We start from the raw sequence: 56484 nt of genomic DNA on the forward strand, positions 1-56484 counted from the left end.
ATCTGACAGCCCGACGCCGTCAGCTCCGCGATCTGCTGCAACGTCGCACCGATGTCGGACGTACGCGTCGTCGTCATCGACTGCACCGACACCGGGGCGCCGCCGCCGACCGCCACCGGTCCGACCTGGATCTGCCGCGACACGCGTCGCGCGGCGACCGGCCGGGCCGGTACCTCGGGGACGCCAAAGGAGATGGCGGTCATGGGGTCACTCCCGGTTTCCGGAGACGGTCTCGCGCATGGCGCGCAGCGACTCCTTGAGCGAGCCCATGGTGGCGAGCACGGCGGTGGGCTCGTAGCCGCAGTGCGCCATGCAGTTGGCGCAGCGCGGGTCCTTGCCGCGGCCGTACTTGTCCCAGTCGGTGTCCTCGATCAGCTCGCGGTACGTCGGGACGTAGCCGTCGCTCATCAGGTAGCAGGGGCGCTGCCACCCGAAGAGGGAGTAGTTCGGGATCGCCCAGGCCGTGCAGGGGAAGTCGACCTTGCCCTCGAGGAAGTCCAGGAAGAGCGGCGAGTGGTTCAGCCGCCACTTGCGGCGGTTGCCGCCGGCGAAGGCCTTCTTGAACAGTTCGCGGGTCTGCTCGACGCCGAGGAAGTGCTCCTGGTCGGGGGCCTTCTCGTACGCGTAGGCGGGCGAGATCATCATCTCGTCGACCTGGAGGTCGTCGTTGAGGAAGTTGAGCACCTCGATGATGGTCTGCGGGGTGTCGGTGTTGAAGAACGTCGAGTTGGTGGTGACCCGGAAGCCGCGCCGCTTGGCCTCCTTGATCGCCTCGACGGCCTCGTCGAAGACGCCCTCCTTCGCCACGGACTCGTCGTGGCGCTCCCGCAGGCCGTCGATGTGCACGGCGAACGCGAAGTACGGCGACGGCGTGAACTTGTCCATCTTCTTGCGCAGCAGCATGGCGTTGGTGCACAGGAAGACGTACTTGCGCTTGGCCACGAGCTGCCGCACGATCTCGTCGATCTGCGGATGCATCAGCGGCTCGCCGCCGGCGATGGACACCATCGGCGCCCCGGACTCCAGCACCGCGCCCACGGCCTGCGCCACGGGCATGCGCTGCTTCAGGACGCCCGCCGGATGCTGGATCTTGCCACAGCCCTCGCATTTGAGGTTGCAGGCGAACAGGGGTTCCAGCTCGACGATGAGCGGGAACTTGTCGCGCCGGCGGAGCTTCTGTTCAGCCAAGTAAGTAGCGACCTTGATGGACTGGCGCAGCGGCATGGCCATCTGGCTCACCTCCTGGGGAGCAGCAAGGAACGGTGCCATTCGTAGAAAGCAGGCAGAACGGAACGAAGAACGCGGAAGGCCGATATTCCACCGCGCAATGTGCCGATCCGGACGAGTTCATGTTCTGGAGCGTCCACGACCACCCGGACGGCCGCAACCGGGCGCTCGCCCGTGCGTACGGCGCTCAGGAGCGTGGCCGCGGATTCCATGTCGACCGCGATCGCGCCGGTCGTGAGCAGATCGGACCGTTCCTGACCGCGGACCACATGGTCCGAGCCGGTGAGCGGTCCGGTGTGGACGGTGCGGCCCGGGACGGACCGCGTGAGTGCTTTGACCAGTAGGTCGGTCCCCGTGCACGGAACGGTTCCCGCCGGATCCCGGGTCTCCTCGGCGACCACGAGGTCGCCGGGGTGCATTCCGGGGGCGAGGCCCGCGCAGAACCCGGTGGCGAGGACGGCGGCCTCCGCCAGTTCCGGGCCGGCCAGCAGACGGGTCACCGCGCGCTCCGCCGAACGGGGGCCCATGCCGGTGCGCAGCACGGTGACCGGCCCGCCGGCCCCGCCCCGGTCGCCGGTGCGCAGGGCGATCTGCTCGATGCCGAGCGCGCAGGCGATCAGCAGCGGGGCCGGGGCGGGCTGTGGGTTCATCCGCTCCCCTCGGCGTCGGCCGCGAGGGCGGTCGCCTTTCCGGCGAAAGGTTCCCCGTACAGGTACCGGCCGAGGGCGGTCAGCGGGAAGACCAGCCGGTAGAGGTGGTAGTTGATCGAGAAGTCCCAGGGGAAGCCGGTGCCGGTGAAGTACGGCTCGTCCCAGGTGCCGTCCGGCCGCTGGGTGACGGCCAGCCACTCGATGCCGCGCTCGACGGCCTTGGAGTCCTTCTCGCCCGCAGCGAGGAGCGCCATCAGCGCCCAGGCCGTCTGCGAGGCCGTCGAGGCGCCCTTGCCGCTCCACTCCTTCGCGTACTTGTAGGAGCGCAGGTCCTCGCCCCAGCCGCCGTCCTCGTTCTGGACGGACTCCAGCCAGGCGACGGCCCGGCGGATCGCCGTGTGGGAGCCGGGGAAGCCGGCGGCCGTCAGGGCCGGGACGACGGACCCGGTGCCGTAGAGGTAGTTGACGCCCCAGCGCCCGAACCACGAGCCGTTCGGCTCCTGTTCGGCGAGCAGCCACGCGATGCCGCGCCGGGTGCGCGGATCGTGGGCGAGCCCTTCGACGGCGAGCATCTCGACGACGTGCGCGGTGACGTCCGCCGAGGGCGGGTCGATGACCTCACCGAAGTCGCAGAACGGCAGCCGGTTCGGAAAAGGGCTGGTGTTGTCGACGTCGAAGGCGCCCCACGCCCCGTTGCGGGACTGCATGCCGAGGTTCCAGCGCACCCCGCGGCCGATCGCGCGTTCCATCCGCTCGGGGTCGTGGTGACGGACCCGGCGCAGCGCGAGGACGACCTCGGCGGTGTCGTCGATGTCGGGATAGTTGTCGTTGTGGAACTCGAACGCCCAACCGCCGGGCGGCAGTTGAGGGCGCCGGACCGCCCAGTCGCCGGGCCGCACGATCTCCTCGCCGAGCATCCAGTCGGCGGCCTTGACGAGCTGCGGGTGGTCGGCGGGCAGGCCCGCGTCCACCAGCGCGATGGTGGCCAGACAGGTGTCCCACACCGGTGACTGGCACGCCTCGATCATCCGGGCGCCGTCCTCGCGCCACACGGCGAAGCGGTCCAGGGACGCCAGTCCCTCGCGCATCACCGGGTGCTTCAGGTCGTAGCCGAGCAGGTGCAGCGCGATGACCGAGTACACCGCCGGGGGCTGGATGCCGCCCCAGCAGCCGTCGTTCTCCTGACGCTCGATGATCCAGCGGGCGGCGGTGTTCATGGCCGCCCTGCGGAGTCTGCGCGGGGCGACCTTGCGCAGTTGGTGCAGTGCTTTGTCCAGCCGCTGGAAGGCACCGTCCCAACTCGCCACCGGGGCCATCGGCTTGGGCGGGTTGGGGTTCGCCGGGTCGGTGTGCAGCTCGTCGAGCGGGAAGGGGGCGGGGCGTACCGGGCGCTTCGCGGAGACGATCGTCAGCGGGACGATGGTCTGCCGGGCCCAGCAGCCGAAGTCGTAGATGTTGAGCGGCACCCAGGTCGGGAAGTAGATGAGTTCCGGCGGGAGTTCGGGCAGGTCCTCCCACTTCCACCAGCCGAACAGGGCCAGCCAGATCCGGGTGAACACCCGGGCCTCGGCGATGCCGCCCCGGGCCCGGACCCAGGCGGAGGCCTTCGCCATGTGGGGCGCGTCGGGGGCGTCGCCGGCCAGCCGCAGGGCGACGTACGCCTCGATGGTGGTGGACAGTTCGCCGGGCCCGCCGTAGAAGGTGGCCCAGGTGCCGTCGTCGCGCTGCTCGCCGCGGATGAAGAGCGCGGCGGCGCGGGTGGTCTCCTCGTCGCGGATGCCGAGGAACTGACGCAGCAGCAGGTCCTCGGCGTCCATGGTGACGTTCGTCTCCAGGTCGCCCTTCCACCAGCCCTCGGGGTCCTGGCGGGCCAGGAGGTGGTCGGTGGCGCGCCGGACGGCGCGTTCGGCGGCCTCGTGCGCCCCGGCCGCCAGGGGGGTCTCGCTGTGGATGTCACTGGCCGCGGCGGCCCGGGGCGGCAGGGCCCCGGTGCTTCCGTCGGTCGTCGCTGTCATGGCTTCCCCTTCGTGCAGTGCTGCAAGCGGTGCGTCTGCTGTGGGTCCGCCGTCGGCCGGGGCGCTGCGTCCAGCGCCACCGGCCGGCGACTACGCGAGGACTATTCGACCGATACCGATCATCTCTCTTCCCCCGATGGTGTTCATCTCTTGCGGACGACGACGAAGTCGGCGAGCGCAGTGAACTGTGCACGGACGCGCTCGGGCATGTCGACGGCGTCGAGGGCCTCGACGGCGACGGTGTGCTGGCGGCGTGCCTCCTCGGCCGTCCACTCTCGGCCGCCCGCCTCCTCGATGAGGGCGGCGCGGGCCGCGAACTCCTCCTCGGAGAAGTTCTCGAAGTCGCTGCTCTTGGCGTCGGCGGCGAGGATCTCGCCGAGCCGGTCCGAGGCGCTGCCGCCCGCCGCGAGCGCGGCCACGACCGGCAGGGACTTCTTGCGCTGGCGCAGGTCGCTCCAGGTCTGCTTGCCGGTGGCGTCCGGGTCGCCCCAGATGCCGAGGAGGTCGTCGACGGCTTGGAAGGCGAGGCCGAGGTGGTAGCCGTACTTCTCCAGGGTGTCGGCGGTGCGCTCGTCCGCACCGCCGAGGACCGCGCCGATGGAGGAGGCGCAGGCCAGCAGGGCGCCGGTCTTGTTGCCCTCCATCTCCAGGCACTCCTCGACGCTGACGCGGTCGCGGTGCTCGTAGGAGATGTCCTGCGCCTGACCGTCGATCAGGGCGCGGGTGGCAGTGGTGAGCCGGCGGGCGGCGCGGCCGGCCTCGACGGTGCCGAGTTCGAGCAGGACGTCGTAGGCGAGGGCGAACAGGGCGTCGCCGACGAGGATGGCCTGGGCGGGGCCGTGCACCTTCCACACGGTGTCGCGGTGCCGGCGCTGCTCGTCGCCGTCCATGAGGTCGTCGTGCAGCAGGGAGAAGTTGTGGACCAGTTCGACGGCGACGGCCCCGGGGACGCCGGCCTCGGGGGCGGCTCCGGTGACCTCGGCGGAGAGCACCGCGAGGGCGGGGCGCACGGCCTTGCCGCCGTCGCCGGCCGTGGGGTTGCCGTGGGCGTCGATCCAGCCGAAGTGGTAGGCGGAGACGGTGTCCATGGGAGCGGCCAGGCGGTCGATCGCCGTCCGCAGTACCGGTGTGGCCAGGGTCCTCCCGCGCTCCAGGAGCGCGGTCACGTCGACCGCGGTCTCTCGAGCGGCCTTCTCGGCCGGGGGCACAGTGGGCACGGTCTCTCCTCTTGTTGCGGTACCGGGGGTGCGGGGGCCTGCCGCCGCGTGCTGGTTCAGCATCAGGCCGCCTCCTCGATGGCGAAGAGATGGCCGGGGCGGGGCCTGCCGAGCGCGCCGAGGGCGGCCTCGGCCGCTCCGACGCCGCTGCGGACCGCACTCTCCATGGTCGCGGGCCACCCGGTGGCGGTCCACGCTCCGGCCAGGTACAGGCCGGGTGCCTTGGTACGGGCGCCGGGCCGCAGCCGCCCGACGCCGGGGGTCGGGGCGAACGTGGCGGTGCGCTCGCGGGTCACGAAGAAGTCCTTGACGCGGGCGCCCCGGGTGCGTGGCAGGAGCCGCTCCAGCTCGGGCAGGTAGCGCTCCCGCAGGGTGGCCACGGGTGCGTCGATCTCGTCCTGCGCGGCCGACTGGGACACGGCGAGGTACTGGCCTTCGGTGAGCCCGGCCGCCTCGGTGCGGTCGAAGACCCACTGCAGCGGGGTACCGAGGGCCGTCAGGAAGGGGGCGGCGAGCACCTTGCGGTCGTAGACGACGTGGACGTTGAGGATCGGTGCGGTGCCGATGCGCAGCAGCCGCTCGGGGGCGTCGAGGGCCCCGTCGGGCAGCAGGGCGTGGGCCTCGCGCTGGGGTACGGCGAGCACGACGGCGTCCGCGGTGAGCGTCTCGCCGGGCACCTGGACGCTCCAGCGTCCGTCGGCGTCGCGGGAGAGGCCGGTGGCGCGGGTGCGCAGCTCGGTGCGTACGCCCGCGGAGTCGAGGGCCTTGCGCGCGAGCCCGTCGTGCAGGTCGCCCAGCGGGGCGCGGGACCAGCCGATGTCGGCGGCGCCCGGTTCGGACAGCAGGCCGGTCCTGAAGACCATGGCGGCGAGCCCCAGCGAGGCGTCGCCTGCGACGGCGTTGAGGGTGGCGACGCCCACCAGGTCCCACAGGGCCTCGACGGCGCGCGGGGACTGGCCGTGCGCGGCGAGCCAGCTGCCGAAGTCCTGGTCGTCGAGGGCCGGGTCGGCCGGGTCGAGGCCCTTGAGGGCGAGCGCGGCGCGTCCGACCTTCGCCCGTTCGGCGAGCGACAGGTGCGGATAGGCGGCGAGGCTGCGGCCGAGGTGCAGGGGGACGGGCAGCGGGTCGCGCCGCAGCCGGCCGAGCCGCCGTCCCTCGGGCTTGCCGAGGTCGACGACGGGCACGTCGAGACGTTCCTGCAGGGGGGCGAGAGCCGCCCCGTCGATCCGGTCGAGGAACCAGCGGTAGGCGGTGCAGCAGCGCAGGTAGACGTGCTGTCCGTTGTCGACGGTCAGGTCGCCGCGCCGGAAGGAGAAGGCGAGGCCGCCGAGCCTGGGCCGGCCCTCCAGCAGGGTGACGCGCACGCCGGCGTCGGCGAGCGCGAGCGCGGCGGTGACGCCGGCGAGCCCGCCGCCGATGACGACGGCGTCCCGTCCGGAGCGGTCCGGGGCGCCGGCGAGCGGCCCGTCGGGCCGTGTGCTGCCGTCGGTCATCGCGCGCCCTCCCCCGTGCGACCGCCGTGCCGGCATCCGGACGCCGTTCGGCCGGTCGTCGTCGTCAGGGACGCCGTACGGGCGCGGAGGGTTGCCCGCCGCTTTCCGCCCGGGTCGTCTCCGTGGGTGCCGCCTCGCAGCGCGCGGTCCATCAGGCACGCCTCCTGACGGCTCGCCGGGTCACGTGCCGGGTGTCCAGCCCGGACAGGCCGCGGACGGCGACGTACGCCTTCTCCCGGCCGGGCAGGGAGACGCGTCCGCGCAGGACGGCCTCCGGGTCGCGTTCGATGCGGTCCAGGAGGCGGCGGTAGATGCCGGCCATGGCGGCCACGCAGGCGCCGCTGCGCCGGTCGAGCATGGGGAGCAGCCGGTAGCCCTCGGCGAACAGGGCGCGGGCCCGGCGCACCTCGAAGTGCACGAGCCCGGCGAAGTCGGAGCCCTCCGGCGGGGTCGGCCCGTGGAAGCCGGCCGAGCAGCCGAACTTGGCCAGGTCGTCCGAGGGCAGATAGGTACGGCCGCCCTCGCCGTCCTCGCGGACGTCGCGCAGGATGTTGGTGAGCTGGAGGGCCAGGCCCAGGGTGTCGGCGTACTCGGAGGCGCGTTCGGCGCCGCGCGCGTGCGGTTCGGTGCCGAAGACGCCGAGCGAGAGACGGCCGATGGCGCCCGCCACACAGCGGCAGTACACCTTGAGGTCGTCCCAGGTCTCGTAGGTCTCGCCCCGGACGTCCATCAGCACACCGTCGATCAGCTCGTCCAGACCGCCGAGCGGGATCGGGAAGGTGGCGGCGGCGTGCGCGAGCGCGACGGCGACGGGGTCGGTGTCGTCCTCGTCGACCTCGCCGTCGCGGATCCGGGTCAGCACGTTCCGGGTGTCCTCGAGCCGGGCGGTCTTGACGTCGCCGGGCAGGGCGCCGTCGCCGATGTCGTCGACCCGGCGCGAGAACGCGTACAGCGCCGACATCGCCCGGCGCTTGGGCGTGGGCAGCAGCCGGATGCCGTAGGCGAAGTTCCGGGCCTGCCGTCCGGTGACGGTCTCGCAGTAGCTGTAGGCGGCGAGTACCGGTGCGGACACGTGTGGTGCAGACTCCACGGTCCGGATCACCCCTCTCCTCGCAGGGTCCCGCCCACCTCGCGCAGCAGCCGGAGCTTGCCGGCCTTGGGCGGGCCTGTGAGTACGTCGTATTCGGCGGCGGCGATCGCTTCGACGGCCGCCCTTCCCCCCGCCACGAAACCCGCCAGCAGCAGCTTGAGCCTGCCGTGGACGCTACCCACGAGAGGCGTGCCTTCATTCAGGAGGTTCCGGGCGCGTTCGGCTTCGTATGCAACCAGTGCGCGCACCGATGCGCCTGCTGTTTTCGCGGCCAGGTCGTTTTCGCCGACGTGGAAGCGCTTCATGTCCTCGGCGGGCAGATAGATCCGGTCACGTCCGAGGTCCTCGGCGACGTCCTGGAGGTGCTCGACGATCTGGAGCGCGGTGCACACCGCGTCGGAGCGGCGGATCCGCTCGGGCGTCGCGGTCCCCGTGACGGCGAGGACGAGCCGGCCCACGGGGTTGGCGGACAGTTCGCAGTAGGCAAGGAGGTCGTCGTAGGTCTCGTACCGGCCGACGAGCTGGTCCTGGCGGTTGGCGGCGATCAGGCCGAGGAAGGGCTCGGGGCTCAGCGAGCGGCGGCGGACCGTGGGCTGGAGGCGGCGCAGCAGGGGGTGGCGCGGGGTGCCGTCGAAGACGCGGCGCAGGTCGGCCTCGAAGGCGTCGAGGAGCACGAGACGGTCGTCGGCGTCGATGCCGGACACGCCGAGCAGGCGGGCGTCGGCACCGCCGGCGGCCAGGTCGCCGTCGCCGATGTCGTCGACGAGACGGGCGAAGCCGTAGACGGCCATGAGGTCGGTGCGCCAGGCCCTGGGCAGGAAGAACGGCGCCACGGGGAAGTTCTCCGCGGCGGCCTTGTCGAGGGTGGCGCGCTCCGGATCGGCGGCGAGCGCGTCGGCACCCGTCATCGTGGACTGCCCGGCGCGAAGACGGCGCACGCTGCGTGGAGCTGGGGAGTTTCCGTAGCCATTGCCGTCACATCTCCCGTTCTACACCGCAGACCCGATGCGCACTATTTCGGACACGCCGCCCGGACCTCCGTGCGGCGGCCCGGAGGCGGGCATCACGCCTTATCGCCCCACTTGCGCGTTTCGGTACCGGTACAGCTTACGTTGTACAACGCTGCACGGCTCCTGGGGGTGTCCTGCACATCACAAGAACACACCGATCCGCGCCAAGATTCCTCACGCCAGGCGGAGTTGACGTTTCCTTTGCAGACGCGGGGCCCCGCCGGAGCAGTTCCGGCGAGGCCCTGCGAAGCGTTCTGGGCCGCACGGCCCACCACGGGGTGGACTACTTGCCCGTGAACTTCTCGTACTCCTTGAGGACCTCGTCGGTCGGACCGTCCATCCGGAGCTCGCCGCGTTCCAGCCACAGGACGCGGTTGCAGGTGTCGCGGATCGACTTGTTGTTGTGACTGACGAGGAAGACCGTGCCGGCCTCCTTGCGCAGCTCGCGGATGCGGTTCTCGGAGCGCTTCTGGAACTTGCGGTCGCCGGTGGCCAGCGCCTCGTCGATCATGAGGACGTCGTGGTCCTTGGCGGCGGCGATGGAGAACCGCAGCCGGGCGGCCATGCCGGACGAGTAGGTGCGCATCGGCAGGGTGATGAAGTCGCCCTTCTCGTTGATGCCGGAGAAGTCGACGATGTCCTGGTAGCGCGCCTTGATCTGCTCGCGGGTCATGCCCATGGCGAGCCCGCCCAATATGACGTTGCGCTCGCCGGTGAGATCGTTCATCAGGGCGGCGTTCACGCCGAGCAGCGAGGGCTGCCCGTCGGTGTAGACCTTGCCCTTCTCGGCCGGGAGCAGGCCGGCGATGGCCCGCAGCAGGGTGGACTTGCCGGAGCCGTTGGAGCCGATCAGGCCGATGGCCTCGCCCCGGTAGGCGACGAAGGAGACACCGCGCACGGCGTGCACCTTGCGCACCCCGCGCTCCTCGCCGCGCTTGAGGATGCGGCTCAGGGCGGCGGTGGCGCTGCCCTTGCCGGACTTGGCGCCGTTGACGCGGTACACGATGTGCAGCTCGTCGGCGATGACGGTGGGGACGCGGTCCCCGACGCGCTCACCCGGGTTCTGCTCAGCCACGGCCGTACCTCTCCTCCGCCTTCCAGAAGTACACGAAGCCGCCCACGGCGAACAGCAGCGACCAGCCGAGCGCGACCATCCAGACGTGCTGCGGCAGGTTGGAGGAGCCGTAGCCGTCGATCAGGGCGAAGCGCATCAGGTCCATGTAGATCGCGGCCGGATTCCACTGCAGGACCGTGGCGATCCACTCCGGCTTGCCCTCCAGCATGATCGGGATGGAGAACATCACGCCGGACGCGTACATCCAGGTGCGCATCACGAACGGCATCAGCTGGGCGAGGTCCGGGGTCTTGGCGCCGGCCCTGGCCATGATCATCGCGAGGCCGGTGTTGAAGAAGAACTGGAGCACCAGCACCGGGACGATCAGCAGCCAGGACAGCGACGGGTAGCTGCCGAAGGCCACCGCCACGACGAACAGCACGACCATCGAGAACAGCAGCTGCTGGAGCTGCTGGAGCGCGAAGGAGATGGGCAGCGAGGCACGCGGGAAGTGCAGGGCGCGCACCAGGCCGAGGTTGCCGGAGATCGCGCGGACCCCCGCCATCACCGAGCTCTGGGTGAAGGTGAACACGAAGACGCCCGTGACCAGGAACGGCACGTACACCTCGCGGGACATGCCCCGGTCGGCCTGGAGGATCAGGCCGAAGATGAGGAAGTACACGGCGGCGTTCAGCAGCGGGGTGGCCACCTGCCAGAGCTGCCCGAGCTTGGCCTGGCTGTACTGGGCGGTCAGCTTCGCCCGCGAGAACGCGAGGATGAAGTGCCGCCGGTCCCGGAGCTGGCGGACGTACTCGAACAGCGAGGGGCGGGCGCCGCTCACGGACAGCCCGTACTTGGCGGCCAGCTCGGCCGCCGTGAGTCCCTCGTCGGGCGACGGCGGCGCGCTCACCGCGACCGGGCCGTCGTGCGTTGTCTCACTCACCAGTTGAAACTTTCGTCATCGAGATGCGCAGCCTGTGCGGGTCTGGCATGTACCTGCGGCCGGGGTGCGGGCCGGTGCTCCTTGGGGCCGAGCCTGTCAGATGACAGGGGGCCGGCCCAGTCGGGTCAGCCGCCACACCGTACGCCACTTCATGGGACGCCGGGGACCGCACGAAGTCGTCCATCCTTCCCGGAATCCCCCGAACCATGCCTTCAGCGCGGGCCCCGAGGGGCGCCGGAGAAGGGTGAGCAGCAGCCACACGCCGAGGTAGACGGGGACCAGCGGCGCGGGGAGGTTGCGGCGGGCGAGCCAGACCCGGTTGCGGGCGACCATGCGGTGGTAGACCGCGTGCCGGGAGGGCGCGGTCGTGGGGTGGTACAGCACCATGTCGGACCGGTAGTCGATCATCCAGCCCGCGTCGAGGGCCCGCCATGCCAGATCGGTTTCCTCGTGCGCGTAGAAGAATGCGTCCGGCAGGCCGCCGACTTCGGCGAGGACCTGGGTGCGCACCGCGTTGGCGCCGCCGAGGAAGGTGGTGACCCGGGAGGAGCGCATCGGGTCCGAGGCGCGCAGCCGCGGGACGTGGCGGCGCTGGGTGACCCCGGTCTCGGGGTCGGCGATGCGGAAGCTGATGATGCCGAGCTTCGGGTCGGCCTCGAAGGCCTGACGGCACAGCTCGGCGGTGTCGTGCCGGGCCAGCAGGCCGTCGTCGTCGAGGAAGAGCAGGACGTCGACGTCCCGGCCGCTCGGGCCGAAGGCCTCGATGCCGACGTTGCGGCCGCCGGGGATGCCGAGGTTCTCGGGCAGCTCGATCGTGCGGACGCCCTCGGGGACGTCCGGGACGGGTGAGCCGTTGCCGACCACGACGACCTGGACCGCGTCGCCGTCCTGCTTGGCGACCGAGTCGAGCAGGGCCCGCAGCTCCTCGGGGCGGTTGCCCATCGTGATGACGACCGCGCCGACCTTCATGGCGCTCACTTCAGCCTGCTCGAGGCGAGGATGGACACCAGGTGCAGCAGGGTCTGCACGAGGGCGATGCCGGCGAGCACCGCGACGCCGAGACGGGAGAAGAACAGGTCGCCGCGGACCTGGTCGGCGATCGCGAGGACCAGGATGAGCAGCGACGCCTCGATGCCGAGGATCAGCCGGTGGAACTTCAGGGCGGCGGCGGCCCGGCGGGCCAGCGCCATGCCCGAGGAGCGCATCTCGGCGGCGGCCTCCTTGACCGGCTCCTTGCCGGTCTGGTGGCGGGCGACGCCGACGAGGTCGGTCTCGGCCTTGATCAGGATGGCGCCGAGCGCGGCCAGCGTGCCGAGGAAGGCCCACAGCCAGTCGATACGGCCGCTGCCCCACAGGTCGGCGGCGCGCAGCCCGAAGCCGGTGAGCACGGCCGCGTCGGTGAGGTAGGCGCCGACGCGGTCGAGGTAGACGCCGCTGAGGGAGTACTGCTTGCGCCAGCGCGCGATCTCGCCGTCGACGCAGTCGAGCAGCAGGTACATCTGGACGCACACGACGCCCAGGACGGCGCCCGCGATCCCCGGCACGAGCAGTGCCGGGGCCGCGAGGACACCGAAGACGGTCATCAGGTACGTGAGCTGGTTGGGCGTGACCCTGGTGTTCACCAGGTAGCGGTCGACCCGCAGGGACACCTCGCGCATGTAGAGGCGTCCCATCCAGTGCTCACCGCTGCGCCGGTCCTTCACCCCCGCGGGGTGAACGACGGGGCGTAGTTCAGCTACCGATGGCCTTGACATAGTCGGCGTAGACGTCCTTGATCTGGTCGGTTGTCAGGTCGAGGTGTTCGAGGATCGTGTACCGGCCGGGCCGGGTCTGCGGAGCGAACTCCACGGCGCGGACGAACTCGTCGTCCGTGAACCCGATCTCGCTCGGCAGCACGGGCAGGCCGTGCCGGCGCAGCACCTCGGCCATGAAGGCCGACTCGTCGTGTGCCCCGCGCAGGTACATGGCGAAGGCCGCGCCCAGTCCGCACTGCTCGCCGTGGGCGGCGGCGCGCTTCGGGAACAGCAGGTCGAAGGCGTGGTTGATCTCGTGGCACGCGCCGGAGGAGGGACGGGAGTCGCCCGACACCGACATCGCGATACCGCTGAGCACCAGTGCCTCGGCCAGCACCTGGAGGAAGCCGGTGTCCCCTATGCCGCCGGGGTGCCGCAGCACGGCCTCGCCGGCCTGGCGGGCGATCGCGGCGGCGAGGCCGTCGATCTTCTCCCCCTTGACGCGGTGCGCGAGCTCCCAGTCGGCGATGGCGGAGATGTTGGAGATGGCGTCCCCGATACCGGCGCGCACGAAGCGGGCCGGGGCCTGGTGGATGACGTCGAGGTCGATGACGACGGCGATCGGGTTCGGCACGCCGTAGGAGCCGCGTCCGGCGTCGTTGTCGAGCGTGGCGACCGGCGAGCACAGTCCGTCGTGCGCGAGGTTCGTCGGCACGGCGACCAGGGGCAGGCCCACGCGGGCCGCGGCGAACTTGGCGCAGTCGATGATCTTGCCGCCGCCGAGCCCGACGACGGCGTCGTAGTGGCCGGCCTTCATGTCGCCGGCCAGCCGGATCGCGTCGTCCAGGGTGCCGCCGCCGACCTCGTACCAGGAGGCGCCGGGCAGCGCGGGGGCGAGCCGCTCCCGCAGCCGGGCGCCGGAGCCGTTGCTGACGGCGACGGCGAGCTTGCCGGAGTGGGAGATGCGCTCGTCGGCGAGGACGCACGCCAGATCGTCGAGGGCACCCGGGCGGATGTCCACGACGACCGGCGAGGGGATGAGCCGGGTCAGTACTGGCACGCGATCTCCCGTCCACGGGCGAGATCGTCGTGGTTGTCGATCTCCACCCACTTGACGTCGCCGATCGGCGCCACGTCGATCCGGAAGCCGCGGTTCACGAGCTCCTGGTAGCCGTGCTCGTAGAACTGCTGCGGGTCGGTCTCCCAGACCGCCTTCAGGGCGTCGGCCAGCTCGGGGGCGGCGTCGCCCTCGATGAGGGTGACACCGATGTACTCGCCGGTGGCCTCGGCGGGGTCCATCAGCTTGGTGATCTTCGTCATGCCCTTGGCGGGGTCGACGACGACTTTCATCTCCTCCTCGGCCAGGGACTTCACCGTGTCCAGGGCGAGGATGATCCGCCTGCCCTCGCCGCGGGCGGCGAGCAGCGTCTTCTCGACGGAGACCGGGTGCACGGTGTCGCCGTTGGCGAGGATCACGCCGTCCTTGAGGGCGTCACGGCCGCACCACAGGGAGTAGGCGTTGTTCCACTCCTCGGCCTTGTCGTTGTCGATGAGGGTGAGCTTGAGGCCGTACTTCGCCTCCAGCGCCGCCTTGCGCTCGTACACGGCCTCCTTGCGGTAGCCGACGATGATCGCGACCTCGGTGAGGCCGATCTCGGCGAAGTTGGCGAGAGTGAGGTCGAGAACCGTCGGTTCGCCCTCTATGCCCGCGGGGCCCACCGGCACCAGAGCCTTCGGGAGGCTGTCGGTGTAGGGGCGCAGACGCCGTCCGGCGCCGGCCGCCAGCACGAGGCCGATCATGCGGGTTCTCCTTCATCGTGTACGGCGGGTGCGCCGCCCTTGTGGGCGGTCACCCAGAAGCGGATGCTCTCGACGAGCACCACCAGGGCCACGGCCACGGCGAGAGCCGTGAGCGCGACCGTGAACTGCGACGCGGTGAGCACCGCGGCGAGGAGGGTGACGAGCAGGGTCCGTCCTTCGTGCCCCCCGATGGTGCGCACCAGCCAGGCCGGGGGCGCGCCGGCGCCACCGCGGATGCGGTACACCGTGTCGTAGTGATGGTAGGCGACGGCCGCCACCAGGCCGAAAGCCGCAGGAAGGGCTCCGTTCACGTCCGCCTTGGCGGCGAGCACGAGGACGGTGCAGTACTCCGCGGCCCGGAAGACCGGCGGGATCAGCCAGTCGAGGGCGCCCTTGAGGGGGCGGGCGACGGCGAGGCCCGAGGTCACGGCGTACACGAGCGCGGCGAGCGCCGGCCAGGGGGTGCCGAGTCCGGCCGCGGCGGACACGGCGACGACCAGGACCCCGCCGAGGAGGGCCACGGCCGGGAGGGCGAAGCCGGGCAGCCGCCGGGCGGGCTTCTTCAGCACGGCGGCGAAGCCGAGGCCGCGCGGTCCCGAGTCGGCGAGGTCGGCGAGCGCCTGGGCGGCCCGGTCGGTGCGGTGGGCCTTGCGGGTCAGCGAGCGCAGGACCCGGCCGGCCGTGGTGTACGTGGCGGCGAACGCGCACCCGACGAGCAGGGCGTAGAAGGTGATGCGGGGCGTCGTGAGCGCCGTCAGCACGGCGATCATGGCCCAGCGCTCGCCGATCGGCAGCACGATCATGCGCCGCACCCACACCGTCCAGCCGACGCTGTCGAGCTTGTCGGAGAGGGCGGCGGTGGGGCTGGTGTTGGCGGTGGCGTCGTGGTTGGCCTCGTTGAAGGAGAAGTCCACGACGTGCCGGCAGGTCTGCAGGATCATCGCGCCGAGGGCGAGCGCCCACACGTCGTCGCCGCCGCGGGCCGCGCCGAGGGCGAGGCCCGCGTAGTAGGCGTACTCCTTGGCCCGGTCGAAGGTGGCGTCGAGCCAGGCGCCGAGCGTGGAGTACTGCAGCGAGTAGCGGGCCAGCTGCCCGTCGGTGCAGTCGAGCACGAACGAGAAGATCAGCAACAGGCCGGCCGCGACGAACCCGCCGCGGGTGCCGGTGGCCGCGCAGCCCGCCGCGATCAGCGCGGTGATCAGGGACGCGGTGGTGACCTGGTTGGGGGTCAGGCCCCGCCGGGCGCACCAGCGCGCGATGTAGCGCGAGTAGGGGCTGATGCAGAAGGTCGTGAAGAAGCCGTCGCGGGCCTTCACGGCCGACTTCAGGCGTATGGCCTCGTCGTCGACGGAGGCGACGGACTGCCGGGCCTCGTTGCGGGCCTGCGGGTCGGCCGGGACGGCGGCGACCAGGCTGCCGAGCTCGGGACGGTGCACGTCGGTGCCCTCGGCGTCGAGGGCGGTGGCGACGCGGTCGGCGAGGCTGTCGACTGCCACGGCCGTGCCGCCGCCCGCGGACGTCTCGCGGGCCACGGCGCGGGTCAGCGCCTGCCGGCCTGCGGGCTGGGCGGTGACGGCGCCGGGGATCGCGGCGAGCGGGAAGCGGGGGTCGGTCAGGCCGAGACGCAGGGCGTGCACGTGACCGACGAAGCGGGCGTCGACCAGGGCGACGCGCTGGTCACCGGGGACTTGGGCGAGAAGGGTCTCGGCGTCGGCCGGATCCGAGGCGGTCCGGACGTCGTAGCCGAGGGACCGCAGATCGCCCTCGATCGACGATCCGGGGACCGGCTGACCGGTGAGGATGGCGGTCGGCAACCGAACTCACTCCCTGGGTGCCGGCGTGCTCACGCCGGTCATGTACATGGTGGCGGCGCCCCTTGCCGGTGGCGGCCGGGCGGCGTGTCGGCAGAGGCTATCGGATGACGGGAAGCCGACGTTCACCGGCCGTTCGGCGTGACGATCGACGTGGTTCGCCCGGTGCCGCCCGGCGATCATCATCGGGGATCGCGGGGGCCGCCCACAAACCCGGCCGGTACAGACCGGGGCACCGGGGACATTGCGGGAGGCCGTGGTGGGTCGGCATAGGGTGGGCGACCATGACATGGCTGATCACAGGCGGGGCCGGCTACATCGGAGCACATGTGGCGCGGGCCATGACGGACGCCGGGGAGCGGGTCCTCGCCCTGGACGACCTCTCGGCCGGGTTCCCGGCGCGGCTGCCGGCCGAGGTGCCGCTGGTGCGCGGCTCCTCCCTGGACGGCGACCTGCTCAAGCGGGTCTTCGCCGAGCACGGGGTGACCGGCGTGGTGCATCTCGCGGCCCGCAAGCAGGTCGCGGAGTCGGTGGCGCAGCCCACCCGCTACTACCGGGAGAACGTGGGCGGTCTCGCCACGCTCCTGGACGCGGCCGCGGAGTCAGGTGTCCGGCGCCTGCTGTTCTCGTCGTCCGCCGCCGTGTACGGCAACCCGGATGTGGACCTCATCACGGAGCGGACCCCGTGCGCCCCGGTGAACCCGTACGGCGAGACCAAGCTGGCCGGGGAGTGGCTGGTGCGGGCGGCGGGACAGGCGCACGGCATGGCGACGGTGTGCCTGCGCTACTTCAACGTGGCGGGCGCCGCCGCGCCGGAGCTCGCGGACACCGGCGTCTTCAACATCGTGCCCATGGTCTTCGACCGGCTCACCCGCGACGAGGCGCCGCGGATCTTCGGCGACGACTATCCGACGCCGGACGGCACGTGCGTCCGTGACTACATCCATGTCGCCGACCTCGCCGAGGCGCACCTGGCGGCGGCCCGTCGCCTGTCCTCGCCGGACGCGGGCGGCGACCTCACGCTGAACATCGGCAGCGGTACGGGGGTCTCCGTGCGCGAGCTGATCGACGTGATCGGTGAGGTGACCGGTGACCGGCGGCCTCCCGTGGTGGAGGGGCGCCGGCCCGGGGACGCGCCGCGCGCGGTCGCCTCGGCCGGGCTGGCCGCCCGGGAGCTCGGGTGGACGGCCCGGCGCGGGGTACGCGAGATGGTCGAGTCGGCGTGGGCCGGCTGGCGGCTCCACCACGGCGGCTGAGTCGCGCGGTCCGGGCGCGCGGCGCTGACCTGCGGAACGTTTCCGCAGGTCACGGCACATGACAACGGTATTCAACGCCGCGTTGCCGGATACCCCCTACCCGTAGTTGACTGTCATCCCGGACGGGCGGTCGCGATCGCCGTACGACCAGAAGGGCGGCTTCCCATGGGGGCTGGGCACGACCACGGGCACGCGCACGGGCCCCCGACCGGTACGGCGGCCGCCGCCTACCGGGGGCGGCTGCGGGTCGCGCTGGCGATCACGCTCGGGGTCATGGTGGTGCAGATCGTCGGCGGCGTCGCCGCGGACTCGCTGGCCCTGGTCGCGGACGCGGCGCACATGGCGACGGACGCGGTGGGTCTCGGCATGGCCCTGCTCGCGATCCACTTCGCGAACCGGCCGGCGAGCACGACCCGCACCTTCGGCTACGCCCGCGCGGAGATCCTCGCCGCCCTCGCCAACTGTCTGCTGCTGCTCGGCGTCGGCGGGTACGTCCTGTACGAGGCCGTCGAGCGGTTCTTCACCCCGGCGGACACCGAGGGCGGCCTGATGATCGTCTTCGGCTCGATCGGCCTGGTCGCCAACCTGATCTCGCTGTCCCTGCTGATGCGGGGCCAGAAGGAGAGCCTGAACGTACGCGGCGCGTTCCTGGAGGTGGCCGCGGACACCCTCGGCTCGCTGACGGTCATCGTCTCCGCCGCCGTGATCCTCGGCACCGGCTGGCAGGCCGCCGACCCGATCGCCTCGCTGGTCATCGGCGTCATGATCGTGCCGCGCACCCTGAAGCTGCTGCGCGAGACCCTCGACGTCCTGCTGGAGTCGGCGCCGAAGGGCGTCGACATGGACGAGGTGCGGGCGCACATCCTCGCCGTGGACGGCGTCGAGGACGTCCACGACCTGCACGCGTGGACGATCACCTCGGGGATGCCGGTGCTGTCCGCCCATGTGGTGGTGCGCTCCGACGTCCTGAACGCCATCGGCCACGAGAAGGTGCTGCACGAGCTCCAGGGGTGCCTCGGCCACCACTTCGACGTCGAGCACTGCACCTTCCAGCTGGAGCCCGCCGGTCACGCGCAGCACGAGTCCCGGCTCTGCCACTGACCCGGCCGGAACAGGCGTACGGTCGGACGGGACGCCCGTACGAACGCGGGTACGGCGATCCGGTGGTCCCCGGCTTCCTCGCGCCGCGGCGCCCCCGCGGGCGGTTCCCCACCCGCCGCGCCGGGCACGATCACTTGCCGGGAGTGCCGGATTCGTACGGCACACTTGGGGCGCAACACCGATGTGAAGGATGGGTATGCCGATCACACCTGCCACCTCGACGCAGAGTCCGTCGAAGGGCGCCGCCGCTGACGCGATTCTGCTGGAACTGGTCGACGAGAACGGTGTGACGATCGGCACCGCGGAGAAGCTCGCCGCCCATCAGCCGCCCGGGCAGCTGCATCGCGCGTTCTCCGTGTTCCTCTTCGACGAGCAGGGCCGGCTGCTGCTCCAGCAGCGGGCGCTCGGCAAGTACCACTCCCCCGGTGTCTGGTCCAACACCTGCTGCGGCCACCCCTACCCCGGCGAGGCCCCCTTCGCGGCCGCGGCCCGGCGCACGTACGAGGAGCTCGGTGTCTCCCCCTCGCTGATGGCCGAGGCCGGCACGGTCCGCTACAACCACCCGGACCCCGACTCGGGCCTGGTGGAGCAGGAGTACAACCATCTCTTCGTCGGCCTGGTGCAGGCCGCGCCGCGGCCGGACCCGGAGGAGGTCGGCGGGACCGCGTTCGTCACGGCTGCCGAACTGGCCGAGCGGCACGCGAAGGACCCGTTCTCGTCCTGGTTCATGACCGTGCTGGACGCGGCCCGTCCCGCCGTCCGCGAGCTGACGGGTCCGTCGGCCGGCTGGTGACGTTCCCGCCCGGCCGGGGCCCGGCCTACGGGTACGGGTCCCGGACCGGCTCGAGCGGGACGGCGGCCCAGATCACCTTCCCGCCGCTCGCCGTGTGCTCGACGTCGCAGACGCCGCCCGCCTCGCGGGTGATCTCGCGGACCAGGAGCAGCCCCCGGCCCCCGGTCTGCCCGTAGTCGGCCTCCAGGGCGGTCGGCCGGTAGGGGTGGTTGTCCTCGACGGACACCCGCAGCCACTCCGCGCCGACGGCGACCTCCACGGCGAGCATCGGTGACAGCAGCGCCGCGTGCCGTACGGCGTTCGTCACCAGCTCCGAGACGATCAGCAGCAGCCCTTGGACCAGGTCGTCCGGGACCGGTACGCCCTGGCGGTACAGCAGGTCCCGCACGGCGTGCCGGGCCTGCGGGACGGACGCCTCCACGGCGGGGGCGGTGAACCGCCAGACGCCCTCGTACGGCAGTGGGTCCGGCGGCCGTGGATCGAGGGAGTCCTCCGCGCCGCCCGCTGGGCGCGGGCCGGACCCGCGCCCGTGGTTCTCCATCGTCCGGTCGCCACCCTTGCGCTCGATTGTCACCACACGTCGAGTGTTGGGAACGCACCGGTCCCGACCGGAGAACTGAACAGAAGTCAGCAGGTATCGAGCGATTATGACCGTTGGCGTATGACACGGTCAGATGTGGGACCACTGTTGACCCCCCGGATGCCGACTTGGCGAACTATTCGGGTTGTACGGGTTTGGGGGCGTGCCGAGCGCGGACGATCCTTCCGGCGGCGGACCCTCCGCGGAGGGCCGTCCGGCACCGGCGGATAGCATCCCGCGCATGGAGCCCCAGCTGCTGCACCGCGTCGCCGACGCGGTCGCCACCGTCGTCGTCCACCATCCGGCCAAGCGCAACGCGATGACGGCCGCGATGTGGCGGGCACTGCCCCCGCTGCTCGACACGCTGGCCGCCGACCCGGACGTCCGGGCGCTGGTGCTGACCGGGGAGGGCGGGACCTTCTGCGCGGGCGCCGACATCTCGACGCTCCAGGGGTCCCCGCGGGAGGCGCAGGAGCTGGCCGTGGCTGCCGAGGAGGCTCTGGCGGCCTTCCCGAAGCCGACGCTGGCGGCGGTCCGGGGGCACTGCGTGGGCGGCGGGGCCCAGCTGGCGGCGGCGTGCGATCTGCGGTTCGCGCAGCAGGGCGCGCTGTTCGGGGTGACGCCCGCGAAGCTCGGGATCGTCTACCCGGCCTCCTCCACCCGGCGGCTGGTGTCGCTGGTCGGTCCGGCCACCGCCAAGTACCTGCTGTTCTCGGGCGAGTTGATCGACGCGGAGCGTGCCCTGCGCACGGGTCTGGTGGACGAGGTGCTGCCGGAGGGCGAACTGGACAAGCGGGTCGCGGAGTTCACCCGGGTGCTGGCGTCACGCTCGCAGCTGACGCAGGCCGCCGCCAAGGAGTTCGCGAACGGCCGCACCGACCGCGACGGGCACTGGGAGCGGCGGGCGCGCGAGAGCGGCGACACCGCGGAGGGGGTCGCCGCCTTCCTGGAGCGCAGGCAGCCGCGCTTCACCTGGACCGCGTCTACACGAGGGTGAACCGGCTGTCGGTGCGGAACTCCTCGACGAGGTGCGCGGGCGCCTTGAGCGGCGAGCCCGCGTCGTAGGGCGGCTGCGGGTCGTACTCGGTCAGCAGCTGGACGGCCTGGGCGTGCTCGTCGCCCGCGATCCGGCCCACCAGGGTGAGGGCCATGTCGATCCCGGCGGAGACCCCGGCCGCGGTGACGTACTTGCCGTCCGTGACGACGCGGTCCGCGGTGGGCTCGGCGCCGTACTGCGGCAGGAAGTCCAGGGTCAGCCAGTGCGAGGCGGCGCGGCGGTCCCGGAGCAGGCCGGCGGCGGCCAGGAGCAGCGAGCCGGAGCAGACCGAGGTCGTCCAGGCGGTCGTGGCGTCGGCGGTCCGGAGCCAGTCCAGGAGGGTCTCGTTCTCGATCTCGGTGAACGTCCCGGGGCCGCCGGGCACCACGACGACGTCGGGGTGCGGCACGTCGGCCAGGGCCTTGCCGGCGGTCAGCGTGAGGAAGCCGGTGTCGGCGCGGACCGGTCCGGCCTGCTCGGCGACGAAGTCGACGCGCGCGTCCGGGAGGCGGCTCAGCGCCTCGTAGGGGCCCACGACGTCGAGGGCGGTGAAGCGGTCGTACAGGACCATGGCGATCTGCATGGCGTTCCTTCCGGGTCGGGCGGGTGTCAGGGTGTGGAGGCGGGGCGGAAGCGGCGGCGGTACTCGGCCGGGGACACCCCGAGGGTCCGCACGAAGGCGCGGCGCATGGCCTCGGGGGTGCCGTAGCCGCCGGCCCGGGAGATCTCCTCGACGCCGTCGGTGGTGTCCTCCAGGAGGCGGCGGGCGTGTTCGAGGCGGACCCGGTCGACGTAGCGGCCGGGGGTCGTGCCGGTCTCGTCCTGGAAGGCGCGGGCGAAGTGGCGCGGGGAGAGGCTCGCGCGGGCGGCGAGCGCCTCGACCGAGAGGTCGGCCTCGGGATGCTCGGCGATCCAGCGCTGGACCTCCCGCAGCGGCTCGCGCCGCGCGGTCTGGGCGGCGAGCTGGGCGCTGAACTGCGCCTGGTTGCCGGGCCTGCGCAGGAAGACGACGAGGTGGCGGGCGATGCCGAGGGCGATGTCCCGGCCGAGGTCCTCCTCGACCAGGGCGAGCGCGAGGTCGATGCCGGAGGTCACGCCGGCGGAGGTCGAGACCTGTCCGTCGCGGACGTAGATGGGGTCGGGCTCGACGGCGACCTCCGGGTGGTCGCGGGCGAGCTTGCCGCAGTACGCCCAGTGGGTCGTGGCGCGGCGCCCGTCCAGGAGCCCGGCGGCGGCCAGCAGCAGCGAGCCGGTGCAGACGGAGACGAGGCGTTCGGCGGTGCGGGCGTGGGAGCGCAGCCAGTCGGTGAGGGCGGGGTCCGGGTCCCGGGTGCCGTGGCCGCCGGGGACGACGAGGGTGTGCGCGTCGAGCCGGTCGCCGAGCGCCTGGTCGGGTACGAGGGTCAGGCCGCCGGAGGTGCGGACGGGGCCGCCGTTCAGGGATGCGGTGCGGATGCGGTAGGTGCCCGGACGGTAGGTCTCCGCCCCGGCGAAGACCTCCAGCGGACCGCTGACGTCCAGGCTGAGGACGCCGTCGAAGAGCACGAAGAGAACGGTTCGCTGGGCCATGCCTTCGATTCTTCGGGCCCGGGCGGACGGCCGCAATGACGAGGACCCCACCTTTCCTGCCATGGCGGACGCGCGCCCCTGGCGACGTACCAAGCGGTTGGTAACCTCGGGCCATGACTACTGCCGCCCTGGAGCCGCGTGCCGGCCGACGCTGCCAGAACATGCTCAACTCCCTCCACGCGACGCTGTACTTCGCGCCCGAGACGGGCGAGGAGCTGGGCGCGCTCGGGATCACGCACCCCAAGGCCGTGAACTTCGCGGTGCGGGCGGCGGCGATGGGCCCGGTGGGCGCGGGCGCGGTGACGGCGGCGTTCTACAACTACAAGCACGAGGCCGTGGCCCGGCACGTCCCGGCCGTCTGGTCGGTCGCCTCGCCGGAGGCCGTTCTCGCGGCCCGCGCGCGAGCGGTGGACCGGACGCTGCGCCGGCTGCTCGGCGAGGAGGCGCTGGCGTCGGCGGAGATGACCGAGGCGGCCCGGCTCGCGCTGCGCGCCACCGAGGGGTGCTCCCGCAGCGCCCGGCCGCTGTACTCCGCATACGCGGACCTGCCCGTGCCCGACCAGCCGCACCTCGCGTACTTCCATGCGACGACGCTGCTGCGCGAGCACCGGGGCGACGGGCATCTGGCCGTGCTGATGTCGGCCGAGCTGGACGGCCTGGAGGCGGTGGTGACCCACACGGCGACCGGCAAGGGCATGACCCCGAAGTGGGTGTTCGCGACCCGCGGCTGGTCCCAGGAGGACTGGGACGCCGCCTGCGGCCGGCTGCGCGGGCGCGGCCTGCTGGACGAGGCGGGCGAGCTGACGCCCCAGGGAGTCGCCCTGCGCAAGGAGATCGAAGCCGAGACCGACCGTCTCGACCAGGCGCCGTACCGGCGTCTCGGGGCGGACGGCGTGGCCCGGCTGACGGAGCTGGGCGCCGGGTTCGCGCGCACGGCGGCCACGGCCGGGGCCTTCCCGCAGGACCTGCTCGGCAAGGGCTGAGAGAGATTGGCCCGGCACGGCTCCGCCGGGCATGACCAGCGCCGAGCGCGGTACCCGTGACCTCGACGGCCGACCGGCGGCCGCCGAGGAGAGGTGAACGACGTGTTCCGTGCCATCGCAGATGTCCTGCGTCAGATCGGCGGCGCCATCGCCACCGTGGTGACGCTTCCGTTCCGGGCGCTCGCCCGGCTGTTCGGCGGGGCGTCCGGCAGCGCTCGCGGCCGCCGGGCCTGACCCGCCCCGCCACGACGGGCCCGGGACCCGCCCTGATCCCCGGTTGTCGGCGCCACCTGCCACAATTGCCGCGCAACCTCAGTCAGAAGGCGGGACGGGATCGTGACGACACCCCTCGTAGGGTCCATCGAAGGCAGGATCGCCGCAGAGCTCGGCGTACGGGAGCGGCAGGTGAAGGCTGCCGTGGAGCTGCTCGACGGCGGTTCGACGGTGCCTTTCATCGCCCGCTACCGCAAGGAAGCGACCGAGATGCTCGACGACGCGCAGTTGCGCACGCTCGAGGAGCGGCTGCGCTACCTGCGGGAGCTGGAGGAGCGGCGGACGGCGATCCTGGACTCGGTGCGGGAGCAGGGCAAGCTGACCGAGGAGCTGGAGGCGCGGATCCGCGGCGCCGAGACCAAGGCCCGCCTGGAGGACATCTACCTGCCGTTCAAGCCCAAGCGCCGCACCAAGGCGCAGATCGCCCGGGAGGCCGGCCTCGAGCCGCTGGCCGAGGGCCTGCTCGACGACCCGACCGTCGAGCCCCTGGCCGCCGCCTCCGCGTTCGTGGACGCGGACAAGGGCGTCGCCGATCCGCAGGCCGCCCTGGACGGCGCCCGGGCCATCCTGACGGAGCGCTTCTCCGAGGACGCCGACCTGATCGGTGAGCTGCGCGAGCGCATGTGGACGCGCGGGCGCCTTGCCGCCAAGGTCCGCGAGGGCAAGGAGGAGGCGGGCGCCAAGTTCGCCGACTACTTCGACTTCGTTGAGCCGTTCACCGCGCTGCCCTCGCACCGGATCCTGGCGATGCTGCGGGGCGAGAAGGAGGAGGTCCTCGACCTCGTCCTGGAGCCGGAGGAGCCCACCGACGGCCCGTCCTCGTACGAGGGGATGATCGCGCACCGGTTCCGGATCGCCGACCGCGGGCGTCCCGCCGACAAGTGGCTCCAGGACACGGTCCGCTGGGCCTGGCGCACCCGCGTCCTCGTCCACCTCGGCATCGACCTGCGGCTGCGCCTGCGGACGGCCGCCGAGGACGACGCCGTCGGCGTGTTCGCCGCCAACCTCCGCGACCTGCTGCTGGCCGCCCCGGCCGGCACCCGGGCGACGCTGGGCCTCGACCCCGGATTCCGCACCGGCGTCAAGGTCGCCGTCGTGGACGCCACCGGCAAGGTCGTCGCCACCGACGTCATCCACCCGCACGTCCCGGCCAACCGCTGGGACGAGGCCATCGCCAAGCTGGCCCGGCTGGCGAAGGAGCACGCGGTCGAGCTCGTCGCGATCGGCAACGGCACGGCGTCCCGCGAGACCGACAAGCTCGCCGGTGAACTGATCACCCGGCACCCGGAGCTGAAGCTCACCAAGGTGATGGTGTCCGAGGCCGGCGCCTCCGTGTACTCGGCCTCCGCCTTCGCCTCGCAGGAACTGCCCGACATGGACGTGTCGCTGCGCGGCGCGGTGTCGATCGCCCGCCGGCTGCAGGACCCGCTGGCCGAGCTGGTGAAGATCGACCCGAAGTCGATCGGCGTCGGCCAGTACCAGCACGACCTGTCCGAGGTGAAGCTCTCGCGCTCGCTGGACGCGGTCGTCGAGGACTGTGTGAACGGCGTGGGCGTGGACGTCAACACGGCGTCGGCGCCGCTGCTCGCGCGGGTCTCCGGCATCACCTCCGGTCTCGCGGAGAACATCGTGTCCCACCGGGACGCCAACGGCCCCTTCACCTCCCGCGGGCAGCTGAAGAAGGTGGCGCGGCTCGGCCCGAAGGCCTACGAGCAGTGCGCGGGCTTCCTGCGCATCCGCGGCGGCGAGGACCCGCTGGACGCGTCCAGCGTCCACCCCGAGTCCTACCCGGTGGTGCGGCGGATCGTGAAGACGTCCGGTCAGGACGTGGCCGCGCTGATCGGCAACACCGGGGTGCTGCGCTCGCTGCGGCCCGACGACTTCGTGGACGAGACGTTCGGTCTGCCGACCGTGACGGACATCCTCAAGGAGCTGGAGAAGCCCGGCCGCGACCCGCGCCCGGCCTTCCGTACGGCGACCTTCAAGGAGGGCGTCGAGAAGATCGCCGACCTGTCCTCGGGGATGGTCCTGGAGGGCGTCGTCACCAACGTGGCGGCGTTCGGGGCGTTCATCGACATCGGCGTCCACCAGGACGGTCTGGCGCATGTCTCGGCGCTGTCGAAGACGTTCGTGAAGGACCCGCGGGACGTGGTGAAGCCCGGCGACATCGTCAAGGTGAAGGTCCTCGACGTGGACATCCCGCGCAAGCGGATCTCGCTGACGCTCCGCCTGGACGACGAGGCCGCTCCCCAGGACCGGCAGGGCGGCGGCGAGCGACGCCAGCGCGGCGGACGTCCTCCGCAGCAGCGTCAGGGCGGTGGTGGCCGGGGCGGCCGGGGCGGCCAGGGCGGCGGCTCCCGCCAGGCACCGCCCCCGGCGAACAGCGCGATGGCGGACGCCCTGCGCAAGGCGGGCCTGCTCGACGGGAAGAACGGCAAGCGCTGACCGGTGTGTGACGGGGTGGGCGGGTGCGCCCCGCCCACCCCTGGCCGTTCAGCGTTCCGTCACCTTGCCGTCGGCGACCTCCAGGCGGCGGGTGACGTGGACCGCGTCGAGCATGCGGCGGTCGTGGGTGACCAGCAGCAGGGTGCCCTCGTAGGCGTCCAGGGCCGACTCCAGCTGCTCGATGGCGGGCAGGTCGAGGTGGTTGGTGGGCTCGTCCAGGACCAGGAGGTTGACGCCCCGGCCCTGGAGCAGGGCGAGGGCGGCGCGGGTCCGCTCCCCCGGTGAGAGGGTGACCGCCGGACGCAGGACGTGCTCCGACTTCAGGCCGAACTTGGCGAGCAGGGTGCGCACCTCGACCGGTTCGGTGTCGGGGACCGCCGCGCGGAAGGCGTCCAGCAGCGACTCGTCGCCGTGGAACAGCTTGCGTGCCTGGTCCACCTCGCCGATCAGGACGCCCGCGCCGAGATGCGCCTGGCCGGCGTCCAGCGGCACCCGGCCCAGGAGGGCGGCCAGCAGGGTGGACTTCCCGGCGCCGTTGGCCCCGGTGACGGCCACCCGGTCCGCCCAGTCGATCTGCAGGGACACCGGGCCCAGCGTGAAGGGGCCGCGGCGGAGCTCGGCGTCGCGCAGGGTCGCGACCACCGCGCCGGAGCGGGGCGCCGACGCGATCTCCATGCGCAGCTCCCACTCCTTGCGGGGTTCCTCGACGGTCTCCAGGCGCTCGATCATGCGCTGGGTCTGCCGGGCCTTCGCGGCCTGCTTCTCGCTGGCCTCGCTGCGGAACTTGCGGCCGATCTTGTCGTTGTCGTTGCCCGCCTTGCGCCGGGCGTTCTTCACGCCCTTGTCCATCCAGGAGCGCTGGGTCTGGGCGCGCTCGTGGAGCGCGGCCTTCTTGTCGGCGTACTCCTCGTAGTCGTCGCGGGCGTGCCGGCGGGCCACCTCGCGCTCCTCCAGATAGGCGTCGTAGCCGCCGCCGTAGAGGTTGATCTGCCGTTGCGCCAGGTCGAGTTCGAGGACCTTGGTGACCGTGCGGGCGAGGAACTCCCGGTCGTGGCTGACGACGACGGTGCCGGCGCGCAGGCCGGTGACGAAGCGTTCCAGGCGCTCCAGGCCGTCGAGGTCGAGGTCGTTGGTGGGCTCGTCGAGCAGGAAGACGTCGTAGCGGGAGAGCAGGAGCGAGGCCAGTCCGGCGCGGGCGGCCTGGCCGCCGGACAGGGACGTCATCGGCTGCTCCAGGTCCACGGCGAGGCCGAGCGCGTCGGCGACCTCGTCGGCCCGTTCGTCGAGGTCGGCGCCGCCCAGGCCCAGCCACCGCTCCAGGGCGGTCGCGTACGCGTCGTCGGCGCCGGGCGCCCCGTCGACCAGGGCCTGCGTCGCCTCGTCCATCACGCGCTGGGCCTCGGCGACCCCGGTGCGCCGGGCCAGGAACCGCCGGACGGTCTCGCCGGGCCGGCGCTCCGGTTCCTGCGGGAGGTGACCGACGGTGGCGGCGGGCGGGGACAGGCGCAGTTCGCCCTCCTCCGGGGCGGCGAGCCCGGCGAGCAGGCGCAGCAGCGTGGACTTGCCGGCGCCGTTGGCCCCGACCAGGCCGATCACGTCGCCGGGGGCCACGACGAGGTCGAGCCCGCTGAACAGGGTGCGGTCGCCGTGGCCGGCGGCGAGGTTCTTGGCGACGAGGGTGGCGGTCACAGGGAGCGATCCTACGGCCCCGCCCGACGGGGTCGCCGGGAATATCCGGCCGGTCAGCGGGCCATCGGCTCCACCAGCACGCTGCCCGAGGTACGGGCCACCACGAACGCCTCGCCCTTGACCGCCCTGGCGTCGAGCGGGATGCGGTGGCGGCCCGGCTCCAGGATCCCGTCGAACACCTCGTGGGTGTGGGTGCGGTACAGACGGTCGAGGCGGTAGGCGGTGAGCCGGACCCGGCACGGCGAGGTGACCTCGACCCCGGCCTCCCCGTCGGCGGCCACCAGGCGGGTCAGCCGGCGCCGGTCGAGAGGGCTGCGGTCCAGGGCGTGTTCGATCTGCGCGACCAGCAGCGGCACGATCGGCGCGAGGCCGTCGACGTACACCACGTCGACGCCGGCGTCCGTGAACGCCCGGCGTACGGCGGCGCGCTGGGTCTCCCCCACCGCGCGGCCGAAGGCGACGGCACCGTAGGCGCACAGTTCGTCGGCGGGTACGCCGCTGACGTCGTCGGTGATGTCGGCGCCGACGCCGATGGTGCGCAGCGCGGCGGCGAGCCGGGCGAGGACGGCGACCCGGGCGCCGACGAGGAGCACCCGGCGGCGCGGTGCCTCGGCGGCGTCCCGCAGCAGGGAGTGCAGTGCGGCGCGGTAACCGGCGCCCTCGAAACGGAAGGGGCCTATGCCGTGGTAGCCGTTGAGCTCCAGGTCGGCGTGTTCGTCGGTCTGCCAGGCGAAGTCCTGCCAGATGTAGTCGTCGCCGTCCCGGGCGATGGCCGCGGTGACGGCTCCGCAGGCGAGGTCGGCGCAGTCGGGGCAGCCGTAGACGACGTACCGTCCGCCGGGCAGCGGGGCGTCGGCCTCCAGGAGGAGGCTGCGGACCTGGGCGGTGAAGATGGCGGGCGGGACGTCGGAGGCGAGCGGGGAGACGGCGTCGAGGTCGCAGAGCTGGAACAGCAGCGGGCGGCCGTCGACGATGAAGTCCACGAAGTCCCGGTGCACCTGGTAGTCACCGTTGGCCAGGACGCCGCCGGCACGCATCGCCGGTGCCAGGCCGAAGGTCGCGTACGCGGCAGACATGCTGTGAGTATCCCCAGAGCGGGACCGGTATGAGCGCGGCATGACATATTCCGCTACGTCCGGTTCGGGGGGCGAACGCACGCGCGGGCGCGTTCGGGTGGGCGGGGGCGCGAGGGAGGCGGTTCGCCCGCCTCCCCCACGTCGGTGCGCCCCCTGGGGTCTTTCGTCCGAACGAGAGGCCCTAGCCGTGGTCGTGGCCCAGCGGATCGCCGGAGGTCTCGGTGCCGGGGCCCGGGCCGACCTTGATCTCGAAGTCCCCGTCGTAGCGCTTGTGTCCCTCGATGACGGCGAGGTCGACGGCCTCGGAGCCGATCTCGCCGCGCACGATGACCGGGTCCTGGCGCAGATCGCGCATGAGCGCCACGCACGCCCCGATCATCACCAGGACGAAGGGTGCGGCGGCGAGGATGGTGAGGTTCTGAAGTCCGGTCAGGGCGTCGCCCTGACCGCTGCCGACGAGCAGCATGATGGCCGCGACAGCGCCGGTCACCACACCCCAGAACACGACGACGAACCGGCCGGGTTCGAGGGCGCCCTTCTGGGAGAGCGTGCCCATCACGATGGACGCCGCGTCGGCGCCCGACACGAAGAAGATGCCGACCAGGATCATCACGAGCAGGCTGGTGACCGTCGCGATGGGGAACTCCTGGAGCAGGCCGAACAGCTGCCCCTCGGGGGTGTCCTTCCCGGCGAGCCCGCCGCCCTCCTTCACCTTCATCGCCGAGCCGCCGAAGATCGCGAACCAGATCAGGCTCACCGTGCTGGGCACGAGGATGACGCCGCCGACGAACTGCCGGATGGTGCGGCCGCGGCTGATGCGCGCGATGAACATGCCGACGAACGGCGTCCAGGAGATCCACCACGCCCAGTAGAAGACCGTCCAGCTGCCGAGCCACGCGGCGACGCCCTCGCCGCCGCTGGCCTCGGTGCGGCCGGCGAGCTGGGGCAGGTCGCCGAGGTAGGAGAAGACCGAGGTGGGCAGCAGGTCGAGGACGATGATCGTCGGTCCCGCGATGAACACGAACACCGCGAGGATCAGGGCGAGCACCATGTTGATGTTCGAAAGCCACTGGATGCCCCGCTCGATCCCGGAGATCGCCGAGGCGACGAAGGCCAGCGTCAGCACCGCGATGATCGCGACGAGCAGCCCGGTGCTCACGTCGTCCATCCAGTCCAGCTCCTGGAAACCGGAGCCGATCTGCAGGGCGCCGAGCCCGAGGGAGGCCGCGGAGCCGAAGACGGTCGCGATGATCGCGAGGATGTCGATGACCCGTCCCGCGGTGCCGTTCGCGTGCCGCTCCCCGATCAGCGGGGTGAAGACCGCGCTGATCGTCTGGCGGCGGCGCTTGCGGAACGTGCTGTAGGCGATGCCGAGTCCGACCACCGCGTAGATCGCCCAGGGGTGCAGCGTCCAGTGGAAGAGGGTGGTGGCCATCGCCGTCTCCATGCGTTCGCCGGAGTTGGCGGGGTCCGTGCCGGGGGGCGGCGTCGTGTAGTGCGCGAGGGGTTCGCTGACGCCGTAGAACATCAGGCCGATGCCCATGCCGGCGCTGAACATCATGGCGACCCAGGACACCGTCTTGAACTCGGGCTCCTCGCCCTCGGCGCCGAGGTGGATACGGCCGTACCGGCTGATGGCGAGCCAGAGCGCGAAGACCACGAACCCGGAGGCGGCCAGCATGAACGCCCAGCCGCCGTTGTGGATCAGGCCGTCGAGCAGCGTCGAGGACGCGCTCTCCAGCGAGTCGGTGGCCGCCCAGCCCCAGATCACGAAGGCCAGGGTGATGGCCGCGGTGACTCCGAACACCACCCGGTCGGTACGGCGGGCGGAAGCGCCCGCGGGCGCTTCCGGACCGTCACCGCCTCTCTGCTTCAGATCATCAGTCATCTGCGGCACCTTCCCCTGGAAGCGGTGGATACGCCGGTCACCACGTGTTTTCCAGGACCTACCACAGATTCCGCCACACGGAGCCCGTTCAGCAGCCGGTGTCGGGTTCACCCTCCGTGAGGTGGTACGGGGCGCGGGCGTCCAGGAGGAGCGGGACGAGGGCGCGCAGCGGCTGACGCAGCGGCACATAGGTGCCCCGGGTGCGCACCCCGTGCAGTGCCAGCCGGTCCCGCACCCGCGCGTACTGCTCCGGGGTCAGCCGGTAGCCGCAGGGCGGGTCCTCGATCACCTCGGCCGGTCCGGGAGGGTCGTTGTCGGCGCCGCCCAGGTACACCGGGCCACGGTCGGCCCAGCCGGCGAGCCGGGCGGCGCCGGTGGCCCGCTCGATCCGCCCGCGCTGCTCGTCGCTGAACCGGAACAGCCCGCCGAGCGCGGCCAGCTGGGAGCGCACCCGGCGCCGGTGGTTGAGGGCCGGGTCGGCCCGCTCGGCGTCGGTGAGGGCGTCGACCCGGCTCTCGATGAGCAGGCCGACCGCGTGCTTGACGCCGGTCATGTTCCGCAGGATGCGCTCCTGGCCGTCCCCGGCGACCTGCCGGACCGGCTCGCCCGTCACGGGGTCGGTCCAGATGCCGTAGGTGCCCGTGGAGTGGCCGGCGCGGGCGGCCGCGGGGCGGACGTACGCCTCGGACAGGGTGCGGGCCGCGTCGTGGACGGCGCCGTCCGTGTTGAGGTTGCGCGGCCACAGGTCGAACAGGTCCTTGTCGTAGTACGGGGGTGTGGCGCCGTACTCGTGCAGGTCGTAGACGATGTCTGGCCGTTCGTCGCGGACGACGGCGGCCATGGCGCGGCCCTCGGCGGTCGCGAGGGCGAGGTGGTCGCGGTTGACGTCGACGCCGTCGGCGTTGCCGCGGGTGTCCGCGGCCCGGCCGTCGGGGTTGGCGGTGGGGACGACCAGCACGGTGGTGCGGGTCAGGAGCCGGCGGGTGGCCGGGTCCTTCGCGTAGGCGAGGTCCCGGACGGTGGACAGGCAGGCCTCGCGGCCCGACGGTTCGTCACCGTGCTGGCTGCACACCAGCAGCACCGTGTGCGCCGCCCGGCGTTCGCCGATCCGGACCAGCTGGAGCGGGCGGCCCTCGCCGGTGGTGCCGATCCGGGTGACGGAGACCCGGTCGCTCGCCCGGTCGACGGTGGCCAGCAGGGCCTGCTCCTCCGGCTGGGTCGTCCAGCGGGCCCCGTCCGACGTCTCGAAACCGGTGCGGGGCGGGGACGGCGTCGCGTGCGCGGGCCCCGCCACCAGGCAGGCGGCGAGGGCGGCGCCGGTCAGGGCGAGCGCCCGGACCCGGGTCACCGGCCTCCCTCCGGTACGCGCCCGGCGGAGCGGGGCGCGCCCGTGAGGCCGTCGGGGCGTTCGGCGACGCGCGGGGCGGCGGAGCCCTTCGTGGCCCGGGCGAAGGCGGCCGTGCCGCCCACCAGCGGAACGCGGGCCTCGGTGCGGGACAGGTCGAGGGTGAGGGTGGGCCGGGTCGACGGCGGGTCGATCAGGTCCTTGTCGGTGCCCGCGACGATCAGGGCGAGCCGGTGGCCGGCCGGGACGACGTGGTCGGTGGCGGCCAGGTCGAGGGTGAGCGTGTACGCCCTGCCCGGGGTGAGCGGCCGGCCGTGGTGGGCGGAGGCGTGGGTGCCGAGGTCGGCCCAGCCGCGGCTGACGACGGTGTGCCCCACGTCGGCGGTGTCGGCGGCCGTCCTCAGGTAGCAGGCGCTGTCGCCGGTGGTGCTCGCGCCCCAGCAGTCGCGGTCGGTGAGCGTGGTGACGCCCTCGCCGCTCGCCGCGTAGTCGCGGATCGTGTCGGGGCCGAGGTCGACGAGGACGGCGGACAGATGGGCCGTGGTGGTCGTCGGGGTCGCCGTGACGGTGACCTTCGAGGAGCCGGACAGGCGCAGGTCGCGGGTGAGCGGACGGGTCACGAAGCCCGCCTTGTCGGCGGTGGGAGTGTCGATGCCCGCGGCCCAGTCGGTCTCGCCGCGCCGGGGGTCGTCCGTGAACGTCTCGGTGCCGCGGCCCTTGCGCAGGCCGAGGGCGCCGACGCCGGCCCGGTCGCCGTGGGCGGGGCGCAGGGTGGCGGTGGCGGTGCCGCGCGGCGGCCAGACCGCGGAGGTGACCCACTGGTCGGGGTGGCGCTCGATGTCGGCCATCGGCTCACGGTCGACGCCGTTGTCGTAGCCGAGGAGTTCATGGTCGAACCAGCGGTGCAGGGTCCTCACCCACTCGGCGCGGCGGAAGTCGAAGGGGTCGACGTGACCGGTCTGGGCGAGCCAGATCTTGCGCTCGACGCCGTTCTTCGCGAGGGCGTCCCACCACTGGCCGAGGTGCTTCATGCGGACGTTGAGGTCCTGCGTGCCGTGGACGGCGAAGACGCTCGCCCGCACCTTGTGCGCGTCCTTCACGTAGTCGCGCTCGGTCCACAGGGGCGTCCAGTCGCCGGTGCGCGGTGCCCCGTCGACGAGCTTCTTCTGCACGGCCGCGCACTTGGCGCGGGCGTCGGGGCTGTCGACGTAGTCGGAGAGCCAGTCGGGGCCGGAGTCGTACAGCGGGGCGCCCTGCTGGAAGTAGTAGTCGTACCAGGAGGAGATCGCGCTGATCGGGACGATGGTCCTCAGCCCCTTGACGCCGGTGGCGGCGACGCCGTTGGCGATGGTGCCGTCCCAGCTCTTGCCGATCATGCCGGTGCGGCCGTTGCTCCACGTCGCCCTGGCGCGGGTGGTGCCGGTGCGGCTCGTGTACGCGGTGGCGCGGCCGTTCAGCCAGTCGACGACGGCCTTCGCGGAGAGGACGTCGGAGCGGCCGCCGACGTCGACGCAGCCGTCGGAGCGGTTGGTGCCGGCGAGGTCGACGCCGACGACGGCGTAGCCGCGCGGCACGAAGTAGTTGTCGTAGAACAGGGGCATCCCCACGACGTCGCCGTCCGCGTCGTACGTCTTGCGCTGGCTCTCGTTGCCGCGCCCGCAGCACGAGTAGTACGGGCTGGCGTCCATGATGACGGGCACCTTGCGGCCCTGGGCGGCCGGTTCGCGGGGCCGGACGATGTCGACGGCGACGCGGTCGTGCCGGCCGTCGCGGTCGCCGTCGAGTCCGGTGTCCACCCAGACGGCCTCGCGGACGGCGTTCTCGTAGGAGTGGACGGGGCGGCTCTCGCGCGGGGCCGACTGGGCCGTGGTGGGCGCCAGGAACGTGGCCAGGAGGGCGGCTGTGGCCGCCGTCGCGAGCGTTCTCCAGATCGTCGTGCGCGTACGGTTCGGCATGCGCGGACGGTACATCGGTCAACTCCCGCGCAGAAGAGGGCGGCTGACGGCACGTGAGGAAGGGGTGGCCGATTACCGCCCCTGGGACGGTGCGGTACGTGTCGGCCGAATGGCGATCGTGTGACAGCGGTGGTCATGGACACACCGGATGCACGGGGGGTGAATAGGCTCCCGACAGACTTCGGTCCCCTACGACTTGGAGCTTTCGTGCACCGCAGAATCTTGGCACCGGGTGCCCTGGCGGCCGCCTCCCTGATGCTGGTGATCCCGGCCTCGGCGGCGAGCCACTCCCCCGGTGCTCCGGGCATCGGCGACCCCTACTACCCGGCCTACGGCAACGGCGGATACGACGTCTCCCACTACGACCTGCGGCTGACGTACCGGCCGGCCACGGACGAGCTGGAGGGCACCGCGACCCTGCTCGCGCGGACCACGCGGGACCTGTCCCGGCTGAACCTGGACTTCCTGCTGGACGTCGGGGAGGTCCGGGTCAACGGCGCGAAGGCGGCGTTCGCCACCTCCGGCGAGCACGAGCTGGAGATCACCCCCGGGAAGCCGCTCGACAAGGGCACGGACCTGACGATCGTCGTGCGCTACCGGGGCGTCCCGTCCACGAAGCAGGCGTACGGCTTCACCAGCTGGCACCGCACCCCGGACGGCGGGGTCGCCGCGAACGAGCCCGAGGCCGCCTGGTGGTGGTTCCCCAGCAACGACCATCCGCTGGACAAGGCGACCTACGACGTCTCGGTGCAGGTCCCGGACGGCACCCAGGCCATCTCCAACGGCACGCTGCAGTCGACGAGTTCGCGACTGGGCTGGACCCGCTACAACTGGCGGTCCGACAAGCCGCAGGCGACCTATCTCGCCACGCTCGCGCTCGGCCGGTTCGACGTGACGACGGGGACGAGCGACAGCGGCATCCCGATCGTCAACGCGTACAGCAAGGACCTGGGCCCGCACTACGGGGCCGCGCGGGCCAGCGTCGAGCGGACCGGTGAGATCGCCGACTGGCTCGGCGAGTACTTCGGGCCGTATCCGTTCGGCGCGCTCGGCGGCTATGTGCCGAACACGGACACCGGCTACGCGCTGGAGACGCAGACCCGGCCGTTCTACAGCCCGCGGCAGTTCGCGAACGGGGCGAACACCAGCGTCGTCGTCCATGAGCTGGCCCACCAGTGGTACGGCGACTCGGTGTCCGTGAAGGGCTGGAAGGACATCTGGATCAACGAGGGCTTCGCGCGGTACGCACAGTGGCTGTGGTCGGAGCACGAGGGCGAGGGGACGGCGCGTGAACTCGCCGCCTACACCTACGCCTCACGTCCGGCCGACGACCCGTTCTGGACGGTCCGTCCCGGTGACCCCGGGCCGGAGAACCAGTTCCACAGTGCGGTCTACGACCGGGGCGCGCTGGCCCTTCAGGCGCTGCGGGACGCGATCGGGGACGACGCGTTCTTCGCCGTCCTGAAGGGCTGGACGGCGAAGTACGCCTACGGCAACGCGTCGGTGGCGGACTTCCGCCGGTACGCGGAGGAGGTGTCCGGGCAGCCGCTCGCGGCGCTGTTCGACACCTGGCTGTTCCAGCCGTCGAAGCCGTCCGCGGCGGTGGCACGGGCCGCGTCGGTCGCCGGGCCGACGGCTGCCCCGGCCCAGCCCAAGTCGTGGAAGAAGATCGCCGCGACGAACGGTGTGCACGAGCACTGAGCGCCGGTTCTGTGCGGCGCGTCGCACGGCGGAGGGCCGTCCGCGTACCGGGCGTACGCGGACGGCCCGCCAACGCCGCCAGGCGCCGCGAGCCAGACGCGACGTCCGGAACACGCCCTAGAGGGCCGCGGCGCGCGCGAGCAGTTCCTCCAGGCCGATCGCCGTGGTCTCCGTGGCCGGCACCGTGCAGGCGTGGGCTCCGGCGATCGTGCCGAACAGGGCGCTGCGCAGCGGTGTCTCGCGGTTCAGCCAGGCGTGCAGGAACGCGGCCGCGAAGGCGTCGCCCGCGCCGTTGGAGTCGACCACCGGAGCCGGCGGCGGCGCGGCGGGCAGATGCGTCAGCTCGTCGTCGGCGAGGACGTAGGCGCCCTTGTCCCCGGCCGTGGCGACGACGACCTCGGCCCTCCCCCGCGCGGCGATCTCGCGCAGGGTGCGCTCCGGGTCGCGCAGCGCGGCCGCGGAGAGGAAGACCACGTCGGCGGCGTGGGCGAACGGCTCGTGGTACGGGTTCTCCCCGTCCCAGTCGTGCAGGTCGGTGGAGAGCGTGACGCCGCACTCGCGCAGGACGGGCAGGGCGTCGGCGCAGGGCTGGGTGAGGGACACGTGCGCGTGGCGGCTCGCGCCGGCGAGGGCGCGGAGCGTGTCCTCGGGGAACCGGTCGTCGGGGTGCGTCCTGCTCGTGTCGTACAGGGACAGCCGCCGGCCGTCCGGGCCGACCAGGTTGACGGCGCGCTTGGTGCCGGCGGGCTGCGGGAGGGCGGTGAGCGGGATGCCCTGGTCGCGGTGGAGGGCGCGCACGAGGTCGCCCTCGGGGTCGTCGCCGAGGAAGTCGAGGTGGTGGGTGCGCAGACCGAGGGCGGTCAGGGCGACGGCCACGAAGTCCCCGGTCTGGCCGGCCCGGGTCCGGATGCCGCTGTCGATCATGTAGCTGTCGGCGTACGGGAGCGGCAGCTCCGGCACGCGCACGATGGTGTCGACGCCGGCCCCGCCCAGCACCAGCACGTCGATGGCGCGCCCGGCGGGAGCGGCGGCGTCACCCGGAACGTTCGTGATCTCCGACATGACGCCACCGTAGCGGCCGCCTCCGACAGTGACGCCGCCTAGGAGACGTCCGACCAGGACGCGTTCACACGGCGGCGGACCGCGAACCAGCCCGCGACGAGCGCCGCCGCGATGAGGGGGACGAGGAGGAGCGTCTTGCGGCCGACCTCGGGGTCGTCGGCCATCAGGCCGAGGCAGGCCAGCAGGAAGACGATCGTGGCGATCTCGGTGACCGGGCTGCCGGGGAGCCGGAAGCCCGGGCGGCTCAGCAGGCCCGCGCGGGCCCGGCGGACGAAGACCAGATGGCAGACCATGATGATCACCCAGGTGGAGATGATGCCCAGGGACGCCACGTTGAGCACGATCTCGAACGCCTTGCTCGGCACCAGGTAGTTCAGGCCGACGCCGAGCACACAGACGGCGCAGGTCAGCAGAATGCCGCCGTAGGGCACCTGGCTGCGGTTCATGCGGGCGGTGAACTTCGGGGCGGAGCCCGCAGTCGCCATGGAGCGCAGGATGCGGCCCGTGGAGTACAGGCCCGAGTTGAGGGAGGACATCGCCGCCGTCAGGACGACGAGGTTCATCACGTCGCCGGCCGCCGGGACGCCGATCTTCGACAGCACGGTGACGAAGGGACTCTCGTCGCCCGAGTACACCGAGCCGGGCAGCAGGAGCGCCAGCAGGACGACGGAGCCGCAGTAGAACAGCCCGACCCGCCACATGATCGAGTTCACCGCGCGCGGGACGACCTTCTCGGGTTCCGCGGTCTCGCCCGCGGCGACCCCGACCAGCTCCAGGGCGGCGTAGGCGAAGATCACGCCCTGCATGACCAGGACGACGGGCATCGCCCCGTGCGGGAGGAGACCGCCGTTGTCGGTGATGACGCTCAGGCCGGGGGTGGTGCCGCCGACCTCGTGCCGGGTGGCGAGCAGGAAGACGCCGATCAGCATGAAGGCGACCAGGGTGGCGACCTTGACGATCGCGAACCAGAACTCCATCTCACCGAAGATCTTCACGGAGATCAGGTTCACGGCCAGCACGACCGCCAGGGCGGCCAGGGCGAGCAGCCACTGCGGGATGTCGGTGAACAGGCTCCAGTAGTGCGTGTAGAGCGCGATCGCGGTGATGTCGGCGATCCCGGTCGTCGACCAGTTCAGGAAGTACATCCAGCCGGCGACATAGGCGCCCTTCTCGCCGAGGAACTCGCGCGCGTAGGACACGAAGGACCCGGACGAGGGGCGGTACAGGACGAGTTCGCCGAGGGCGCGCACCACGAAGAAGGCGAAGACGCCGCAGACGAGGTAGGCGAGGGCGAGTGCGGGGCCCGCGCTGTGCAGGCGCCCGCCCGCGCCGAGGAAGAGGCCGGTGCCGATGGCCCCGCCGATGGCGATCATGTTGACGTGGCGGGCCTTGAGGTCCTTGCTGTAACCGGCGTCGCCCGCGTCCGCGGGCGTCTGGGCCGCGGGTTCGCGGGGCGCGGCCACTGCCGTGTTCACGGCGTCCTTGCTCACGGGAGGATCCACTCTCTGGTGCGCCCGAGCAGACCTCACTCGGGTTCCGGACGTACGAGCGGCCCGTGCACCGGATGCGAGCGCGGACCGACGGGGCGCCTTCCCGTTCGCGAACCGGTCACACGGTGGCGTACGTCACAGAGCGTGACCCCTCCGGAGGGGATCCGGTGCGTCGCGGGAGGTGTCACAGCATTGGTGCGACAGCGATACTGCTGCACATGACGACCGGCACCGGGGAGACGACCCTCACGATCGACGAGCTGGCCGCGCGGGCGGGGACGACGGTCCGCACGGTGCGGTTCTACGGCACCAAAGGTCTGCTGCCACCCCCGGTGCTCGGCCCGCGCCGGGTGGGCCACTACGGGCGCGAGCATCTGGCCCGGCTGGCGCTCATCGAGGAGCTGCAGCACCAGGGCATGACGCTGGCCGCCATCGAGCGGTACCTCCAGCAGCTCCCGCCGGACCTGGACGCGCACGACCTGGCCGTTCACCGGGCCGTGGTCGCCTCCTGGGCGCCGGAGAGCGTGGAGACGGTCCCACGCTCCGAGCTGGAGCGGCGGGCGGGGCGCGCGCTCGACGACGGGGACGTGGCGCGGCTGGCCGCGATGGGGGTGGTCGCGGCCGGCGACGACGGCACCTACCGCGTAGACCTGGGGCTGCTGCGGCTCGGCGTGCGGCTGCTGGACGTGCCGCTCTCCCCCGAGGCGATCCTCGCGTCGCGGACGGTCCTCATCGAGCACGCGCGCGACGCGGCCCGGGAGCTGTCGCGGCTGTTCCGCCAGGAGGTCGAGCAGCGGGCCGCCCAGGACGTGAAGTCCCTGTCGGCGTCGATGCAGCCGATGGTGGTGCAGGCGCTGCTGACGGCCTTCCAGCGGTCGCTGCGCGAGGAGCTGCGGGAGTGGCTGGGCGGTGACGCGGCCCCGGACGGCGACGGGCAGCCGGCGCACGGGCATGGACAGGGGGACGGGGACTCTTCGGCGCACGGAGGAGCCCGGTCGGACGGCACCGCCTGACCGGTCCGGGTCCCCGGGCGGACGCCCGGGGACCCGATGCCACCGGGTGGGACGTCACCGCCCGTCGGTGAACGTCTCCCCCTTCTCCGCCTTCTCCACCAGCAGCGCCGGCGGCGTGAACCGCTCGCCGTACGCCGCCGCCAGCTCGCGCGCACGGGCCGTGAAGCCGGCCACGCCGCCCTCGTAGCCGTTGATGTACTGGAGCACGCCGCCCGTCCAGCCAGGGAAGCCGATGCCCAGGATGGAACCGATGTTGGCGTCGGCGACGGACGTCAGGACGCCCTCCTCCAGCAGCCGCACGGTGTCCAGCGCCTCGGAGAACAGCATGCGCTCCTGCATGTCCCGGAACGGGATCCGCGCGTCCTCGCGCGTGAAGTGCTCGCGCAGGCCCGGCCACAGACCGGTCCGCCTGCCGTCCTCGCCGTACTCGTAGAAGCCGGCGCCGCCGCTGCGGCCGGTGCGGTCGAACTCGTCGACCATGCGGTCGATGACCGCCTCGGCGGGGTGCGGCGTCCAGGTGCCGCCCGCCTCCTCGACGGCCCGCTTGGACTCGTTGCGGATCTTGCGCGGGAGCGTCAGCGTCAGTTCGTCCATCAGGGACAGGACCTTGGCGGGGTAGCCGGCCTGCGCCGCCGCCTGCTCGACCGACGCGGGCTCGATGCCCTCGCCGACCATCGCCACGCCCTCGTTGATGAACTGGCCGATGACCCGGGAGGTGAAGAAGCCGCGGGAGTCGTTGACGACGATCGGCGTCTTGTTGATCTGCCGGACCAGGTCGAAGGCGCGCGCGAGCGCCTCCTCCCCCGTGCGGTCGCCCTTGATGATCTCGACGAGTGGCATCTTGTCGACCGGCGAGAAGAAGTGCAGCCCGATGAAGTCGGCCTGGCGCTCCACGCCCTCGGCGAGGGCGGTGATCGGCAGCGTCGAGGTGTTGGAGCACAGCAGCGCGTCCGGCTCGACGATGTTCTGGATCTCCTGGAACACCTTGTGCTTGAGCTCGGGGTTCTCGAACACGGCCTCGATGACCGCGTCGCAGCCGGCCACGTCCTGCGGGTCCGCCGTCGGGGTGATGCGGGCCAGCAGGGCGTCGGCCTTCTCCCGCGTCGTACGGCCCCGGGAGACCGCCTTCGCGCACAGCGTCTCCGAGTAGCCCTTGCCCTTGAGGGCTGCTTCCAGGGACACGTCCTTCAGGACGACGTCGATGCCCGCGCGGGCGCAGGAGTAGGCGATGCCCGCGCCCATCATCCCGGCGCCGAGGACGGCGACCTTGCGGACCTTGCGCGGCTCGACGCCCTTCGGCCGGTTGGCGCCGGAGTTGACGGCCTGGAGGTCGAAGAAGAACGCCTGGATCATGTTCTTGGAGGTCTGGCCCGCGGCCAGCTCCACGAAGTAGCGCGCCTCGATGACCTGCGCGGTCTCGAAGTCGACCTGGGCGCCCTCGACGGCCGCCGCGAGGATGTTGCGGGGCGCCGGGTAGGGCGCGCCGCCCGTCTGCTTGCGCAGGCTGGCCGGGAAGGCGGGCAGGTTCGCCGCGAACTTGGGGTTCGCGGGGGTGCCGCCGGGGATGCGGTAGCCGGGCCGGTCCCAGGGCTGCTGGGACTCGGGGTGGGCGTCGATGTAGGCGCGGGCCTTGGCGAGCAGCTCCTCGCGGGTGCCGGCCACGTCGTCGACGAGGCCGTTCTCCAGGGCGCGCTTCGGGTTGTACTGGGTGCCCTGGAGGAGGACCTTCAGCAGGGCGTCGGTGATGCCGAGCATCCGGACGGTCCGCACGACACCGCCTCCGCCGGGCAGCAGGCCGAGGGTGACCTCGGGGCAGCCGATCTTGGAGCCGGGCGCGTCGAGCGCGATGCGGTGGTGGCAGGCGAGGGCGATCTCGTAGCCGCCGCCGAGGGCCGCGCCGTTGAGGGCGGCGACGACGGGCTTGCCGAGGGTCTCGATGCGGCGCAGTTGGCGCTTGATGGCCATGCCGCCCTCGAAGAGCTGCTGGGCGGTCTCCGGGGTGACCTGGATGAGGTCGCGCAGGTCGCCGCCCGCGAAGAAGGTCTTCTTGGCGGAGGTGATGATGACACCGCGGATGGTGTCCTTCTCGGCCTCGAGGCGGTCCGTGACCACGGCGAGCGAGTCGCGGAACGCCTGGTTCATGGTGTTGGCCGACTGGCTCGGGTCGTCCAGGACGAGGGTGACGACGCCGTCGCGGTCCTGTTCCCAGCGGATGGTGGTGGATTCAGTGCTCATGTGGGAGTGCTCTCCGTGTGATCCGTTGATCCGTCGTATCCGTCGGGAGGGGGTCAGACGCGCTCGACGATGGTGGCGATGCCCATGCCGCCGCCGACGCAGAGCGTGGCGAGGCCGTACCGCTTGTCCTGGCGTTCGAGTTCGTCGACGAGCGAGCCGAGGATCATGGCGCCGGTCGCGCCGAGCGGGTGGCCGAGGGCGATCGCGCCGCCGTTGACGTTGACCTTGTCCAGCGACAGGCCCATGTCCTTCACGAAGCGCAGGACGACCGCGGCGAACGCCTCGTTGATCTCGACGAGGTCGATGTCGTCGATGGTCAGACCGGCCTTGGCGAGCGCCTTGCGGGTGGCGGGCGCCGGGCCGGTGAGCATGATGGTGGGCTCGGAGCCGGAGACGGCGGCGGAGACGATCCGCGCGCGGGGGGTGAGGCCGTAGCGCTCGCCGACCTCCTTGCTGCCGACGGCGACGAGGGAGGCACCGTCCACGATGCCGGAGGAGTTGCCCGCGTGGTGGACGTGGTCGATCTTCTCGACCCAGTGGTACTTCTGCAGGGCGACGGCGTCGAAGCCGCCGAGGTCGCCGATGTCCGCGAAGGACGGCTTGAGCCTGCCGAGGGAGTCGGCGGTGGTGCCGGGGCGCATGTGCTCGTCGTGGTCGAGGACGACGAGGCCGTTGCGGTCCTTCACCGGGACGACGGACCGGTCGAAGCGGCCCTCCTTCCAGGCGGTCGCCGCGCGCTCCTGGGAGAGGGCGGCGTACTCGTCGACGTCGCGGCGGGTGAAGTTCTCGATGGTGGCGATGAGGTCGGCGCCGATGCCCTGTGGCACGAAGTTGACGTCGAGGTTGGTCATCGGGTCGTTGAACCAGGCGCCGCCGTCGGAGGCCATCGGCACCCGGGACATGGACTCGACGCCGCCCGCGAGGACGAGGTCCTCCCAGCCGGAACGGACCTTCATCGCGGCCAGGTTGACGGCTTCCAGGCCGGAGGCGCAGAAGCGGTTCTCCTGGACACCGGCCACCGTGTCGGGCAGTCCGGCGGCGATCGCGGCGATCCGGGCGATGTCGGAGCCCTGGTCGCCGACGGGGCCGACGACGCCGAGCACGATGTCGTCGACGGCCGCCGGGTCCAGGCCGGGGAAGCGGTCGCGGATCTCGTGGATCAGGCCGACGACCAGGTCGATGGGCTTGGTGCCGTGCAGGGCGCCGTTCGCCTTGCCGCGGCCCCGGGGGGTGCGGATCGCGTCGTACACATACGCTTCGGTGCTCACAAGCAAGCCTTTCGGGTGAGGGTCAGCCCAGCAGGGAACGGCCGATGATCTCCTTCATGATCTCGGTCGTCCCGCCGTAGATGGTCTGGATGCGGCCGTCCGTGAAGGCCCGTGCCACCGGGTGTTCGCTCATGTAGCCGTATCCGCCGTGCAGTTGCAGACAGCGGTCGGCGACGCGCTTCTGGAGCTCGGTCGCCCACCACTTGGCCATCGAGGCGTGGACGGCGTCGAGCTCGCCGCGGTCGTGGTCCGCTATGCAGCGGTCCAGGAACGTGCGGGTCACCGCGCACTCGGTGGCCATCTCGGCCACCTCGAAGCGGATGTGCTGCTTGGTCGCCAGGGGGCGGCCGAACGCCTCGCGTTCCTTGACGTACGTGGTGGTGATCTCCAGCAGGTGCTCGGCGGCGGCGATCGCGGCGACGGCGATGCTCAGCCGTTCCTGGGCGAGGTTCGTCATCAGGTGCACGAACGCGCCGTCGAGCTCGCCGAGCAGGTTCTCCTTCGGGACGCGCACGTCGTGGAAGAACAACTCGGCGGTGTCCTGGGCCTTCTGGCCGATCTTGTCGAGGTTGCGGCCCCGCTCGAAGCCCTCCATGCCGCGCTCCACGACGAGCAGCGACAGTCCGCGCGCGCCGCCTGCCGGGGTGGTCTTCGCCACGACGATCACCAGGTCGGCGAGGAGGCCGTTCGAGATGAACGTCTTGGAGCCGTTGAGGACCCAGTGGTCGCCGCGGTCCTCGGCGTGGGTGCGGATGCCCTGCAGGTCGGAGCCGGCGCCGGGCTCGGTCATGGCGATGGCCGTGATGAGCGTGCCGTCGCAGAAGCCGGGCAGCCAGCGGCGCTTCTGCTCGTCGGTGGCGAGGCCGGTCAGATAAGGGCCGATGATGTCGTTGTGCAGGCCGAGGGCGAGGCCCGGGGTGCCGGCGCGGGTGAACTCCTCGGCGAGGACCGCGCTGTAGCGGAAGTCGGGGGTGCCGCCGCCTCCGTACTCCTCGGGCACGGCGAAGCCGAGCAGTCCCTGCTTGCCGGCGGCGCGCCAGGCGTCGCGGGAGACGATGCCGTCCTTCTCCCACTGCTCGTAGTGCGGCAGCACCTCCCTGGCGAGGAAGGCGCGCACGGTCTCCCGGAACGCGTCGTGCTCGGGGGCGAAGATCTGCCGCTTCATGCGAGGCCCTTCGTGGGTTCGGGGTGGGCGGACAGGCCGGGCACGTCCCAGTCGCGGGCCACGTCCGCGGTGCCGGCTCCGGGCCGCGCCGGTCCGGTGCGTACGGCGGTGGGGGTGGCCGAGAAGCGGGGCGCCGGGGCGGGCTGGGTGATGCCGGCGTGGTCGGTGAAGGTGCCGCGGGCGGCGAGGTGCGGGTCGTGCGGGGCCTCGCCGAGGGTCAGGACGGGGGCGACGCAGGCGTCGGTGCCGTCGAAGACGGCCGTCCACTCGTCGCGGGTACGGGTCCTGAAGCGGGCGGCGACGGCCTCGCGCAGCTCGCCCCAGCGACCGATGTCCTCGCGGGCGTCGGCGTGCCCGGGCAGGCCGAGCAGGGCGACGAACTCCTCGTAGAAGCGGGGTTCGAGGGCTCCGACGGCCATGTACCGCCCGTCGGCGGTCTCGTAGGTGCCGTAGTAGGGGCAGCCGCCGTCGAGGAGGTTGGCGCCGCGCCGGTCCTGCCAGCCGCCGGCGGCGAGCATGCCGTGGATCATCGCGGAGAGGTGGGCGGTGCCGTCGACGATGGCGGCGTCGACGACCTGCCCTTCGCCGGTCGCGCGCGCATGGTGCAGGGCGGCGAGGACCCCGACGACGAGGTAGAGGGAGCCGCCCGCGTAGTCGCCGAGCAGGTTGGCGGGGACGGCGGGCGGTTCGCCGGGGGCGCCGATCATGCCGAGGGCGCCGGTGCGCGCGATGTACGCGATGTCGTGGCCGGCGCGGTCGGCGAGCGGGCCGTCCTGGCCCCAGCCGGTCATCCGGCCGTAGACCAGCCGGGGGTTGCGGGCGTGGCAGGCGTCCGGTCCGACGCCGAGGCGCTCGGCCACGCCGGGGCGGTAGCCCTCGACGAGGATGTCGGCGCGGGCGGCGAGGTCGAGGACGCGGGCGGCGCCGTCGGGGGCCTTGAGGTCGACGATCACCGAGCGTTTGCTGCGGTTGGTGACGTCGTACGCGGGGTCGATCGCCAGGCCCGGTCCGCCGGGCCGGTCGACGCGGACGACGTCGGCGCCCAGGTCGGCGAGGAGCATGGCGGCGAACGGGCCGGGCCCGATCCCGGCCAGCTCGACCACGCGCACGCCGGTGAGCGGGCCCTGTCCTGGCGTCGTCGCCATCCTGCCCCCAAGTATGTGACACAACTGCTGTAACACCAGCGATGCTAAGAAGGCGCGCCGGTGGACACAAGAGCAAGCGCTTAGGAAGTTACCCGCCGGAAGCCCCGGCGGCGAACCCGTCCGGCGGCCTCAGCTCGCGTCCAGCTCCCCGATCAGCCGTTTCGGGGCGATGGCGCGATAGCTCTCCTCCACCCACTCGCACAGCAGTCCGGCCGCCGGGGCGCCCTCCGTCTCCAGGGGCACGCGCACCCAGCCCGACCGGCCCAGTCCGTACCCGGCGGGCTCGGCGCCCGGGCAGGTCAGGGCGTGGGCGTGGACCGCCTCGTCCGTCAGCTTCACGGTCACGCCCAGGGGGTGGCCGCTGTCGGGGGCGCCCAGGAAGACGAACACCTTCTTGGCGACCTTCGCCACGGTGTCGCCCCAGGGGAACTCCTCCGCCGCCCCCGGCAGGCCGAGGGCGAACTCGCGCACTTTTTCCCACTTCTTCAGGGCAGCTTCGGGCACGGCCACCGCCTCACCTCCGGGCTCGTCGTCGGGCTCCGCGCACCTCACGCTAGCCTCGGCCACCGACAACGGCGCGTGGTGCGGAACGAGGGGTGTCATGAGCAGGCTGAGCGGGTCGGACCGTCCGTACGACATCGTGCTCTTCGGGGCGACCGGGTTCGTGGGGGTGCTGACGGCGGAGTACCTCGCCGCCCACGCGCCCGAGGGCCTGCGGTGGGCCGTCGCCGGGCGGGGGAAGGCGAAGCTGGAGGCGCTGCGCGCGTCGCTGCCCGAGGGCTCGGAGCCCGGCGTGCTGGTGGCGGACGTCGCCGACCCGGCGTCACTGCGCCGGCTGGCCGAGCAGGCACGCGTCGTCGCCTCGACGGTCGGGCCGTACGTGAAGTACGGCGAGGACCTGGTGGCGGCCTGCGCGGACACCGGCGCCGACTATCTCGACCTGTGCGGCGAGCCGGAGTTCGTGGACCTGACGTACGTCCGGCACGACGCCCGCGCGCGGGAGACGGGCGCCCGGCTGGTGCACGCGTGCGGTTTCGACTCGGTCCCGCACGATCTGGGGGCGTACTTCACCGTGCGGCAGCTGCCGGAGGGGGTGCCGCTGACGGTCGACGCGTATGTGACGGCCGACGCCGCCTTCTCGGGCGGCACGTTCGCCTCGGCGCTCGGCCAGTTCGCGCGCGGGCGCCAGATGGCCGCCGCCGCCCGCGACCGGGCCCGGCACGAGCCGCGGCTGATGGGCCGCCGGGCGCTGGCGCCGACCGGGGTGCCGCGGTTCGCCGGGGAGGTCGGCGCGTGGGCGCTTCCGCTGCCGACGATCGACCCGCAGATCGTGAAGCGGTCCGCGCGGGCGCTGGAGCGGTACGGTCCCGACTTCCGCTACCGCCACTACGCCGCCGTACGGCGGCTGCCCGTCGCGGTGGGCGGCGTCGCGGCGATGGGCGCGCTGTTCACGGCGGCCCAGCTGCCGCCGGCCCGGCGCTGGCTGTCGGACCGGATCAAGCCGGGCGAGGGGCCGGGCCCGCAGAAGCGGGCGAAGAGCTGGTTCTCGGTCCGGTTCGTCGGCGAGGGCGGCGGGCGGCGCGTGTTCACCGAGGTGTCCGGGGGCGACCCGGGCTACGGCGAGACGGCGAAGATGTTCGCGGAGTCGGCACTCTGCCTGGCCTTCGACGAACTGCCGGAGACGGCCGGCCAGGTCACCACGGCCGTCGCGATGGGCGACGCGCTGACGGAGCGCCTGCGCGCGGCCGGCATCACGTTCCGGGTGGCCGCGACCCGCTGACCGGCGGCCTCAGAAGGGCCACTCCAGCAGCGTGTAGATCATCCCGGCGATCCATCCGAGCCCCGCCAGCATCCCCACGACGAGCGCGGCCGTCACGGCCCGCTCGACGGGACGCCCGGAATCGGCCAACGGCTTCGCTGCACGGTGAGTCGTCATACCCCTCACCCTGCCGGGCCCTCGGGGACGACCACATCCGTACGGGTACTCAGTCGGGCTACTCAGCGCGTCCGGCCAGGTGTGCGGGCATCAGGGCTGTGCGGGCATCAGGGGCCGTCCTGCCAGGAGGCGGTCGCCTCCTTGAGGGCGCGGCGGCAGAGGCTGTCCGCGTGGCGGGTTGTTTCCGGGAGGCGGTAGGTGGGGGTCAGGGCGAGGGTGTGGGCGCAGGCCGTGTCGAGGGTCGTGCGGTGGCCGACCGAGACGAAGACCGGCTTGACGTCGTCCCGGGTGCGCAGGGCGCGGCCCACCTCCTCGTCGCCGGCGAGGAGCGGGGTGGCCGAGCCGCGCGGTGCGGCGGGGGCGTCGTAGGTGAAGGTGAACGGGTTCTTGGCGACGCCGATCGTGGGCAGGCCGGTGAGGACGCCGAGGTGGCTGGCGAGGCCGAAGCGGCGGGGGTGGGCGAGGCCGTAGCCGTCGCAGACGACGAGGCCGGGCGGGCACGGCAGGGCGTCCAGGGCCGCCAGCACGGTCGGTATCTCGCGGAAGGCGAGCAGGCCGGGGACGTAGGGGAAGGAGATCCGCCCGACGGCGGTGGACTCGGCGACGACCTCCAGGCTCGCCGCGTCGAGGACGACGGCGGCGGCCGCCACCACGTCCCGTTCGTCGTCGTAGGCCACGTCGACGCCGGTGACGTGCCCGGTCCCGGGCGGCGGGCCCGGTTCGTCGCGCACCACCCGGCGCCGCAGCTCGTCCTGGACGGCACGGGCCTCTTCCTCGGTCGCGGGCCAGCCCGCGGGAACACTCACGCTCGTCATGGTGGGTCAGAGCGTACGAGGCACGCGAGGACCCCCGTGACGGCGGAGGCTCCTTGGCCGTCGCGGGGGTCGGTACGGGGGGGCGAACTGCTCGTCGCGTGTCGTGCGTTCGCCCTCGTCACCGGGTCCGTCGCCAGGTGGACGGGGCCCGGACGCGCGCGGTCCCGTGGGACGCGGCGCTCATGGTCACTTGCCCAGTGCCTGCTTGAGCTGGCTCTTGTTCATGTCCGAACGCCCGTGGACGTTGCGCTTCTTCGCCTCCTCGTACAGCTGGTCCCGGGTAGGGCCCTGCGGCCCCTTGCCCGACCGCTCGCCGCCCCGCTGCCCCGAGGACTTGTCCTGGGTCGACGTGCGGCTCGCCGTCTTGGACTCGCCGGACCGGGCGCGCTCCTTGTTCACCGTCCGCGACGCGATCTCCTTGGCGCGCGAGGTGCTCTCGCCCCGGTCCTCGGCGCTCTTCTTGATGTGCTCGTACTGACGTTCCCGCTTCGGGCTGGAACCGGCTGGCATGGGGGTCACTCCTCTCGCCGTCCGGTTCCCGGGTACCCCGTTTCCGCGTCATCTCTCCAGACGCGCGACCCGGCCTTTTTCGCCCGCGGCCCAGCAGCCCCCGTCGGGCGTGCAGTCCACCGTGTCGTACGAGCCGGTGTCGACCGTGCGCCAGGTGCGTCCGCCGTCGGTGGTCAGGTCCGTCCCGGTGGGGCCGACCGCGAGGGCGGCGGAGCGGCTGTGCGGCAGCCAGGCGACGCCCGAGCGGTAGGCGGGCGGGGGCGTGCCCGCGGGACGCCAGTGCCGTCCGCCGTCGCCGGTACGGCCCGCGGCCTGCGGGGAGGGCTGGTCGGGGCGGTAGTCGCCGCCGACCGCGAGACCGTGCGCGCGGTCGCGGAAGGCCAGCGCGAAGACCCCGCGCGCCGGGTCGCCGGCCGGGACCGGCGCGTCGGCGGCCGTCCAGGTCAGTCCCCGGTCGGTGGAGTGCAGCACGCGCGCGTGTGCCGCCCCGCCGGTCGCCAGCCACACGTCCCCGGCGCCGGCCGTGACCAGGCACTGCCCGCTCGCCGCGAACCCGGCCTCGCCGTCGAGGGCGGGCGGCATCCCGGTGTCCGGCAGCACCGTCCAGGAGCGGCCGCCGTCCTTCGTGGACAGGATGCGGAACCGGCCGTCGACCGGGTCGCTCATGGCGAGGCCGTGGCGGTGGTCGAAGAAGGCCATGCAGTCGTAGAAGGCGCGTGCGTCGGTGTTGCGGAAGGTCTCCGTCCAGGTGGTGCCGCCGTCGTCGGTGCGGTACACCCGGGACGCCTCGCCCTCGCCGATGGCCAGCGCCACGGCCCGCCGCGCGTCGAACGCCTCGACGTCCCGGAACTGCAGCTCCCCGGCGCCGGGCGGCGACACGTCCCGCCAGCTCCTCCCGCCGTCGGTGGTGCGCAGGACGGTGCCCGCGGTGCCCGCCAGCCAGGCCGTGCTCCGGCTGACGGCCGACAGGCCCCGGAAGCGGGCCTCGGGCGCGCCGCTGTCCTTCGGCACCCAGTGCGGTGCCCGCACGTGCGCCTCCCGTGCCTGGGCCGGCGCGGCCGTCAGCGTGGCCAGGACCGCCCCGCACACCGCCGTCGCGGCCACCGCCCAGGAGGTCCGTCCCATCCGTCGCGTGTTCCCCGAACGCCTCATGGCGCGCGAAGCTAGTCCACCGTCACTCCGGCGTCCAGACGGCCTCATCGGGCACGAACGACCTTCCGGGCACAGAGGGGCGAAGGCGGCACCCGGGTGCATGAAGGCGGTGACAGAGGTCACTCGGCCTCGGGGTGCACGGAATGGCCGATTCCGTCGTCTCTACAAGTACCCGTCCCGCCCGCCCGGATCTCCGTCCCGCCGTCACAAGGGAGCAAGGCGTTGTCCACCGTCATCGAGCAGCCCGTAGAGGCCCGCCTCGTCGCCGCCGCGCCGCGGATGCAGCGCATCCCCGCGACCCTCCACTACGACCGGCGCGACCCGTTCGCCGTCCGGATGACCTTCCCGGCCCCGGCCACCCTGGAGGGCGTGGACGTGTGCTGGACCTTCAGCCGCGACCTGCTGCTGGCCGGCCTGGAGGAACCCCAGGGCGACGGCGACGTCCGGGTGCGGCCGTACGGGTACGACCGTACGGTGCTGGAGTTCCACGCTCCGGAGGGCACCGCGGTGGTGCACATCCGCTCGGGCGAGGTGCGCCGGTTCCTGCGCTCCACGAGCGAGCTGGTCCCGCTCGGCCTGGAGCACCTCCAGCTGGACATGGACCGCGATCTGGCAGAGCTCATGCGGGACGCCTGCTGACGACCCGCCGCCGGGCTCCCCACGGGGCCCCGCACCGCGCCTCTCAATCCCGTTGACACCGCCCGAGCCCTCTCCTACGGTGTATGGCGGTCCTGTTGCCGTCGATTGGAGAAGGACGTTGCTCGTCTGAGGTCCTGAGACACCGCGTCACACCACACGTGTGTGCACGCAGCGTGCGACCTCGGCGTCCGAGCCGTCCCAGCCGTCTCCACGGACAGGGCTTTTCTCATGCCCAGGGCCTCTCACCGCCCGCAGGTCGCCGGTGTCTCGATACGCGTTTGCCCTTGATCGTCCGAGCAACCGCGGAGGCGCCCCCTCATGTCAACATCCATCAGCTGTACCTCCCTGTCCTTCTCCTGGCCCGACGGCTCCTCCGTCTTCGAGGGCCTGGACGTCGCGTTCGGTCCCGGCAGGACCGGGCTCGTCGGCGTCAACGGATCGGGGAAATCCACCCTGTTGAAGCTCGTCGCCGGTGAACTCGCCCCGTCCGACGGCGCCGTACGCGTCGCCGGCGAGATCGGGTACCTGCCGCAGAACGTCACGCTCGACACCGCGCTGCGGGTCGACCAGGCGCTCGGCATCGACGTCAAACGCGCCGCGCTGCACGCCATCGAGGCGGGCGACGTGGCCGAGGAGCACTTCGAGACCGTCGGCGACGACTGGGACGTGGAGGAGCGCGCCCTCGCCACGCTCGGCGAACTCGGGCTCGGCCATGTCGCGTTGGACCGCACGATCGGCGAGGTGTCGGGCGGCGAGTCGGTGCTGCTGCGTCTGGCCGCGCTGCTGCTGCGCCGGCCGGACGTCCTGCTCCTCGACGAGCCCACCAACAACCTCGACCTGTACGCCCGGCGGCGGCTGTACTCCGCCGTCGAGTCCTGGCCGGGGGTGATGGTGCTGGTCAGCCACGACCGTGAACTCCTCGACCTGGTCGACCAGATCGCCGACCTGCGCTCCGGCACGATCAGCTGGTACGGCGGCAACTACTCGGCCTACGAAGTGGCGCTCGCCACCGAGCAGGAGGCGGCCGAGCGCATGGTGCGGGTCGCCGAGGCCGACCTGAAGAAGCAGAAGCGCGAACTGATCGACGCCCAGGTCAAGCTGGCCCGCCGCAAGCGGTACGGCCAGAAGATGTGGGACAACAAGCGCGAGCCGAAGATCGTCATGGGGGCCCGCAAGCGGGCGGCGCAGGAGTCCGCCGGCAAGCACCGCATCATGCACGAGGAGAAGCTCGCCGAGGCCAGGGAGCGTCTGGACGACGCGGTGGACGCCGTGCGGGACGACGACGAGATCCGCGTCGACCTGCCGTACACGGCCGTCCTTCCGGGCCGCGGCGTGCTCGCGCTGCGGGAGCTGGAGGTGAGGTACGGGGCACGGGTGCCCGGCGGTCTCGATGTGCACGGTCCGGAGCGGATCGCGCTGGTCGGACGCAACGGCTCGGGCAAGACGACGCTGCTGCGGACCATCGCGGGCGAACTGGCGCCGGTGGCGGGCGAGGTGACGGCCCATGTGCCGCTGCGCTTCCTGCCGCAGCGCCTCGACGTCCTCGACGAATCGGTGTCCGTCGCCGCGAACGTCGCCCGGTTCGCGCCGGGCGCCGGCAACAACCGGATCCGGGCGCAGCTGGCCCGCTTCCTGTTCCGGGGCGCACGCGCCGACCAGCTCGCGGCGACGCTCTCGGGCGGCGAGCGGTTCCGGGCGGCCCTGGCGGCGCTCATGCTGGCCGAGCCCGCGCCGCAGCTGCTGATGCTCGACGAGCCGACGAACAACCTGGACATGGCGAGCGTGCGGCAGCTCACCTCGGCGCTGGAGTCGTACGAGGGGGCGCTGATCGTGGCCAGTCACGACCTGCCGTTCCTGGAGTCCATCGGCATCACCCGCTGGCTCATGATCGAGGAGGGAGAGCTGAGGGAAATCACGCCAGAAGCTGTCGGGTATTCCGCCTGACGTCACCGCCATCAGAAGCCACGACGTGGGCGCAGGGGTTTCCTACGGGCGGGTAACCCCTGCATGATGGCCGTCCGGTACCCCCGCATCATGGGTCCCGGAACCTGCAACCGATCCGAAAGATCCCGTCGTGTCCAGCAAGAAGGCCCTCATCCGCCGCCCCGGCCCGCGTCTCGCCGAGGGGCTGGTCACCCACGTCGAGCGGGCGGAGGTCGACGTCGACCTCGCGCTCGAGCAGTGGGAGGCGTACGCGGAGGCCCTGCGCGCGCACGGCTGGGAGACCGTCGAGGTGGACCCGGCCGACGACTGCCCCGACGCGGTGTTCGTCGAGGACACGGTCGTGATGTACCGCAACGTCGCCCTGATCACCCGGCCCGGCGCCGAGTCCCGGCGGCCCGAGACGGAGGGCGTGGAGGAGGCCGTCGCCTCGCTCGGCTGCTCGGTGAACTGGATCTGGGAGCCCGGCACCCTGGACGGCGGCGACGTCCTGAAGGTCGGCGACACGATCTACGTCGGCCGGGGCGGCCGTACCAACGCGGCCGGGGTGCAGCAGCTGCGGGCCGCCTTCGAACCGCTCGGGGCGCGCGTGATCGCCGTACCGGTCAGCAAGGTGCTGCATCTGAAATCGGCCGTCACGGCGCTGCCCGACGGGACGGTCCTGGGCCGGATCCCGCAGATCGACGTCCCCTCGCTGTTCCCGCGCTTCCTGCCGGTGCCGGAGGACTCCGGGTCGCACGTGGTGCTGCTCGGCGGGGACCGGCTGCTCATCGCGGCGAGCGCCCCGAAGACGGCGGAGCTGCTGGCCGATCTCGGGCACGAGCCGGTCGTCGTCGACATCAGCGAGTTCGAGAAGCTGGAGGGCTGTGTGACATGCCTCTCGGTGCGGATGCGGGAGCTGTACGCGTGACGGGCTGAGCGCGTCACTCGTCCGGCCCCGGGACCTGCGTGTCCCGGGGCCGCGCGTATATCGGCGCGGCGCGAAGGGACAGCCGCTGATCAGCGGTCTTTACGGCGTTCTTAACCTACGGCTTCGTAACCTACGGGTTCGTAGCCTACGATTCCGTAGGTTGCCCGGCACCGCTCGCCGGTCCCCGCTGTTGCTGTCCCGTCCCCCTGGAGTTCCTGTGACGATCGCTTCCCCGCACCTCGGCAGCCCCGCCGTCTGGACCGACGCCCGCCTGCTGTACGCCTTGGAGGAAGTGGTCGAGAAGGAGCTCAACCGGCATCTGGGGGTCACCAAGGACTGGATGCCGCACGAGTACGTGCCGTGGACGGACGGCCGCAACTTCCCCGGCCTGTTCGAGGACGGCGAGGCCTGGGACAAGGAGCAGTCCAAGGTCACCGAGATCGGCCGGATCGCGCTGGTCGTGAACCTGCTGACCGAGGACAACCTCCCCAGCTACCACCACGAGATCGCCTCGCTCTTCGGCCGTGACGGCGCCTGGGGCACCTGGGTGCACCGCTGGACCGCCGAGGAGGGCCGGCACGGCATCGTGATGCGCGACTACCTGCTCACCTCGCGCGCGGTGGACCCGGACAAGCTGGAGCAGTTCCGCATGGCCCACATGAGCGAGGGCTTCGAGTCGGACAACCGGCACTCCATGCTCCACTCGATCGCCTACGTCGCCTTCCAGGAGCTGGCCACCCGCATCTCGCACCGCAACACCGGACACCAGTCCGGCGACCCGGTCTGCGACCGCATGCTGGCGCGCATCGCGACCGACGAGAACCTCCACATGGTCTTCTACCGGAACCTGCTGAAGGCCGCCTTCGAGCTTGCGCCCGACCTCACCATGCAGGCGGTCCGCGACGTCGTCGTGAACTTCCGCATGCCCGGCCACGGCATCCCCGGCTTCGAGCGCGCCGCCGCCCAGATGGCCATCGGCGAGGTCTACAACCTGCGCATCCACCACGACGACGTGATCCAGCCCGTGCTGCGCTTCCTGAAGATCATGGAGATCGACGGCCTCGGCCCGGAGGGCAAGCAGGCGCAGGAGGAGCTGGGCCTGTTCATGGGCGGCCTGGACGCCGAGGCGTCGAAGTTCGACGAGAAGCTCGCGGCCCGCAAGGCCCGTATGGCGGCCCGCGCCGCCGGCTGACCCGGCCGCGCGACGGGCTCACGCCCGGCGGGAGGTGCGCCTGATCTCCAGGCGCTCCTTCTCGGACAGGCCGCCCCAGACACCGAAGCGCTCGTCGTGGTCGAGCGCGTAGTCCAGGCAGGCGGAGCGGATCGGGCACAGCCCGCAGATCCGCTTCGCCTCCCGGACGGAACTGCCCGGCTCGGGGAAGAAGAAGTCCGCCCCGGTCTGTGCGCACAGCGCCTCTTCCTGCCAGGCCAGGTCGGCCGGGGTGATCGGCGTGATCGCTGTGATCGTGTCGATGTGCATGGGCCAGATCGTGCCCGGCGGCGAAAAACGTTCGATCAACGCGCGATCAACGCCGCCTCGCGGTGCCCCGGCCACCTCGATGGTGCCGCTCCCCGCTGCCGCGAGCACGGCGGCGCGCGGAGGCGGACGCCCGCCCAGGCAGACGGCGGCGTTCCGGCGGCGCCCGCCCGGGCGCGGTGCGAGACTCGGCGGTGCAGACACCGGGACCCTTCCGAGGAGGGCGATGATGCTCACCACCCGTTACGTCACCGGAGCGCCGAACTGGGTCGACCTCGGCACGCCCGACCTCGACGGCGCCGGTGCCTTCTACGGCGGCCTGTTCGGCTGGCGGTTCCGGCCGGGCGGACCGGAGACCGGCGGATACGGCTTCTTCCAGCTCGACGGCAGGACGGCGGCCGCCGGGATGCAGACCTCCGAGGAACAGGGGCCGCCCTCCTGGACGGTCTACTTCCAGACCCCGGACGCGGACGCCACCGCGCAGGCGGCCGAGGAGGCGCACGGCTCGGTGCTGATGCAGCCGATGGACGTACTGGACCAGGGCCGCATGGCGCGCCTCGCCGACAAGTCGGGGGTGCCGTTCGGGATCTGGCAGCCGGGCGCGAACCACGGCCTCGACGTCGTCCACGAGCCGGGCTCGCTGCGCTGGCTGGAGCTGTACACGACGGACGTGCCGGCGGCGGCCGGGTTCTACAACGCCGCGCTCGGCCTGGAGACCTTCGCCCTGGACTTCTACGGCGGCAGCTACACGACCTTCAGCCCGGGCGGGCAGGGCGAGGACGCCATGTTCGGCGGGGTGGTCGACAAGGCCGACGATCCGGTGGAGGCGCAGGCCCCGTCGTACTGGCTGCCGTACTTCGAGGTCGCCGACACCGACGCTGCCGTCGAGAAGGCGCGGGAAGGGGGCGGCACCGTACGGATGCCGGCCACGGACCTCCCGGACGTCGGCCGGATCGCCAAGCTGGCCGACCCGTACGGCGCCCGGTTCGCCGTGATCAGGAGCGCACAGCGCGGGAGCTGACCGCTCAGGCCGAGGCGCGCCGGACCAGAGTCGTCGGCAGGACCACGCTGGACGGGGCCGGGGCGACGGGCTCGTCGGAGGGGCGCCGGTCGAGCTCGCGCAGCAGCAGCCGGGCCATCAGGCGTCCCATCTCCTCTATGTCCTGACGGACCGTGGTGAGCGCCGGATCGGTCTGTTCGGCGACCGGCAGCATGTCGTCGAAACCGATCACCGCCACGTCGTCCGGTACGCGCCGGCCGGCCTCCCGCAGCACCCGGAGCGCGCCCGCCGCCGTCAGGTCGTTGGCGGCGAACACGGCGTCCACGTCCGGGCAGCGCTCCAGCAGTTCCCGCATGGCGCGCTCGCCGCCGGCCGGGGTGAAGTCGCCCTCCGCGATCAGCCGCGGGTCGGCGTCGACCATGACGTCCCGGTACCCGTCCAGCCGGTCCACCGCCGACGTCTGGTCGAGGGCGCCCGCGATGTGCGCGATCCGGGTGCGGCCGAGGCCGGTGAGATGGCGTACGGCGTCGCGTGCTCCGCCCCGGTTGTCGACGTCGACGTAGACGACGCCCCGGGTCTCGCCGCTCCAGCCGGGCCGGCCGCCGAACACGGTCGGTACCCCGGCGCTCTGGATCAGGCCGGGCAGCGGGTCGTCGAGGTGCAGGGAGAAGACGAGCGCCCCGTCGACATGGCCCCCGGCGAGGTAGCGGGCGACGCGGGCGTGGTCGTCACGCCCCTCGGTGAGCAGCAGCACGAGCTGGTTGTCGTGGGCGGTCAGCTCCTTGCTGATGCCGCGCAGCTGGAGCGCGAAGAACGGGTCGGCGAAGACCCGTGTCTCCGGTTCGGCGACGATGACCGCGACGGCGTCGTGCCGGCGGGTCACCAGACTGCGCGCGGCCTGGTTGGGGACGTAGCCGAGTTCGTCGACGGCCTTGCGGACCCGTTCGACGAGGCGTTCGCGTACGCCGTCCCCGCCGTTGACCACCCGGGACA

General features: G+C 72.4%; 52 protein-coding genes (1 of these 52 only partly in view). 15 read left to right on the forward strand and 37 right to left on the reverse strand.

What is annotated here, in order from left to right:
* The 16 genes from ADL34_RS07920 to ADL34_RS07990 all read right to left on the reverse strand — a co-directional run.
* Nucleotides 1-203 (reverse strand): flavodoxin-dependent (E)-4-hydroxy-3-methylbut-2-enyl-diphosphate synthase (locus tag ADL34_RS07920; protein WP_159038901.1); only part of this gene is annotated, 203 nt, incomplete at its 3' end.
* 4 nt (nt 204-207) lie between these two features.
* Entirely contained in the window at nt 208-1230 is a 1023-nt protein-coding gene (gene hpnH / locus ADL34_RS07925; RefSeq protein ID WP_055619147.1) for an adenosyl-hopene transferase HpnH, read from the reverse strand.
* 5 nt (nt 1231-1235) lie between these two features.
* Entirely contained in the window at nt 1236-1877 is a 642-nt protein-coding gene (locus ADL34_RS07930; RefSeq protein ID WP_062665305.1) for a 1-hydroxy-2-methyl-2-butenyl 4-diphosphate reductase, read from the reverse strand.
* The gene (shc, locus tag ADL34_RS07935) at nt 1874-3892 is read right to left on the reverse strand and encodes a squalene--hopene cyclase (protein WP_062665308.1); all 2019 of its coding nucleotides are present in this window, start codon (nt 3890-3892) and stop codon (nt 1874-1876) included. Before shc ends, ADL34_RS07930 begins: the two co-directional genes overlap by 4 nt.
* 143 nt (nt 3893-4035) lie before the next feature.
* Nucleotides 4036-5172: a polyprenyl synthetase family protein gene (locus tag ADL34_RS07940; RefSeq protein WP_079034024.1), complete on the reverse strand. Its 1137-nt coding sequence runs from the start codon at nt 5170-5172 to the stop codon at nt 4036-4038.
* On the reverse strand, nt 5172-6602 hold the full coding sequence (gene hpnE, locus ADL34_RS07945; protein WP_062665312.1) for a hydroxysqualene dehydroxylase HpnE: 1431 nt from the start codon (nt 6600-6602) through the stop codon (nt 5172-5174). Before hpnE ends, ADL34_RS07940 begins: the two co-directional genes overlap by 1 nt.
* A complete protein-coding gene (locus ADL34_RS37200; RefSeq protein ID WP_400092227.1) occupies nt 6599-6754 on the reverse strand; it encodes a DUF6380 family protein in 156 nt (51 codons plus the stop codon). The genes hpnE and ADL34_RS37200 overlap by 4 nt, the downstream gene beginning before the upstream one ends.
* Nucleotides 6754-7704: a presqualene diphosphate synthase HpnD gene (gene hpnD, locus ADL34_RS07950; RefSeq protein WP_062665314.1), complete on the reverse strand. Its 951-nt coding sequence runs from the start codon at nt 7702-7704 to the stop codon at nt 6754-6756. Before hpnD ends, ADL34_RS37200 begins: the two co-directional genes overlap by 1 nt.
* Nucleotides 7701-8600, reverse strand: coding sequence for a squalene synthase HpnC (gene hpnC / locus ADL34_RS07955; RefSeq protein ID WP_062665473.1), 900 nt, complete (start codon nt 8598-8600; stop codon nt 7701-7703). The genes hpnD and hpnC overlap by 4 nt, the downstream gene beginning before the upstream one ends.
* Nucleotides 8601-8985: 385 nt before the next feature.
* Nucleotides 8986-9777: an ABC transporter ATP-binding protein gene (locus tag ADL34_RS07960; protein ID WP_062665316.1), complete on the reverse strand. Its 792-nt coding sequence runs from the start codon at nt 9775-9777 to the stop codon at nt 8986-8988.
* Nucleotides 9770-10699: an ABC transporter permease gene (locus ADL34_RS07965; protein WP_062665318.1), complete on the reverse strand. Its 930-nt coding sequence runs from the start codon at nt 10697-10699 to the stop codon at nt 9770-9772. The genes ADL34_RS07960 and ADL34_RS07965 overlap by 8 nt, the downstream gene beginning before the upstream one ends.
* 96 nt (nt 10700-10795) lie before the next feature.
* Nucleotides 10796-11668 carry a glycosyltransferase family 2 protein gene (locus ADL34_RS07970; RefSeq protein WP_062665320.1) on the reverse strand — a complete coding sequence of 291 codons (873 nt, stop codon included), beginning with the start codon at nt 11666-11668 and terminating at the stop codon, nt 10796-10798.
* Between the two features lie 5 nt (nt 11669-11673).
* A complete protein-coding gene (locus tag ADL34_RS07975) occupies nt 11674-12453 on the reverse strand; it encodes a CDP-alcohol phosphatidyltransferase family protein (protein ID WP_079034025.1) in 780 nt (259 codons plus the stop codon).
* Complete coding sequence (locus ADL34_RS07980; RefSeq protein WP_062665323.1) at nt 12431-13492, reverse strand: iron-containing alcohol dehydrogenase family protein; 1062 nt, start codon at nt 13490-13492, stop codon at nt 12431-12433. The genes ADL34_RS07975 and ADL34_RS07980 overlap by 23 nt, the downstream gene beginning before the upstream one ends.
* Nucleotides 13480-14232 carry a sugar phosphate nucleotidyltransferase gene (locus ADL34_RS07985; RefSeq protein WP_062665325.1) on the reverse strand — a complete coding sequence of 251 codons (753 nt, stop codon included), beginning with the start codon at nt 14230-14232 and terminating at the stop codon, nt 13480-13482. The genes ADL34_RS07980 and ADL34_RS07985 overlap by 13 nt, the downstream gene beginning before the upstream one ends.
* Entirely contained in the window at nt 14229-16046 is a 1818-nt protein-coding gene (locus tag ADL34_RS07990; RefSeq protein WP_062665327.1) for a DUF5941 domain-containing protein, read from the reverse strand. The genes ADL34_RS07985 and ADL34_RS07990 overlap by 4 nt, the downstream gene beginning before the upstream one ends.
* 281 nt (nt 16047-16327) lie before the next feature.
* Between ADL34_RS07990 and galE the strand changes: the two genes are divergently transcribed.
* From galE to idi, 3 genes are all read left to right on the forward strand, one after another.
* On the forward strand, nt 16328-17299 hold the full coding sequence (galE, locus tag ADL34_RS07995; RefSeq protein WP_062665329.1) for a UDP-glucose 4-epimerase GalE: 972 nt from the start codon (nt 16328-16330) through the stop codon (nt 17297-17299).
* 165 nt (nt 17300-17464) lie between these two features.
* Nucleotides 17465-18400 carry a cation diffusion facilitator family transporter gene (locus ADL34_RS08000; RefSeq protein WP_062665331.1) on the forward strand — a complete coding sequence of 312 codons (936 nt, stop codon included), beginning with the start codon at nt 17465-17467 and terminating at the stop codon, nt 18398-18400.
* A 196-nt stretch (nt 18401-18596) separates the two neighbouring features.
* On the forward strand, nt 18597-19193 hold the full coding sequence (gene idi, locus ADL34_RS08005; RefSeq protein ID WP_062665333.1) for an isopentenyl-diphosphate Delta-isomerase: 597 nt from the start codon (nt 18597-18599) through the stop codon (nt 19191-19193).
* 25 nt (nt 19194-19218) lie between these two features.
* On the opposite strand, the gene ADL34_RS08010 is transcribed toward idi, so the two are convergent.
* The gene (locus ADL34_RS08010; RefSeq protein ID WP_062665335.1) at nt 19219-19734 is read right to left on the reverse strand and encodes an ATP-binding protein; all 516 of its coding nucleotides are present in this window, start codon (nt 19732-19734) and stop codon (nt 19219-19221) included.
* A gap of 280 nt (nt 19735-20014) precedes the next feature.
* Between ADL34_RS08010 and ADL34_RS08015 the strand changes: the two genes are divergently transcribed.
* Nucleotides 20015-20770 carry an enoyl-CoA hydratase/isomerase family protein gene (locus tag ADL34_RS08015; RefSeq protein ID WP_062665337.1) on the forward strand — a complete coding sequence of 252 codons (756 nt, stop codon included), beginning with the start codon at nt 20015-20017 and terminating at the stop codon, nt 20768-20770.
* Here the strand turns inward: ADL34_RS08015 and ADL34_RS08020 are convergent.
* Both ADL34_RS08020 and ADL34_RS08025 read right to left on the reverse strand, forming a co-directional pair.
* A complete protein-coding gene (locus tag ADL34_RS08020) occupies nt 20757-21392 on the reverse strand; it encodes a DJ-1/PfpI family protein (RefSeq protein ID WP_062665339.1) in 636 nt (211 codons plus the stop codon). The two genes, ADL34_RS08015 and ADL34_RS08020, sit on opposite strands and share 14 nt — an antisense overlap.
* A gap of 26 nt (nt 21393-21418) precedes the next feature.
* A complete protein-coding gene (locus tag ADL34_RS08025) occupies nt 21419-22378 on the reverse strand; it encodes a GlxA family transcriptional regulator (protein ID WP_062665341.1) in 960 nt (319 codons plus the stop codon).
* A gap of 113 nt (nt 22379-22491) precedes the next feature.
* Here ADL34_RS08025 and ADL34_RS08030 point away from each other — a divergent pair, with 113 nt between their 5' ends.
* From ADL34_RS08030 to ADL34_RS08035, 3 genes are all read left to right on the forward strand, one after another.
* A complete protein-coding gene (locus ADL34_RS08030; RefSeq protein ID WP_062665343.1) occupies nt 22492-23361 on the forward strand; it encodes an SCO6745 family protein in 870 nt (289 codons plus the stop codon).
* Between the two features lie 102 nt (nt 23362-23463).
* A complete protein-coding gene (locus ADL34_RS36040; RefSeq protein WP_256959483.1) occupies nt 23464-23595 on the forward strand; it encodes an LPFR motif small protein in 132 nt (43 codons plus the stop codon).
* A 102-nt stretch (nt 23596-23697) separates the two neighbouring features.
* Nucleotides 23698-26079 (forward strand): Tex family protein, encoded by a 2382-nt coding sequence (locus ADL34_RS08035; protein WP_062665345.1) that lies wholly within the window; start codon nt 23698-23700, stop codon nt 26077-26079.
* Nucleotides 26080-26127: 48 nt separating this feature from the next.
* Here ADL34_RS08035 and ADL34_RS08040 read toward each other — a convergent pair whose 3' ends face one another.
* The 5 genes from ADL34_RS08040 to ADL34_RS08060 all read right to left on the reverse strand — a co-directional run bounded on the left by ADL34_RS08040 (nt 26128) and on the right by ADL34_RS08060 (nt 34032).
* Nucleotides 26128-27768 carry an ABC-F family ATP-binding cassette domain-containing protein gene (locus ADL34_RS08040; RefSeq protein ID WP_062665347.1) on the reverse strand — a complete coding sequence of 547 codons (1641 nt, stop codon included), beginning with the start codon at nt 27766-27768 and terminating at the stop codon, nt 26128-26130.
* Between the two features lie 53 nt (nt 27769-27821).
* Nucleotides 27822-28844, reverse strand: a complete 1023-nt coding sequence (locus ADL34_RS08045; protein WP_062665350.1) for a hypothetical protein — start codon at nt 28842-28844, stop codon at nt 27822-27824.
* A gap of 181 nt (nt 28845-29025) precedes the next feature.
* Nucleotides 29026-30732, reverse strand: coding sequence for a BCCT family transporter (locus tag ADL34_RS08050; protein ID WP_107115572.1), 1707 nt, complete (start codon nt 30730-30732; stop codon nt 29026-29028).
* Nucleotides 30733-30820: 88 nt separating this feature from the next.
* Nucleotides 30821-32080 carry a M14 family metallopeptidase gene (locus tag ADL34_RS08055; RefSeq protein ID WP_062665351.1) on the reverse strand — a complete coding sequence of 420 codons (1260 nt, stop codon included), beginning with the start codon at nt 32078-32080 and terminating at the stop codon, nt 30821-30823.
* Nucleotides 32077-34032: a Xaa-Pro dipeptidyl-peptidase gene (locus tag ADL34_RS08060; RefSeq protein ID WP_062665478.1), complete on the reverse strand. Its 1956-nt coding sequence runs from the start codon at nt 34030-34032 to the stop codon at nt 32077-32079. Before ADL34_RS08060 ends, ADL34_RS08055 begins: the two co-directional genes overlap by 4 nt.
* A 207-nt stretch (nt 34033-34239) precedes the next feature.
* On the opposite strand from ADL34_RS08060, the gene ADL34_RS08065 reads away from it, so the two are divergent.
* Complete coding sequence (locus ADL34_RS08065; RefSeq protein ID WP_199835539.1) at nt 34240-35733, forward strand: M1 family metallopeptidase; 1494 nt, start codon at nt 34240-34242, stop codon at nt 35731-35733.
* Between the two features lie 117 nt (nt 35734-35850).
* Here ADL34_RS08065 and ADL34_RS08070 read toward each other — a convergent pair whose 3' ends face one another.
* Complete coding sequence (locus ADL34_RS08070) at nt 35851-36795, reverse strand: PfkB family carbohydrate kinase (protein ID WP_062665352.1); 945 nt, start codon at nt 36793-36795, stop codon at nt 35851-35853.
* A 38-nt stretch (nt 36796-36833) separates the two neighbouring features.
* Complete coding sequence (locus ADL34_RS08075; protein ID WP_062665353.1) at nt 36834-38285, reverse strand: amino acid permease; 1452 nt, start codon at nt 38283-38285, stop codon at nt 36834-36836.
* 218 nt (nt 38286-38503) lie between these two features.
* Between ADL34_RS08075 and ADL34_RS08080 the strand changes: the two genes are divergently transcribed.
* Nucleotides 38504-39298, forward strand: a complete 795-nt coding sequence (locus tag ADL34_RS08080) for a MerR family transcriptional regulator (protein ID WP_079034026.1) — start codon at nt 38504-38506, stop codon at nt 39296-39298.
* 54 nt (nt 39299-39352) lie between these two features.
* On the opposite strand, the gene ADL34_RS08085 is transcribed toward ADL34_RS08080, so the two are convergent.
* The 5 genes from ADL34_RS08085 to ADL34_RS08105 form a co-directional block, all read right to left on the reverse strand.
* The gene (locus ADL34_RS08085) at nt 39353-41533 is read right to left on the reverse strand and encodes a 3-hydroxyacyl-CoA dehydrogenase NAD-binding domain-containing protein (protein WP_062665354.1); all 2181 of its coding nucleotides are present in this window, start codon (nt 41531-41533) and stop codon (nt 39353-39355) included.
* Nucleotides 41534-41586: 53 nt separating this feature from the next.
* Entirely contained in the window at nt 41587-42801 is a 1215-nt protein-coding gene (locus ADL34_RS08090) for an acetyl-CoA C-acetyltransferase (protein WP_062665355.1), read from the reverse strand.
* A gap of 22 nt (nt 42802-42823) precedes the next feature.
* Nucleotides 42824-43966, reverse strand: a complete 1143-nt coding sequence (locus ADL34_RS08095) for an acyl-CoA dehydrogenase family protein (protein WP_062665356.1) — start codon at nt 43964-43966, stop codon at nt 42824-42826.
* The gene (locus ADL34_RS08100) at nt 43963-45111 is read right to left on the reverse strand and encodes a CaiB/BaiF CoA transferase family protein (protein WP_062665357.1); all 1149 of its coding nucleotides are present in this window, start codon (nt 45109-45111) and stop codon (nt 43963-43965) included. The genes ADL34_RS08095 and ADL34_RS08100 overlap by 4 nt, the downstream gene beginning before the upstream one ends.
* 129 nt (nt 45112-45240) lie before the next feature.
* Nucleotides 45241-45621 (reverse strand): MmcQ/YjbR family DNA-binding protein, encoded by a 381-nt coding sequence (locus ADL34_RS08105; protein ID WP_062665359.1) that lies wholly within the window; start codon nt 45619-45621, stop codon nt 45241-45243.
* Between the two features lie 91 nt (nt 45622-45712).
* On the opposite strand from ADL34_RS08105, the gene ADL34_RS08110 reads away from it, so the two are divergent.
* Entirely contained in the window at nt 45713-46891 is a 1179-nt protein-coding gene (locus ADL34_RS08110; RefSeq protein ID WP_062665361.1) for a saccharopine dehydrogenase family protein, read from the forward strand.
* Nucleotides 46892-46900: 9 nt separating this feature from the next.
* On the opposite strand, the gene mmpA is transcribed toward ADL34_RS08110, so the two are convergent.
* From mmpA to ADL34_RS08125, 4 genes are all read right to left on the reverse strand, one after another.
* On the reverse strand, nt 46901-47047 hold the full coding sequence (gene mmpA, locus ADL34_RS36330; protein ID WP_086871387.1) for a morphogenic membrane protein MmpA: 147 nt from the start codon (nt 47045-47047) through the stop codon (nt 46901-46903).
* A 107-nt stretch (nt 47048-47154) separates the two neighbouring features.
* The gene (locus tag ADL34_RS08115) at nt 47155-47862 is read right to left on the reverse strand and encodes an endonuclease V (RefSeq protein WP_062665363.1); all 708 of its coding nucleotides are present in this window, start codon (nt 47860-47862) and stop codon (nt 47155-47157) included.
* A gap of 186 nt (nt 47863-48048) precedes the next feature.
* Nucleotides 48049-48372 carry a hypothetical protein gene (locus ADL34_RS08120; protein WP_062665365.1) on the reverse strand — a complete coding sequence of 108 codons (324 nt, stop codon included), beginning with the start codon at nt 48370-48372 and terminating at the stop codon, nt 48049-48051.
* A gap of 48 nt (nt 48373-48420) precedes the next feature.
* Nucleotides 48421-49497, reverse strand: coding sequence for a WD40/YVTN/BNR-like repeat-containing protein (locus ADL34_RS08125; protein WP_062665367.1), 1077 nt, complete (start codon nt 49495-49497; stop codon nt 48421-48423).
* A 249-nt stretch (nt 49498-49746) separates the two neighbouring features.
* On the opposite strand from ADL34_RS08125, the gene ADL34_RS08130 reads away from it, so the two are divergent.
* The 4 genes from ADL34_RS08130 (at nt 49747) to ADL34_RS08145 (ending at nt 54206) form a co-directional block, all read left to right on the forward strand.
* Entirely contained in the window at nt 49747-50163 is a 417-nt protein-coding gene (locus ADL34_RS08130; RefSeq protein ID WP_062665368.1) for an SsgA family sporulation/cell division regulator, read from the forward strand.
* A 318-nt stretch (nt 50164-50481) separates the two neighbouring features.
* A complete protein-coding gene (locus tag ADL34_RS08135; RefSeq protein ID WP_062665369.1) occupies nt 50482-52107 on the forward strand; it encodes an ABC-F family ATP-binding cassette domain-containing protein in 1626 nt (541 codons plus the stop codon).
* Between the two features lie 130 nt (nt 52108-52237).
* The gene (gene ddaH, locus ADL34_RS08140; RefSeq protein ID WP_062665370.1) at nt 52238-53014 is read left to right on the forward strand and encodes a dimethylargininase; all 777 of its coding nucleotides are present in this window, start codon (nt 52238-52240) and stop codon (nt 53012-53014) included.
* A gap of 217 nt (nt 53015-53231) precedes the next feature.
* Complete coding sequence (locus ADL34_RS08145) at nt 53232-54206, forward strand: acyl-ACP desaturase (RefSeq protein ID WP_062665371.1); 975 nt, start codon at nt 53232-53234, stop codon at nt 54204-54206.
* 18 nt (nt 54207-54224) lie between these two features.
* Here the strand turns inward: ADL34_RS08145 and ADL34_RS08150 are convergent, their stop codons facing one another.
* On the reverse strand, nt 54225-54494 hold the full coding sequence (locus tag ADL34_RS08150) for a WhiB family transcriptional regulator (protein ID WP_062665372.1): 270 nt from the start codon (nt 54492-54494) through the stop codon (nt 54225-54227).
* A gap of 226 nt (nt 54495-54720) precedes the next feature.
* Here ADL34_RS08150 and ADL34_RS08155 point away from each other — a divergent pair, with 226 nt between their 5' ends.
* Entirely contained in the window at nt 54721-55512 is a 792-nt protein-coding gene (locus tag ADL34_RS08155) for a VOC family protein (protein ID WP_062665482.1), read from the forward strand.
* A gap of 4 nt (nt 55513-55516) precedes the next feature.
* Here ADL34_RS08155 and ADL34_RS08160 read toward each other — a convergent pair whose 3' ends face one another.
* Nucleotides 55517-56484: the 3' portion of a LacI family DNA-binding transcriptional regulator gene (locus ADL34_RS08160; RefSeq protein WP_062665373.1), read on the reverse strand. 70 nt of this gene lie beyond the right edge of the window; the window shows 968 of its 1038 coding nt (coding positions 71-1038); its start codon lies beyond the right edge, outside the window; the stop codon is at nt 55517-55519.

The organism is Streptomyces sp. NRRL WC-3605, from assembly GCF_001509795.1.
Taxonomy (GTDB): domain Bacteria; phylum Actinomycetota; class Actinomycetes; order Streptomycetales; family Streptomycetaceae; genus Streptomyces; species Streptomyces viridochromogenes.

Excerpts from the sequence above, each read along its gene's own strand:
- hpnH (WP_055619147.1), bottom strand. The coding sequence starts at position 1,230 with ATGGCCATGCCGCTGCGCCAGTCCATCAAGGTCGCTACTTACTTGGCT.
- ADL34_RS07930 (WP_062665305.1), bottom strand. The coding sequence starts at position 1,877 with ATGAACCCACAGCCCGCCCCGGCCCCGCTGCTGATCGCCTGCGCGCTC.
- shc (WP_062665308.1), bottom strand. The coding sequence starts at position 3,892 with ATGACAGCGACGACCGACGGAAGCACCGGGGCCCTGCCGCCCCGGGCC.
- ADL34_RS07940 (WP_079034024.1), bottom strand. The coding sequence starts at position 5,172 with ATGCTGAACCAGCACGCGGCGGCAGGCCCCCGCACCCCCGGTACCGCA.
- hpnE (WP_062665312.1), bottom strand. The coding sequence starts at position 6,602 with ATGACCGACGGCAGCACACGGCCCGACGGGCCGCTCGCCGGCGCCCCG.
- ADL34_RS37200 (WP_400092227.1), bottom strand. The coding sequence starts at position 6,754 with ATGGACCGCGCGCTGCGAGGCGGCACCCACGGAGACGACCCGGGCGGA.
- hpnC (WP_062665473.1), bottom strand. The coding sequence starts at position 8,600 with ATGACGGGTGCCGACGCGCTCGCCGCCGATCCGGAGCGCGCCACCCTC.
- ADL34_RS07970 (WP_062665320.1), bottom strand. The coding sequence starts at position 11,668 with ATGAAGGTCGGCGCGGTCGTCATCACGATGGGCAACCGCCCCGAGGAG.
- ADL34_RS07975 (WP_079034025.1), bottom strand. The coding sequence starts at position 12,453 with ATGTCAAGGCCATCGGTAGCTGAACTACGCCCCGTCGTTCACCCCGCG.
- ADL34_RS07985 (WP_062665325.1), bottom strand. The coding sequence starts at position 14,232 with ATGATCGGCCTCGTGCTGGCGGCCGGCGCCGGACGGCGTCTGCGCCCC.
- galE (WP_062665329.1), top strand. The coding sequence starts at position 16,328 with ATGACATGGCTGATCACAGGCGGGGCCGGCTACATCGGAGCACATGTG.
- ADL34_RS08000 (WP_062665331.1), top strand. The coding sequence starts at position 17,465 with ATGGGGGCTGGGCACGACCACGGGCACGCGCACGGGCCCCCGACCGGT.
- idi (WP_062665333.1), top strand. The coding sequence starts at position 18,597 with ATGCCGATCACACCTGCCACCTCGACGCAGAGTCCGTCGAAGGGCGCC.
- ADL34_RS08010 (WP_062665335.1), bottom strand. The coding sequence starts at position 19,734 with ATGGAGAACCACGGGCGCGGGTCCGGCCCGCGCCCAGCGGGCGGCGCG.
- ADL34_RS08015 (WP_062665337.1), top strand. The coding sequence starts at position 20,015 with ATGGAGCCCCAGCTGCTGCACCGCGTCGCCGACGCGGTCGCCACCGTC.
- ADL34_RS08020 (WP_062665339.1), bottom strand. The coding sequence starts at position 21,392 with ATGCAGATCGCCATGGTCCTGTACGACCGCTTCACCGCCCTCGACGTC.
- ADL34_RS08025 (WP_062665341.1), bottom strand. The coding sequence starts at position 22,378 with ATGGCCCAGCGAACCGTTCTCTTCGTGCTCTTCGACGGCGTCCTCAGC.
- ADL34_RS08030 (WP_062665343.1), top strand. The coding sequence starts at position 22,492 with ATGACTACTGCCGCCCTGGAGCCGCGTGCCGGCCGACGCTGCCAGAAC.
- ADL34_RS08045 (WP_062665350.1), bottom strand. The coding sequence starts at position 28,844 with ATGTCTGCCGCGTACGCGACCTTCGGCCTGGCACCGGCGATGCGTGCC.
- ADL34_RS08050 (WP_107115572.1), bottom strand. The coding sequence starts at position 30,732 with ATGACTGATGATCTGAAGCAGAGAGGCGGTGACGGTCCGGAAGCGCCC.
- ADL34_RS08060 (WP_062665478.1), bottom strand. The coding sequence starts at position 34,032 with ATGCCGAACCGTACGCGCACGACGATCTGGAGAACGCTCGCGACGGCG.
- ADL34_RS08070 (WP_062665352.1), bottom strand. The coding sequence starts at position 36,795 with ATGTCGGAGATCACGAACGTTCCGGGTGACGCCGCCGCTCCCGCCGGG.
- ADL34_RS08080 (WP_079034026.1), top strand. The coding sequence starts at position 38,504 with ATGACGACCGGCACCGGGGAGACGACCCTCACGATCGACGAGCTGGCC.
- ADL34_RS08085 (WP_062665354.1), bottom strand. The coding sequence starts at position 41,533 with ATGAGCACTGAATCCACCACCATCCGCTGGGAACAGGACCGCGACGGC.
- ADL34_RS08095 (WP_062665356.1), bottom strand. The coding sequence starts at position 43,966 with ATGAAGCGGCAGATCTTCGCCCCCGAGCACGACGCGTTCCGGGAGACC.
- ADL34_RS08100 (WP_062665357.1), bottom strand. The coding sequence starts at position 45,111 with ATGGCGACGACGCCAGGACAGGGCCCGCTCACCGGCGTGCGCGTGGTC.
- ADL34_RS08110 (WP_062665361.1), top strand. The coding sequence starts at position 45,713 with ATGAGCAGGCTGAGCGGGTCGGACCGTCCGTACGACATCGTGCTCTTC.
- mmpA (WP_086871387.1), bottom strand. The coding sequence starts at position 47,047 with ATGACGACTCACCGTGCAGCGAAGCCGTTGGCCGATTCCGGGCGTCCC.
- ADL34_RS08115 (WP_062665363.1), bottom strand. The coding sequence starts at position 47,862 with ATGACGAGCGTGAGTGTTCCCGCGGGCTGGCCCGCGACCGAGGAAGAG.
- ADL34_RS08120 (WP_062665365.1), bottom strand. The coding sequence starts at position 48,372 with ATGCCAGCCGGTTCCAGCCCGAAGCGGGAACGTCAGTACGAGCACATC.
- ADL34_RS08125 (WP_062665367.1), bottom strand. The coding sequence starts at position 49,497 with ATGGGACGGACCTCCTGGGCGGTGGCCGCGACGGCGGTGTGCGGGGCG.
- ADL34_RS08135 (WP_062665369.1), top strand. The coding sequence starts at position 50,482 with ATGTCAACATCCATCAGCTGTACCTCCCTGTCCTTCTCCTGGCCCGAC.
- ADL34_RS08150 (WP_062665372.1), bottom strand. The coding sequence starts at position 54,494 with ATGCACATCGACACGATCACAGCGATCACGCCGATCACCCCGGCCGAC.
- ADL34_RS08155 (WP_062665482.1), top strand. The coding sequence starts at position 54,721 with ATGCTCACCACCCGTTACGTCACCGGAGCGCCGAACTGGGTCGACCTC.